At 74.9% G+C, this 46474-nt stretch carries 41 protein-coding genes and 1 pseudogene (1 of these 42 cut by a window edge); 31 read left to right on the top strand and 11 right to left on the bottom strand.

Going from position 1 to position 46474, the window contains the following annotated elements:
* Nucleotides 1-549 carry the start of an MDR family MFS transporter gene (locus ABT006_RS17745; protein ID WP_350707582.1) on the bottom strand. The gene continues 708 nt to the left of window position 1, outside the view, so the window shows 549 of its 1257 coding nt (coding positions 1-549); it begins with the start codon at nucleotides 547-549; its stop codon lies beyond the left edge, outside the window.
* 394 nt (nucleotides 550-943) lie between these two features.
* On the bottom strand, nucleotides 944-1291 hold the full coding sequence (locus tag ABT006_RS17750; RefSeq protein ID WP_350707584.1) for a histone-like nucleoid-structuring protein Lsr2: 348 nt from the start codon (nucleotides 1289-1291) through the stop codon (nucleotides 944-946).
* Between the two features lie 382 nt (nucleotides 1292-1673).
* On the opposite strand from ABT006_RS17750, the gene lon reads away from it, so the two are divergent.
* Nucleotides 1674-4010 (top strand): endopeptidase La, encoded by a 2337-nt coding sequence (gene lon / locus ABT006_RS17755; protein ID WP_350707586.1) that lies wholly within the window; start codon nucleotides 1674-1676, stop codon nucleotides 4008-4010.
* 71 nt (nucleotides 4011-4081) lie between these two features.
* On the opposite strand, the gene ABT006_RS17760 is transcribed toward lon, so the two are convergent.
* Nucleotides 4082-4564, bottom strand: coding sequence for an SgcJ/EcaC family oxidoreductase (locus tag ABT006_RS17760; protein WP_350707588.1), 483 nt, complete (start codon nucleotides 4562-4564; stop codon nucleotides 4082-4084).
* A 55-nt stretch (nucleotides 4565-4619) separates the two neighbouring features.
* On the opposite strand from ABT006_RS17760, the gene ABT006_RS17765 reads away from it, so the two are divergent.
* Entirely contained in the window at nucleotides 4620-5084 is a 465-nt protein-coding gene (locus ABT006_RS17765) for a MarR family winged helix-turn-helix transcriptional regulator (protein WP_350707590.1), read from the top strand.
* Between the two features lie 83 nt (nucleotides 5085-5167).
* Here ABT006_RS17765 and ABT006_RS17770 read toward each other — a convergent pair whose 3' ends face one another.
* Complete coding sequence (locus ABT006_RS17770; RefSeq protein ID WP_350707592.1) at nucleotides 5168-6964, bottom strand: DEAD/DEAH box helicase; 1797 nt, start codon at nucleotides 6962-6964, stop codon at nucleotides 5168-5170.
* Nucleotides 6965-7068: 104 nt separating this feature from the next.
* Nucleotides 7069-7935: a hypothetical protein gene (locus ABT006_RS17775; protein WP_350707594.1), complete on the bottom strand. Its 867-nt coding sequence runs from the start codon at nucleotides 7933-7935 to the stop codon at nucleotides 7069-7071.
* Between the two features lie 133 nt (nucleotides 7936-8068).
* Between ABT006_RS17775 and ABT006_RS17780 the strand changes: the two genes are divergently transcribed.
* From ABT006_RS17780 to ABT006_RS17790, 3 genes are all read left to right on the top strand, one after another.
* Complete coding sequence (locus tag ABT006_RS17780; protein WP_350707596.1) at nucleotides 8069-9226, top strand: sensor histidine kinase; 1158 nt, start codon at nucleotides 8069-8071, stop codon at nucleotides 9224-9226.
* Nucleotides 9223-9828: a response regulator transcription factor gene (locus ABT006_RS17785; protein ID WP_350681505.1), complete on the top strand. Its 606-nt coding sequence runs from the start codon at nucleotides 9223-9225 to the stop codon at nucleotides 9826-9828. Before ABT006_RS17780 ends, ABT006_RS17785 begins: the two co-directional genes overlap by 4 nt.
* Nucleotides 9829-9950: 122 nt before the next feature.
* On the top strand, nucleotides 9951-10472 hold the full coding sequence (locus ABT006_RS17790; RefSeq protein WP_350707597.1) for a 2'-5' RNA ligase family protein: 522 nt from the start codon (nucleotides 9951-9953) through the stop codon (nucleotides 10470-10472).
* Nucleotides 10473-10581: 109 nt separating this feature from the next.
* Here ABT006_RS17790 and ABT006_RS17795 read toward each other — a convergent pair whose 3' ends face one another.
* Nucleotides 10582-12801 carry a glycoside hydrolase family 43 protein gene (locus tag ABT006_RS17795; RefSeq protein ID WP_350707599.1) on the bottom strand — a complete coding sequence of 740 codons (2220 nt, stop codon included), beginning with the start codon at nucleotides 12799-12801 and terminating at the stop codon, nucleotides 10582-10584.
* Between the two features lie 131 nt (nucleotides 12802-12932).
* On the opposite strand from ABT006_RS17795, the gene ABT006_RS17800 reads away from it, so the two are divergent.
* From ABT006_RS17800 to ABT006_RS17830, 7 genes and pseudogenes are all read left to right on the top strand, one after another.
* Nucleotides 12933-13679, top strand: a complete 747-nt coding sequence (locus ABT006_RS17800; protein ID WP_350707601.1) for an ArsR/SmtB family transcription factor — start codon at nucleotides 12933-12935, stop codon at nucleotides 13677-13679.
* 169 nt (nucleotides 13680-13848) lie between these two features.
* A complete protein-coding gene (locus tag ABT006_RS17805) occupies nucleotides 13849-14643 on the top strand; it encodes an isocitrate lyase/PEP mutase family protein (RefSeq protein WP_350707603.1) in 795 nt (264 codons plus the stop codon).
* 140 nt (nucleotides 14644-14783) lie between these two features.
* Nucleotides 14784-15743: a DUF5715 family protein gene (locus ABT006_RS17810; RefSeq protein ID WP_350707605.1), complete on the top strand. Its 960-nt coding sequence runs from the start codon at nucleotides 14784-14786 to the stop codon at nucleotides 15741-15743.
* Between the two features lie 4 nt (nucleotides 15744-15747).
* A complete protein-coding gene (locus tag ABT006_RS17815; RefSeq protein ID WP_350707607.1) occupies nucleotides 15748-17358 on the top strand; it encodes an asparagine synthetase B family protein in 1611 nt (536 codons plus the stop codon).
* 53 nt (nucleotides 17359-17411) lie between these two features.
* Nucleotides 17412-17540 (top strand): annotated as a pseudogene (locus ABT006_RS17820) (MerR family DNA-binding transcriptional regulator); the annotation flags it as partial.
* A 123-nt stretch (nucleotides 17541-17663) separates the two neighbouring features.
* Nucleotides 17664-18596, top strand: a complete 933-nt coding sequence (locus tag ABT006_RS17825) for a PfkB family carbohydrate kinase (protein WP_350707674.1) — start codon at nucleotides 17664-17666, stop codon at nucleotides 18594-18596.
* Nucleotides 18597-18678: 82 nt separating this feature from the next.
* Nucleotides 18679-19686, top strand: coding sequence for a linear amide C-N hydrolase (locus tag ABT006_RS17830; RefSeq protein WP_350707609.1), 1008 nt, complete (start codon nucleotides 18679-18681; stop codon nucleotides 19684-19686).
* 97 nt (nucleotides 19687-19783) lie between these two features.
* Here the strand turns inward: ABT006_RS17830 and ABT006_RS17835 are convergent, their stop codons facing one another.
* Complete coding sequence (locus ABT006_RS17835; RefSeq protein WP_350707611.1) at nucleotides 19784-21235, bottom strand: LVIVD repeat-containing protein; 1452 nt, start codon at nucleotides 21233-21235, stop codon at nucleotides 19784-19786.
* Between the two features lie 137 nt (nucleotides 21236-21372).
* Between ABT006_RS17835 and ABT006_RS17840 the strand changes: the two genes are divergently transcribed.
* From ABT006_RS17840 to ABT006_RS17860, 5 genes are all read left to right on the top strand, one after another.
* Nucleotides 21373-22071 (top strand): DUF305 domain-containing protein, encoded by a 699-nt coding sequence (locus tag ABT006_RS17840; protein ID WP_350707613.1) that lies wholly within the window; start codon nucleotides 21373-21375, stop codon nucleotides 22069-22071.
* Nucleotides 22072-22137: 66 nt separating this feature from the next.
* Nucleotides 22138-23382 carry a sensor histidine kinase gene (locus ABT006_RS17845; RefSeq protein ID WP_350707615.1) on the top strand — a complete coding sequence of 415 codons (1245 nt, stop codon included), beginning with the start codon at nucleotides 22138-22140 and terminating at the stop codon, nucleotides 23380-23382.
* Complete coding sequence (locus ABT006_RS17850; protein WP_350707617.1) at nucleotides 23379-24044, top strand: response regulator; 666 nt, start codon at nucleotides 23379-23381, stop codon at nucleotides 24042-24044. The genes ABT006_RS17845 and ABT006_RS17850 overlap by 4 nt, the downstream gene beginning before the upstream one ends.
* Before the next feature lie 147 nt (nucleotides 24045-24191).
* Entirely contained in the window at nucleotides 24192-24986 is a 795-nt protein-coding gene (locus tag ABT006_RS17855; RefSeq protein ID WP_350707619.1) for an ABC transporter ATP-binding protein, read from the top strand.
* Complete coding sequence (locus ABT006_RS17860; RefSeq protein ID WP_350707621.1) at nucleotides 24983-27466, top strand: ABC transporter permease; 2484 nt, start codon at nucleotides 24983-24985, stop codon at nucleotides 27464-27466. The genes ABT006_RS17855 and ABT006_RS17860 overlap by 4 nt, the downstream gene beginning before the upstream one ends.
* A 59-nt stretch (nucleotides 27467-27525) precedes the next feature.
* Here the strand turns inward: ABT006_RS17860 and ABT006_RS17865 are convergent, their stop codons facing one another.
* Together ABT006_RS17865 and ABT006_RS17870 are read right to left on the bottom strand one after the other, a co-directional pair.
* Nucleotides 27526-28788: a nucleotide sugar dehydrogenase gene (locus ABT006_RS17865; RefSeq protein WP_350707623.1), complete on the bottom strand. Its 1263-nt coding sequence runs from the start codon at nucleotides 28786-28788 to the stop codon at nucleotides 27526-27528.
* Nucleotides 28789-28967: 179 nt separating this feature from the next.
* The gene (locus tag ABT006_RS17870) at nucleotides 28968-30359 is read right to left on the bottom strand and encodes a serine/threonine-protein kinase (protein ID WP_350707625.1); all 1392 of its coding nucleotides are present in this window, start codon (nucleotides 30357-30359) and stop codon (nucleotides 28968-28970) included.
* 533 nt (nucleotides 30360-30892) lie between these two features.
* Here ABT006_RS17870 and ABT006_RS17875 point away from each other — a divergent pair.
* The 10 genes from ABT006_RS17875 to ABT006_RS17920 all read left to right on the top strand — a co-directional run bounded on the left by ABT006_RS17875 (nucleotide 30893) and on the right by ABT006_RS17920 (nucleotide 38527).
* Nucleotides 30893-31522, top strand: a complete 630-nt coding sequence (locus tag ABT006_RS17875) for an RNA polymerase sigma factor (RefSeq protein ID WP_350707627.1) — start codon at nucleotides 30893-30895, stop codon at nucleotides 31520-31522.
* Nucleotides 31523-31537: 15 nt separating this feature from the next.
* Nucleotides 31538-32302 carry a hypothetical protein gene (locus tag ABT006_RS17880; protein WP_350707628.1) on the top strand — a complete coding sequence of 255 codons (765 nt, stop codon included), beginning with the start codon at nucleotides 31538-31540 and terminating at the stop codon, nucleotides 32300-32302.
* Nucleotides 32303-32442: 140 nt separating this feature from the next.
* On the top strand, nucleotides 32443-33678 hold the full coding sequence (egtA, locus tag ABT006_RS17885; protein WP_350707630.1) for an ergothioneine biosynthesis glutamate--cysteine ligase EgtA: 1236 nt from the start codon (nucleotides 32443-32445) through the stop codon (nucleotides 33676-33678).
* Nucleotides 33675-35012, top strand: coding sequence for an ergothioneine biosynthesis protein EgtB (gene egtB, locus ABT006_RS17890; RefSeq protein WP_502890993.1), 1338 nt, complete (start codon nucleotides 33675-33677; stop codon nucleotides 35010-35012). Before egtA ends, egtB begins: the two co-directional genes overlap by 4 nt.
* A gap of 13 nt (nucleotides 35013-35025) precedes the next feature.
* Nucleotides 35026-35772, top strand: a complete 747-nt coding sequence (egtC, locus tag ABT006_RS17895) for an ergothioneine biosynthesis protein EgtC (RefSeq protein WP_350707632.1) — start codon at nucleotides 35026-35028, stop codon at nucleotides 35770-35772.
* A gap of 41 nt (nucleotides 35773-35813) precedes the next feature.
* On the top strand, nucleotides 35814-36779 hold the full coding sequence (egtD, locus tag ABT006_RS17900) for an L-histidine N(alpha)-methyltransferase (protein WP_350707634.1): 966 nt from the start codon (nucleotides 35814-35816) through the stop codon (nucleotides 36777-36779).
* Between the two features lie 243 nt (nucleotides 36780-37022).
* On the top strand, nucleotides 37023-37610 hold the full coding sequence (locus ABT006_RS17905) for a TMEM165/GDT1 family protein (RefSeq protein WP_350707636.1): 588 nt from the start codon (nucleotides 37023-37025) through the stop codon (nucleotides 37608-37610).
* 38 nt (nucleotides 37611-37648) lie between these two features.
* Nucleotides 37649-38011 (top strand): DUF1622 domain-containing protein, encoded by a 363-nt coding sequence (locus ABT006_RS17910; RefSeq protein WP_350707637.1) that lies wholly within the window; start codon nucleotides 37649-37651, stop codon nucleotides 38009-38011.
* Nucleotides 38008-38295: a hypothetical protein gene (locus ABT006_RS17915; RefSeq protein WP_350707639.1), complete on the top strand. Its 288-nt coding sequence runs from the start codon at nucleotides 38008-38010 to the stop codon at nucleotides 38293-38295. Before ABT006_RS17910 ends, ABT006_RS17915 begins: the two co-directional genes overlap by 4 nt.
* A gap of 34 nt (nucleotides 38296-38329) precedes the next feature.
* On the top strand, nucleotides 38330-38527 hold the full coding sequence (locus ABT006_RS17920; protein WP_350707640.1) for a hypothetical protein: 198 nt from the start codon (nucleotides 38330-38332) through the stop codon (nucleotides 38525-38527).
* Nucleotides 38528-38641: 114 nt separating this feature from the next.
* Here ABT006_RS17920 and nhaA read toward each other — a convergent pair whose 3' ends face one another.
* Nucleotides 38642-39961 carry a Na+/H+ antiporter NhaA gene (gene nhaA / locus ABT006_RS17925; protein ID WP_350707642.1) on the bottom strand — a complete coding sequence of 440 codons (1320 nt, stop codon included), beginning with the start codon at nucleotides 39959-39961 and terminating at the stop codon, nucleotides 38642-38644.
* Between the two features lie 335 nt (nucleotides 39962-40296).
* Here nhaA and ABT006_RS17930 point away from each other — a divergent pair, with 335 nt between their 5' ends.
* Nucleotides 40297-41754 (top strand): tyrosine-protein kinase domain-containing protein, encoded by a 1458-nt coding sequence (locus ABT006_RS17930; RefSeq protein WP_350707643.1) that lies wholly within the window; start codon nucleotides 40297-40299, stop codon nucleotides 41752-41754.
* Here ABT006_RS17930 and ABT006_RS17935 read toward each other — a convergent pair.
* Nucleotides 41735-42301 carry an arsenate reductase/protein-tyrosine-phosphatase family protein gene (locus tag ABT006_RS17935; RefSeq protein ID WP_350707645.1) on the bottom strand — a complete coding sequence of 189 codons (567 nt, stop codon included), beginning with the start codon at nucleotides 42299-42301 and terminating at the stop codon, nucleotides 41735-41737. The two genes, ABT006_RS17930 and ABT006_RS17935, sit on opposite strands and share 20 nt — an antisense overlap.
* Before the next feature lie 159 nt (nucleotides 42302-42460).
* On the opposite strand from ABT006_RS17935, the gene ABT006_RS17940 reads away from it, so the two are divergent.
* The 3 genes from ABT006_RS17940 (at nucleotide 42461) to ABT006_RS17950 (ending at nucleotide 46231) form a co-directional block, all read left to right on the top strand.
* The gene (locus tag ABT006_RS17940) at nucleotides 42461-43684 is read left to right on the top strand and encodes a glycosyltransferase family 4 protein (protein ID WP_350707646.1); all 1224 of its coding nucleotides are present in this window, start codon (nucleotides 42461-42463) and stop codon (nucleotides 43682-43684) included.
* Between the two features lie 206 nt (nucleotides 43685-43890).
* Nucleotides 43891-45582, top strand: a complete 1692-nt coding sequence (locus tag ABT006_RS17945; RefSeq protein ID WP_350707648.1) for a DUF4012 domain-containing protein — start codon at nucleotides 43891-43893, stop codon at nucleotides 45580-45582.
* 13 nt (nucleotides 45583-45595) lie between these two features.
* On the top strand, nucleotides 45596-46231 hold the full coding sequence (locus ABT006_RS17950) for a hypothetical protein (RefSeq protein WP_350707650.1): 636 nt from the start codon (nucleotides 45596-45598) through the stop codon (nucleotides 46229-46231).
* Nucleotides 46232-46474: the final 243 nt, after the last annotated feature.

Consider the following 46474-nt stretch of genomic DNA (forward strand, 5'->3'; position numbering starts at 1 on the left):
CAGCGCGGCGGTGCCGAGCAGCACCGCCGCGTTGACCACGAACAGCAGCAGCGGATCGGCGCGGACCAGCAGGCCGGCGACGGTCGCGGCGACGGCGAACCCGATGTTGATCGCCCAGTAGTTGAGCGTCAGGGCGCGCAGCCGGTCCCGCTCGCCCACCACGTCGATGATGGTGGCGGTGAAGGCCGGCCGGGCGACGCCGAGGAAGAGCCCGAGCAGGAGGGTGAGCGCCGCGACCGCCGTGGGGTGGTCGCTCAGGCCCAGCGACACCGCCGCCACGGCGGCGGCCACGTTGCCGACCAGCATCGCCGGCCGCCGCCCCCACCGGTCCGCGACGACCCCGCCGAGCACGCTCCCCGCCGCGCTGCCGGCCCCGTGCAACCCGATCACCACTCCGGCGTACGCGGGGCTGAAGCCCCGCACCGAGACCAGGTAGACGCCGAGGTAGATGGCGACGAAGCTGCCCAGCCGGTTGATCAGCGTGGCCGTCCAGAGGTACCAGAACGTGCGGGGCAACCCGCCGGCCGTCTGGCTCCACCAGCGCGTCATCCGCCACCCCCGAGATGCGTTTGCGTAATGCCCGACAAAGCTGTCGCTCATTACACTCGGGGGGTGCGACGGTCTCGGGTCGCGCGGGCACGAATCGTGGTGATGATCACGTGCGGCCGGAGCCGCCCGGGTCACCACCTGCCCCTTCGTCGCCCGGTGGGTCGCCGGTCCTCGGCCGGATCAGGTTTTCGTGCGGTCGCGGGAATCCCCCGGCGCGGCCACTCGGGGGTCGCCCGGCGACCCGTCGGGGCGGCTCGGCGAATGCGCCGCCCGCGAATGCGTCCGCCGCCGGACGCGGGCCGTGCGAATGGACGGCCGTGGGAAAAGACCGGCGGGGCCCCGCTGATTCCGCAGCGTGACCCCGCGTGGACGCGAGCGTGAACCCGGCGCCAGGTCAGCGGTTCTTGTACGCCTCGGCGACCTCGACCGGGATGCGGCCGCGCTCGGAAATCTTGTAGCCGTTCTTGACGGCCCATTCCCGGATGGCCCGGTTCTGCTCCCGGTCCATTCCCGCGCCGCCCTGGGCGCCCGCCCGGCGGGGTGCCCGCCCGACGTCGACGGTGCCGCGCCCGATCCGCCGGCCAGCGCTGATGTACGGGTCGAGAGCTTTCCGCAGCACGCCCGCGTTCTCGTCGGAGACGTCGATGGTGTACGCCACGCCGTCCAGACTGAACTCGACGGTCCGGTCGGCCTTTCCGCCGTCGAGGTCGTCGGTCAGAACAGTGATTACTTTTCTCGCCATCGCCAATTACTCCCTGTGTGGGGCGGGGTGTGGTCAAAGTTTGACCTATCCCACGGCAATTGCGCAAGAATACGCGTCGTTTTTCATTTCGGCGGGTCGCGTTATCGCGGGAAATCGGCGCGGCCGGCGCAAAGGCGGGGAGTTCGGTCGCCCAGCGTGCCGGCGTGGCCGGCGGGCGCCGCGGCCTCGGCCCGGCTGGAGACCCGCACCCTGGTCCCCGTGTCCCGTGTCCGGAATCGGCTCGTCGACTTCGCCGCGTCGACCGGCCTGCTCCCGACGCGGCCGGCGGCGCGGGGAAGTGGTCTGGGTCACAGTGGGAACAAGGGGAACGCTTTGTTACTTGAGTTGGACACGCTCAACTCAACGCGATAGCAGGTGTTCGATGGCAACTCTTCCGGTACTGCCCCTGACCGACGCCGTGCTGCTGCCCGGCATGGTCATCCCGGTGACCCTCGACCCCACCACCCAGGCCGCTGTCGACGCGGCCCGCGCCACCGGCGAGGGCACCCTCCTCGCCGTGCCCCGCCTCGACGGCGAGTACGGCCCCGTCGGCGCGGTCGCCACCATCGAGAAGGTCGGCCGGCTGCCCAGCGGCGAACCGGCCGCCGTCGTCCGCGGCCTCTCCCGCGCCCGGATCGGCTCCGGCGTTCCTGGACCCGGCGCCGCCCTCTGGGTCGAGGCCACCGAACTCGACGAACCGGCCCCCGCCGGCCGCGCCCGCGAACTCGCCCGCGAGTACCGCGCCCTGATGACGTCCGTGCTCCAGCAGCGCGGCGCCTGGCAGGTCATCGACGCGATCGAGCGGATGACCGACCTCTCCGAGCTGGCCGACTCCGCCGGCTACGTCTCCTGGCTCAGCCTCGCCCAGAAGACCGAGCTGCTCGCCGCGCCGGACGTCACCGCCCGGCTGGAACTGCTCGTCGGTTGGGTGAAGGACCACCTGGCCGAGCAGGAGATCGCCGAGCAGATCAACACCGACGTCCGCGAGGGGCTGGAGAAGTCCCAGCGGGAGTTCCTGCTGCGCCAGCAGCTCGCCGCCATCCGCAAGGAGCTCGGCGAGGACGAACCGGACGGCTCCGCCGACTACCGGGCCCGCGTCGAGGTTGCCGACCTGCCCGAGAAGGTCCGCGAGGCGGCGCTGCGCGAGGTCGGCAAGCTGGAGCGGGCCAGCGACGCCTCCCCGGAGGCGGGCTGGATCCGCACCTGGCTCGACACGGTGCTGGAGATGCCGTGGGGCACCCGTACCGAGGACAACACCGACCTGGCCGCGGCCCGCGCGGTGCTCGACGCCGACCACGCCGGCCTGGCCGACGTGAAGGACCGCATCCTGGAGTACCTCGCGGTGCGCAACCGGCGCGCCGAGCGGAACCTCGGCGTCGTCGGTGGCCGCGGCTCCGGCGCGGTGCTCGCCCTCGCCGGCCCGCCCGGCGTCGGCAAGACCAGCCTCGGCGAGTCGGTCGCCCGCGCGCTCGGCCGCAACTTCGTCCGGGTCTCCCTCGGCGGCGTCCGCGACGAGGCCGAGATCCGGGGCCACCGCCGCACGTACGTCGGCGCGCTGCCCGGCCGGATCGTGCGGGCCCTGCGCGAGGCCGGCTCGATGAACCCGGTCGTGCTCCTCGACGAGGTCGACAAGCTGGCCGTCGGCTACTCCGGCGACCCGGCCGCCGCCCTGCTGGAGGTGCTCGACCCGGCGCAGAACCACACCTTCCGCGACCACTACCTGGAGGTCGACCTCGACCTCTCCGACGTGCTCTTCCTGGCCACCGCCAACGTGGTGGAGACCATCCCCGGCCCGCTGCTGGACCGGATGGAGCTGGTCACCCTGGACGGGTACACCGAGGAGGAGAAGGTCGCCATCGCCCGGGACCACCTGCTGCCCCGGCAGCGGGAGCGGGCCGGGTTGACCGTCGAGGAGGTCGGCGTCGGCGACGACGCCCTCGCCCGGATCGCCGGCGAGTACACCCGGGAGGCCGGCGTGCGCCAGCTCGAACGGTCGCTGGCGAAGATCCTCCGCAAGGTCGCGGTGGCCCTGGCCACCGACCCGGCGCCGGTCCGCGTCGACGCCGACAACCTCGCCACCTACCTCGGGCGGCCGAAGTTCACCCCGGAGTCGGCGGAGCGGACGGCGGTGCCCGGCGTGGCGACCGGCCTGGCCGTCACCGGCGCCGGCGGCGACGTGCTCTTCATCGAGGCCACCAGCATGGAGGGCGAGCCGGGGCTGACCCTGACCGGCCAGCTCGGCGACGTGATGAAGGAGTCCGCGCACATCGCGCTGTCGTACCTGCGCTCCAACGGGCGCCGGCTCGGGCTGGACCCGAACGCCCTCGCCGGGCGGCGGATCCACCTGCACGTGCCGGCGGGCGCGGTGCCCAAGGACGGCCCCAGCGCCGGCATCACCATGGCCACCGCCCTCGCCTCGCTGGCCGCCGGCCGGCCGGTGCGGCCCGAGTTCGGGATGACCGGCGAGGTGACCCTCTCCGGCCGGGTGCTGCCCATCGGCGGGGTGAAGCAGAAGCTGCTCGCCGCCCACCGGGCCGGCCTGACCGAGGTGATCATTCCGGCCCGCAACGAGCCGGACCTCGACGACCTGCCGGCCGAGGTCCGTGAGGCGCTGACGGTCCACACCCTCGCCGACGTCGCCGACGTGCTCGCCCTGGCGCTGCGCCCCGCCGACGTCGACGCGGACGCCCTGGGCGGCCAGGCGTTGACCGCGGCCTGACCGGCGCGTCACCCAGCGGCCCCCGACGCCCTGTGGGCGCCGGGGGCCGCCGCGTGTGCGGGTCCCGCCGGTCAGGCGCGTCCCAGCCCGAGCCGTCGGGCGTACCGCCCCATCGTGCGGGACAGCCGGGCCGGTGCGGAGTCGGGCGCGGGGATCCCGATCGGGCGGACCCGACCGTTGTGCAGCGCGGTGAACCGCCACCCGGCCGGCGTCCGCACGGCGACCAGGGTCTGGCGGGACAGCCGGCGCCGGGGCAGCCGGGTGCGCCAGGGCATCAGCACCGAGCCGGTGCCGTGCACGACGGCCACGTCGGCGGTCACCGCCCGGATCGACTCCACCTCGCCGACCAGCGCCGATCCGGCGAGTACGCCCCGGAAGAGCCGGTCGTGCGCGTCCTGCATCGGTGCCCGCCCGGCCGCCCGGGTGCCGTCGTACGACACGTAGTCGGAGTCCTCGGTGAAGCAGGCGCCGTACGCGACCGCGTCGTTGTCGGTCCACGCCTCTAGCAGCCGGTCGAACAGCTCGCGGATCTCCCTGCGGTCGTTCTCGGTCATGGTCGCTCCCTGCTAAAGTTCGACTGTCGAAATCTAAACTAGCAGAAAGATTCGAATGTCGAAAAGTGAGCTGGTGTACCACGTGGCCCGCGAGATCCGGCTGCTGCAGCAGAGCTTCGACGCCTTCGACGAGGCGGCGGCCGGCCGGCTGGGGATCAACCGGACGGATCTGCGGGCGCTGGACGTCGTCCTCGGCCGCGGGCCGGTGACGGCCGGCGAGTTGACGGCGGCGCTGCGGCTCAGCCCGGCGGCCACCACCACCGTCATCGACCGGCTGGAACGGGTCGGCCTGGTGGCGCGTACCCGGGACGCCGCCAACCGGCGTCGGGTGCTGGTCGAGGCGACCGAGGCGGCCCGGGCGGCCGAGCGGAGGATCTACCGGCCGGTCGGCGAGGCCGGCCTGCGGGCGCTGACGCGGTACGACCACGGACAGCTCGAGACGATCGTCGACTTCCTCACCACCGCTCGCGCCGTGCAGCAGGAGCACGCCGAACGGGTGGCCACGGAGCCGGCCGACTGACCGCTGCGCGGATGCGACGAGGCCCCCGCCAACAGCGGGGGCCTCGGTGCGTCAGTGCCGGTGGGGACGGTGGCTCGCCGTCGTCAGCGCCGGTCGCGCCGGTCGCCGAAGTCGCGGTCGCGGCGCTCGCGCCGATCGGCCCCGTCGAAGCGGCGCTCGCCGCCGCCGTCACCGTCACGATCCCGGCGTACGGTCGCCTTGCGGCCCTTGATCGTGCTGCCGCGCAGCCCCGCGATCACCTCGTCGGCCACGGCGTAGGGCACCTCCACCAGCGAGAACCGGTCGGCGATCTCGATCGAGCCGATGTCCCGGCCGCTGACCCTCGTCTCGCCGGTGATCGCGCCGACCAGGTCCTGCGGGCGGACCCCGGCACGCCGGCCGAGGCCGATGAAGACCTGCGTGGTGCCGCCGGTGCGGGGCCGGCCGCCGCCGCGCCGCTCGCCCCGGCCGCCGCCCTCCGGCCGCCCCTCGCGCGGGCCCCGGACCGGGACCTGCGGGATCTCCTCCTCGTCCTCGGCGCCCGGCGAGGTCGCCTCGTGCGCCAGCTTCACCGCCGCGAGCGCCACCTCCACCAGGTCGAACTCGTCGGTCAACGACTCCACGATCGCCCGGTACGGGTCGAGGTCGTCCTCCAGCAGGCTCTCCCGCAGCGCGCCCTGGGTCAGCTCCAGCCGCCGGGTGCGCATGTCCGCCACCGTCGGGATCTTGTCGATGGTGATCCGCTGGCCGGTGACCCGCTCGATGGTCTTGAGCATCCGGTGCTCGCGCGGCTCGGCGAGGGTGATCGCCACGCCCTCCCGCCCGGCGCGGCCCACCCGGCCGATCCGGTGCACGTACGACTCGGGGGCCGACGGCACGTCGTAGTTGACGACGTGGGTGAGCTGCTCGACGTCGAGGCCGCGGGCGGCCACGTCGGTGGCCACCAGCAGGTCCGCGGTGCCCGTGCGCAGCCGGCCCATCACCCGGTCGCGCTGCTCCTGGCTCATCCCGCCGTGCAGCGCCTCGGCCCGGTAGCCCCGGCCGTTCATGGTCTCGGTGAGCCGGTCGACCTCCTCCCGGCTGCGGCAGAAGACGATCGCCGCGGTGGGGGACTCGACGTCCAGCACCCGGCCCAGCGCCGCCGGCTTGTGCGCCCGGGCGACGATGTACGCGCTCTGCCGCACCCGGGGCGCCTCGCCGGCCACCGGCTGCTCCCGGGCGATGAGGATGCGCACCGGGTCGGTCAGGTGCTGGCGGGCCAGCCCGTCGATCCGCGCCGGCATCGTCGCCGAGAACAACACCGTCTGCCGCTGCGCGGGCGTGTGCTCCAGGATCGCCTCGATGTCCTCGGCGAAGCCCATGTCGAGCATCTCGTCGGCCTCGTCGAGCACGACCGTGGCCAGCGAGCCCAGGTTGAGCGTGCCCCGGGCGATGTGGTCCAGCGCCCGGCCCGGGGTCGCCACCACCACGTCCACGCCCATGTCCAGGGCGCGCAGCTGTCGGCCGATCGGCTGGCCGCCGTAGATGGGCAGCACCCGGGTGCCCAGGTCCTTGCCGTAGCGGTGGAACGCCTCCGACACCTGCACCGCCAGCTCCCGGGTCGGGACCAGCACCAGCGCCACCGGGTCGCCGGGCCGCTCGTCGGGCATCCGCTGCAGCAGCGGCAGGGCGAACGCGGCGGTCTTGCCCGTACCGGTGGCCGCCTGCCCGAGCAGGTCCCGACCGGCCAGCAGGGGAGGGATCGCCTCCCGCTGGATCGGCGTGGGCTCCTCGTAGCCGAGGGCGGACAACGCGCCCAGCAGTTCGGCGCGCAGTCCGAGATCCGCGAAGGCGGTCACCTCGTCGGAGGCGTCCCGGGAGGGGTCGGTCGGTGGGTCGTGCCGTACGGGTGCGGAACTCATGCGGCAAGCTTTTCATCATCACCGGCCGGCGGTTCCGGCGACCGGCACAACAGCCCGCCCGGGGTGGGTCGCCGCCCCGTGCCGGCGACCCACCCCGCCCCGGATCAGCGGGTCAGCAGGGCCAGCACGACGGCGAGCGCGACGACCGTGTCGATGACCGCGCACCACTCGGCGTAGCCGCGCGGGACGACCCGGTTCGCGCGGTGGTGCACCACGTCCCAGGCCGCGTGTCCGAGCCAGCCGGCGGCCACCAGCCAGCCCGCCAGCCGGCCGTCGACCACGGTGGCGACCAACGCCACCGCCGCCCAGCCGGCCAGCCCGGCCAACTGGAGGACGAGCATCCGGCGCTCGCCCAACTGCCGCCGTGCCGCGCCGATGAGCAGGTAGGCCGCCGGCAGCGCCAGCAGGAACGGCGCCGGGGGCACCCACGGGTCGAGGAGCATGTCCAGCGTCATCAGCAGCGCGAGCCCCGTCGGCCAGCGGCGCGCCAGCGCCGCGACCAGACGGTGCCGCGGGACCGGGCGGTCGGCGGCCGGGTGCCGGGCGTACTCGGCGCGTCGGCGCAGCACCGCGAGCGCCATCGCCGGGAGCATCAGCAGGTGGCTGCCGAGGAGCAGGGCGTCGGCGCCGACCAGCCCGGCCCGGAACGGTACGAACAGCACCAGGACCGGCAGGTACATCGCCGCGGTCATCTCCCCGACGGCAGCCCAGGAGTGCCTCCGGTACCGCATCCACACCGCCATGCCGACGCTCATGTCCGTCGCCATCAGCACGGCGCCGACGTCGGCCCGTCCGAGGTCGGGGGAGAAGCCGAGCGAGGTGCCCACGGCCGCGCGGAGCGGCCCGAGCAGCAGCATCCCGGCGATCATGGCCAGTGCCATCTCCAGCAGGTGCCGCAGCAGGGCGGCGCGCGGTCGCGCGTGACCGACGTGCGGTGCCGTCGGGTTGGCGTTCGTCGTCGTCTCCGTCATGCCATCGAGCCTGCGGGCGGGCGGGCGCGCCGGACACCCGCGCCGTGTCACCGGTCGACCGTGCGGAACGCACCGCCGATCCGTGCGTCCCGCGTACGGCGGTGGGCCGCCGCCGCGCCCTACCATTCGGACCGTGGCGTTCGACCCGACGGTGTCCGGACCGGACCGGCGTCTGCGCCGGGCCCGGGCCGGCGCGACGGCGTCCCTCGCCACCGGGGTGGCCTCCGGCCTGTTCCTGCCCGCGGTCGGGCTGACCCGGGAGCCGTCGGGCCTGCGGGTGGCGCTCGGTGCGGTCGGGCTCGCCGCGGTCGCCGTGGTGCTGGCCGTGGCCCTGTACGCGACCGTGACACCGGACGTGGCGGACCGGGTCCGCCGCCGGTGCCGCGTGGCGTTCGCCGGCGTGGCGGTGCTGAGCGTCCCGCTGGTGGCGCCGGTCGCCGCCGGGGCGTGGCCCACCTGGGCCTGGCTGGGCGCGGCGGTCGTCGGCGCGGTGCCACTGGTCGCCCGGTTGCGGATGGTGGTTCCCGTGGCGGCCGTCACCCTGCCGGTCGCCGCGGCGGTGGCGACGGCGACCGGGACGCCCATGGGTCGGTCCCTGGTGATCAGCGGCGGCGTCGGCCTCGGCATCGCCGCGGTGAACGGATTCCAGGTGTGGTTCTGGGAGCTGCTGGTGCAGGCCGGCCGAGGGCAGGTCGCCCAGGCGAGCCTCGCGGCCGCGCAGGAGCGGCTGCGCTTCGCCGGCGACGTGCACGACCTGCTCGGGCACCACCTCACCGTCATCGCGCTGAAGGCCGAACTCGCCGCCCGGCTCGCGGCGACCGACGCGGAGCGGGCCGGCCGGGAGGCGGCCGAGGCGCAGCGGCTGGCCGCCACCGCGCTGACCGAGCTGCGCCGCACGGTGCACGGCTACCGTCGCGTCGACCTCGCCGAGCAGGTCGCCGCGGTCGGGCAGGTGCTGCGCTCCTCCGGGGTGCGGTGCACCGTGGTGCCGCCCGCCGGCGAGCTGCCGGCGGAGGCGGCCGCCCAGCTCGCGGCGGTGCTGCGCGAGGCCGGCACCAACGTGCTGCGGCACAGCCGGGCCGGCTGGTGCCGGATCGAGATCGACCAGGAGGCGGACGTGGCGCGGATGACGGTGACCAACGACGGCGCGGGCGCGGCCGGCGCGCCCGACAGGCACAGCCACGGCCTGCGCGGGCTGGCCGAGCGGCTGGCCGCCGCCGGCGGGGAGCTGCGTACGCACCAGGAGGACGGCGTCTTCACCGTCGAGGCGACCGTCCCGACGGCGTCATGATCCGGGTCCTGCTCGCCGACGACGAGGAGCTGATCCGGGCCGCCCTCGCCGCCCTGCTCGACCTCGAGGAGGACCTGACGGTGGTGGCGCAGGCGGCCGACGGCGGGGCCGCCGTGACCGCCGCCCTGGCGCACCGCCCCGACGTGGCCGTCGTCGACCTGGCGATGCCCGGCCCCGACGGGTTCCAGGTCGCCGCCGAACTGGCCCGGGTGCTGCCGTCCTGCGCGGTGGTGATCCTCACCGGCCAGGGTCGGCCGGCACACCTGGCCCGCGCGCTCACCGCCGGGGCCCGCGGGTTCCTGCCCAAGGGCGCGCCCGGCGGGGCGCTCGCCGACGTGATCCGGCGGGTGCACGCCGGCGGCCGGTACGTCGACCCGGCGCTGGCCGCCGACGCGTTGACCATCCCGCCGTGCCCGCTGACCCCGCGCGAGCTGGACACGCTGCGGCTGGCCGAGGACGGCGCCCCGGTTGCGGTGGTCGCCCGCCGGGCCCACCTGTCCAGCGGCACGGTCCGCAACTACCTCGCCGCGGCGGTGCAGAAGCTCGGTGCGACGAGCCGTGCGGAGGCGGCGCGGACGGCCCGGGACAACGGTTGGCTCTGACCGGACCGCCCGCGACCGGTCGGGTCGACGGCTGGTTCTGGCCGGACCGCCCGCGACCGGTCGGGTCGAGGCGGCGCGCGGCGGCGGCTGGCACCGGCCGGGCCGGCGGATAGCCTGGCGGCGTGCGTACGGTCGAACTGGTCTGCTCGCCCGGCCTGGAGGCGGCAGTGCGTGGGGCGTGGCAGCGGCTGGCCGAGGCGGGGCTGCCCAGCCTGACCCGCAACCCCCACCCGACGAACCGGCCGCACCTGACCCTGGCCTCGGTGGACGAGTTCCCGCCCGGCGCGCGGGAGCGGCTGACCGCCCTGGTCGACGCGGCGGTGCCGCTGCCGGTACGGCTGGACCGGATCGCGGTCCTCGATGGCAGCGCCCCGCTGGTGTGGCTGGTCCGCCCGTCGCGGGAACTGGCCGCGCTGCACGCCGCGGTCTGGGACGTGCTCGCCGGGGCGACGGGACAGAACCCGTGGCACGCCCCCGGGCACTGGGTGCCGCACCTGAGCCTGGCGCTGCGCTTCCGCGACGCCGACCGGCGGCTCGCCCGGGCGGTGGCGGGCGTCGACCGCCCCACCGGCGCCTTCGTGGCCGGGCGCACCTACGACGGGGAGAGCAGGACCGTGAGCCGGCTCGGCGGCACCGAGCGCTGACCCGCGACATCCACCCACCGGCCCGACCGCACAGGCTGGACCGCCCCTGCCGCGAGAAGCTCCGGCCGGCGGGCCCCCGCCGCCCCTCGACGGCAGGGGCCCGACCCGTTCAGCGGTGGAGGCGCACGTAGTCGAACTGCGCGGTGAGCGCCGGCTCGGCGCCGCCGTGGGCGACCAGCCCGATCCGCGGGGTGGTGTCGGCCGGGAAGGTCCACACCCCGCCCCACGTCCAGTTCCGCCCGTCCCGGCTGGAGCCGGCCCGGAACTCGTGCTCGCCGGTGGCCGGGTCGACCCGGTGCGCCAGCCGCAGCCAGGTGGTGGTCGCCGGGGTGCCGACGATGTTGCCGCCGTACACCGGCCGGCCGGCGAAGGGCAGCTCGTAGCCGTACTCGACCTGGCGGGTGTTCCAGATGGCGACCTGCGCCAGCCGGGCGAAGCGGTCGTCGTCGACGTAGGCGACCAGGCCGGCCTGCTGGTAGTTGCGCACGGTCTCCTCGCCGAGGTCGAGCGTCACCTTCGTCTCCACGACGTAGTCGCCCGTCGGCGCGTCGCGCAGCAGCACGCCGGCGCTGTTGCCGGTGCCGGTCAGGTCGGCGCCCTGCACGGGCCAGCGCAGCGCCCCGCCGGACACGGTGGCCGCCGGGTCCGGCCGGACCCACCGCCACGCCGGGTCGAGTCCGTCGGTGAACTCGTCGGAGAACGCCGGCAGCAGGCCGCCGGCCCGGGGCTCGGGCGCGGCGTGCCGCACCGGCCGGTGCAGCCGGGCGACGCTGACGTTGTCGAACCCGGCGTTCCCGCCGGTGGCGGTCAGCGCGATCCGGCCGACGACCGGCCGGTCCAGCCGCAGCGACAGCCCCGCCACCTGGTCGCCGAGCCGGGCCGGGCTCAGCTCGGCCGTGAGCTGCCGGCCGCGTACCTCGACGGCGAGGTTGTGCCCGGCCGCCGCGTCGAAGCCGGCGGGCAGCGGCGCGCTCGCGGTGCGGGCGCCGTCCCGGGCGACCAGCCTGCCGGTGGCGGCGTCCACCCGCACCGCGACGCGGTCGCCGAGGGTGAGCCCGGCGGCCCCGGTGGCGGCGGGCCGCAGGTCGACCTCCGCGCGCACGTCCCCGCCGACGGTCGTACGGCCGGTCAGCGTGCCGCTGCCGGTGAGCCGGCCGTCGGCGACCCGCCAGTCCCCGGCGGTGGCCCGCCAGCCGGCGAGGCCGGCGTCGAAGCGTTCGTCCACCCGGCCCGTGGTGACCGGCGCGGGCCGCGCGCCCTCCGACGGGCCGGCGCCGGCGTTCACCGTCGGCCAGCCGTCGATCCAGTCGAGGCGGTCGAGCAGCATCGGCCGCTCGTTGATGCCGAACGGCTCGTCCAGGTACGGGTCGGCCCGGTCGATGGCGTGGTAGACGATCCAGTCCTGGCCGGACAGGTCGGTCAGGAAGCCGTTGTGGCCGGTGCCGATCCAGCGGTTGCCGTTCTGGGCGAGCACGGGGGTGCCGCCGGCCCGGGAGGCGGTCAGCGGGATGCCGTCGCGGTCCACGAACGGGCCGCGCGGGCTGCGCGACCGGCCGACGTGGACGGAGTAGCCGGTGGCCGGGCCGGCGCAGCAGTTGGCGGTGGAGGCGAACAGGTAGTACCAGCCGTCGCGGCGCAGCACGTGGCTGCCTTCGAACTTGTTGTCGATGGCGACCGGCGTCGGCGTGCCGACGGCGCGCAGCCCGTCGGGGGTGAGTTCGGTGACGGAGATGCCGCCGTAGTAGCTGCCGTAGTAGAGGTAGTGCCGGCCGTCGACGTCGGTGAACTGGCTCGGGTCGATGGTCCACAGCCAGCCGCCGCCACCGCCGGGGCGGGGCGCGACCACGGGCTCGTCGGCGAAGGTCCACGGGCCGGTCGGGGTGGGCGCGGTGGCCGCGCCGACGGCGAAGTCGCCGCCGTCGGGGGAGACGGTGGTGTCGGTGACGGTCACGTACATGACCCAGCGGTCGCCGACCCGGCGCACGTCGGGGGCCCAGAAGCCGGCGCCGGGCGCCGCGTACGCCGGGCGCTGGTCGGCGCCGAAGGCGTCCCCGACGTACGTCCAGTCGACCAGGTCGGCGGAGCGGGCGGTGGGCACCCGGTGGAAGGTCCCCTCGCCCTCGCGCAACGGGTCGGTGGTGCCGTACGCGTACCAGAAACCGTCCTCACCACGGACGACCACCGGGTCGGCGAAGGTGTCGGCGAACCCGGCCGAGACCGGGTTGCGGTAACGGGGGTCGGGCGCGGCGGCGGCCGGCGCGGACGCCGTCGCGGCCAGGGCCAGACCGATGGCGGCGGCGAGCGCGCCGGCGCGGCGGAGATGTCCCATCAGACCTGCCTCGGGTGGGGAGAAGTCGACCTGGATCACCGGGTCCGTTTCTACAACGTTGGATACAACGTTGTAAAGACGCGGGCGACGCTTCGGTGGGCACCGGAACGTGCCCGTGCCAGCATGGGTCCGTGACCACCACCGCCACGGACGGCCCGACCCTGGCCCGGCTCGCCGCCCTGCTCGCCGACGACACCCGCGCCCGCATCTGCCTGGCCCTGCTCGACGGCCGGGCGTGGGCGGCCGGCGAGTTGGCCCGGCTCGCCGGGGTGGCGCCCTCCACCGTCAGCGACCACCTCACCCGCCTGGTCCGGGGTGGTCTGCTGGTCGAGCAGCGGCAGGGGCGGCACCGCTACGTCCGGCTCGCCGGCCCCTCGGTGGCCCAGCTGATCGAGGACCTGGCCGGCCACGCGCCGGCGCGGCCCCGGCCCGTCCGCTCGCTGCGCGCCGCCCGTGCCGACGCCGCCCTGGCGTACGCCCGCACCTGCTACGACCACCTGGCCGGCCGCCTCGGCGTGTTGCTGCGGGACACGATGCTCGACCGCGGGCTGCTCGACGGCGCCGACGGCCTGGCGCTGACCCCGGCCGGGCTGGGGTGGCTGGACGGGCTCGGGGTGCCGGTCGCGCCGCTGCGGGCCGGCCGCCGCCCCCTGATGCGCGACTGCCTCGACTGGACCGAACGTCGCCCGCACCTGGCCGGGGCGCTGGGCGCGGCGCTGTGCGACCGCTTCTTCGAGGTGGGCTGGCTCACCCGGGGCGGTGGCCGCGCCGTCCGGCTGACCCCGGCCGGCGGTCCCGCGCTGGCCGCCGCGCTCGGCCTCGCCCCGGCCGACCTGGCGCCCGCCGCCGCACCGGAGACCGGCGGCGGCCGAGCCTGACCGGCTCGCGTCCGTCCGACCCGGGGTCCGTGCCGCACGGTGGGGCCGACGGTTCGGCGGAAACGAAGGAGTCCGGCTGCGGCGCCGGTGCCGGACGGCCGCCGCCCCGGTGACGTACCAACCGCACGCGCTGTCGCGCGTCCCGACGAGTGCCGAGGTGGAAACCCCGATGAACGAGCGCTGCGCCGCCTTCCACGCCCTGCACCACGCCGACCGGCCGCTGCTGCTGCCCAACGCCTGGGACCACGCCAGCGCCGCCGCGTTCGCCGCGCGCGGGTACCCGGCGGTCGGCACCACGAGCCTCGGGGTCGCCGCCGCCGCCGGACTGCCGGACGCGGCGGCGGCCACCCGGGCGGAGAACCTCCGGCTGGCCCGGGCGCTGCGCGGCCTCCCGGTGCTGCTGAGCGTCGACGTGGAGGCGGGCTGCGCCGACGACCCGGCGGCCGTGGCCGACCTGGCGGCCGAGCTGGCCGCCCTCGGGGTGGTCGGGATCAACATCGAGGACGGCCGGGCCGACGGCACCCTCGCCCCGCCGGCGCTGACCGCGGCCAAGGTGGCCGCCGTCAAGGCCGCGGCGCCGGCCCTGTTCGTCAACGCCCGCACCGACACGTGGTGGCTGGGGACGCCCGACCCGCTGGCGGCGACCCTGGCCCGGGCCAGGGCCTACGCGGATGCCGGCGCCGACGGGATCTTCGTGCCCGCGGCGCCGGACGCCGACACCGTCGGCGCCCTCGTCGCGGGGATCGACCTGCCGCTGAACGTGCTGTACCGCCCGGGCGGGCCCACCCTCGACGAGCTGCGGGCGCTCGGTGTGGCCCGGGTGAGCACGGGCTCGCTGCTGTTCCGGGCCGCGCTCGGTGCCGCCCTGGACGCCCTGGACGCCGTCCGGTCCGGCGCCGCGCCGCACCGGGAACCGCCCTCGTACGCCGAGGTACAGCGGTTGAGCGCCGCGTCCCGGCCCTAGGCGTTCGTGCCCGCCCACACCCCGGAACCGCCCCTTAGGAGGAGATAAGAGGATTGTTCGCACTTATCCCGTCGCGCCTGGTTACGTTGTGCGTAGGGCGATGCACACAGTGATGTCATGACGGGAGAGAGGACCCGACCATGCGAGTGCCCAGCCGAAGTCCGGGGCAGCAGCCCGGGCCCTCCGTCACACCCGCAGCCCGCGCCCGCCGGCGGGTTCCCGGCACGCCGCCCCGCCCCGCCCCGCCGGACCTCGACGCCTACCGGGCGGCCGTCGCCGACCTGGTGGTCGAGGTGGGCGCCCTGGCCGGGGCGTCCTGCACGGCGGCGCGGCAGGTGCTGATCGACGACCGGCTACGCGAGCCCGCGATCGCCGCGGTGCTCGACGCCACCCCCCAGGGGCTCGTCGGCGCCCGCGAGACACTGCTGCTGGAGATGGCCCGCTACCAGCCCAACCCGCGCAGCTCCGCCGCCGACCTCACCGCACTGGTCCGCATCTACCTGCTCTCCCGCGTCGACGTGATGTGGTGGCGGGACGCGCCGACCTTCCTCACCGACGCCCAGGTCGACGCCAGCCCCGACCTGGTCGACCTGGAGTGGCTGCGCCGCCGCGGCCTGCTCCGGTTCTGCTACACCGAGCAGCCGAAGACGCTGTTCGGACGCGGGCTGCGGGCGGCCCGCCGCCGACTGTGGCCCGACGCCACGCCGCGCACCGCCGGGCTGCGCTTCCGGCGGGCCCGCCGGGAGGTCGTGGCGCTGCTCAACGACATCGGCCGGGAGTTCGCCGCCAACACCCCGCCCGCCACCCCGCCGCTGTGGGTGACCAGCCTGGTCCGCAGCGCCGAGCACCAGCACCGGCTGCGCCGCCTCGGGTACGCCGCCATGGTCCCCAGCGGCCACTGCCTGGGCTGGGCGGTCGACGTCGAGCTGGCCTGGTTCGGCCGCTTCGGCGTCCGGGACACCCTCGCCGAGCTGCTGCTGGCCCGGCAGCGGGCCGGCGAGGTCAACGTGGTCGACGAGGGGCAGGCGTGGCACCTGTGTCTCGCGCCCGCCAGCGGCCGGCGGCTGCGCCGGGTGTACGAAGCCGAGATGGGGGTCTGAGCCGATGTGCGGCATCGCGTTGAGCCTCGGCCCCGAGGCCGATCCGGCGATCTTCCGGCGGATGCTCGCCACCCTGGCCCCCCGCGGCGAGGTCACCGAGGCCCGCTACGAGAACGGCCTGTTCGCCGGCACCCGACGGTTGAAGGTGGTGGACCGGGAGCGCGCCGTGCAGCCGTGGACCTCCGTCGACGAGCGGTGGCTGCTCTGCTACAACGGCGAGGTCTTCAACCACCACGAGCTGCGCGCGGAGCTGGTCCGGCTCGGGCACCGCTTCCGTAGCGCCAGCGACACGGAGGTCGTGCTCGCCGCGTTCCTGCAGTGGGGCGAGGGCATGGTCACCCGGCTGCGCGGCGAGTACGCCTTCGCCGTCGTGGAACGCGCCACGGGCCGCGCCTGGCTGGTCCGGGACCCGCTCGGCGTGAAGCCCCTGTACTGGGCCCGGACGCCCGGCTGCCTGCACGTCGCCAGCGAGGTGAAGGCGCTGGTCGGGCACGGCGTCCCGATCGGCGAGGTGCCGCCCGGCCACCACGGCTGGGCCGAGCCCGACGGGCAGGTCCGGCTGCGCGCGTACGTCGACCTGCTCGCCCTCGGTGACGGGCTGTCGGTGGTGGACGACCCGGACGAGGCCGCCCTGCTCGTCCGTGCCGCCCTCACCGACAGCATCCGGACACGGGTGGACACCGACCTCACCGTCGGGGTGGTGCTCTCCGGCGGGCTGGACAGCTCGCTGGCCCTGCTGCACGTACGCGAGATGCACCCCGACTGCGTCGCGGTCACCGTCGGGGTGCCGGACAGCCCCGACGTGGCGTACGCGCGGCGGTTGGCGCGGGACCTGGGGGTGCCGCACGAGGTGGTCGAGCTGCGCCCGCGCGACATCCGGCTCGCCGACATCCGGGAGGCCATCCGGATCTCCGAGCTGACCGAGTACGGCGACATCATCAACGCGGTGGTCTCCGTGCCGCTCTTCCGCCGACTGCGCGAGCTGGGCGTGAAGGTGGTGCTGACCGGGGACGGCTCGGACGAGCTGTTCGGCGGCTACCCGATGTACCACGAGGTCGGCCCCGAGGCGTCCCGCCGGCTCTTCCTGCACAAGATCCGCAACCTCTGCCGTACGGAGTTGCAGCGCGTCGACCGGGCCAGCATGGGGCACGGGGTGGAGGCCCGCGTGCCGTTCCTCGACCTGAGCGTGGTGGAGCTGGCGATGCGGCTGCCGATCGGGCTGAAGATGCGCGAGGGGCAGGAGAAGTGGATCGTCCGGCGGGCCTTCGCCGACCTGCTGCCCGAATACGTGCGGCGCCGGCCGAAGAACCCGATGTCGTACTCGTCCGGCCTGCACGAGCGGGCCCGGCTGTACAAGCCGCTCTTCGCCCGACTGCACCGGTCGTTCGGCTACCACCTGCTGGAACCGGTCCGCCGCGACTTCGACAGCGTGCTCACCCGCTGCGGCAACGACCTCGACCGGGCGCTCGCCGCCGGCCGGGCCCGGCCCGACTACACCATGCTGGAGCACGCCCGGGACCTGGTCGGCGCGGCGAAGTGGAACGCCGCGCCGATGGTGCGCCGGCTGGTCGGCCCGCGCCGTACCCGGGGCGACGAGGCCCCGCTGCCAGGGTGAGCTGACGCGCCCGGGTTGACTCTGACACCGTGTCAGCGTCGACCGTAGGGGCCATGTTCACCATCGGAGACTTCGCCCGACTGGGCCGGGTGTCGGTGCGGATGCTGCGCCACTACGACAGCATCGGTCTGCTCCGCCCGGCCTCGGTCGACCCGCACACTGGCTACCGCTACTACACGGCGTCACCGAGCTGCAACTGCCGGTCTGCCCGGCCTGAGCGTCCACCACGCCCGGGGCCGGGTCGGCGCCGGCCGGCGTGTCCCTGGGCGAGCGTGAGAGATCGGGCCGGGGGTAGTACCGGTGACATGACGCAACTGGACGTGGTGGTGGTCGGGCAGGTGGCGCGGGACCTCGTGCTGCTGGTCGACGAGGTGCCGGAGGCCGGCGGCAGCGCCCCCGTGCGGCGCCGCCACGAGCTGCTCGGCGGCAAGGGGGCCAACCACGCCGTCGGGCTCGCGCAGCTCGGCGCGTCGGTCGGGCTGCTCGCCGTGGTCGGCGACGACGAGGTGGGGGAGCGGCTGCTGGCGCAGGCGCGGGCCGACGGGATCGACGTCGCGCGGGTGCTGCGCCGGCCGGGCATCCCCACCGGGCTCATCGTCGACGTGGTCGACGCCGAGGCCCACTGGCGCTACCTGGAGGACCTGCCGAGGGCCACCCTGCTCACCCCCGGGGACGTGGCCGGGGCGGCCGACGCGCTGCGCGCCGCGCGGGCCGTCCTGGTGCAGCTGCAACAGCCGGCGCGGGCCGCCCTGGTCGCGGCCCGGACCGCCCGGGAGGCCGGCCGGCTGGTCGTGCTCGACGGCGCCCCGACCGACCCGGCCGACGCCGACGAGTTGCTCGCCCTCGCCGACGTGCTGCGGGCCGACGCGCAGGAGGTCGAGCTGATCACCGGCGACGCGCCGCGGGACGCCGAGGGCGGGCTCGCCGCCGGGCGCAGGCTGCTGCGGCGCGGCCCGTCCCTGCTGGCGATCGAGGTGGCCGGGGAGGGCAACGCGTTCGTCTGGCCGGACGGCGAGCTGTTCCTGCCGCTGAGCCGGACACCCACGGTGGACAGCACCGGCGCCGGGGACGCGTTCGTCGCCGCGCTGACCGTCGGCCTGCTGCGCGGCGAGCCCCGCGACCGGCTCGCCCGGTACGCCGTGGCGGCTGCCGGCGCCACCGTCGGCCACCCGGGCGGCCGGCCGGCGCTGACCGACGAGGCGATCCGGGAGCAGCTAGACCGGATCCCCGCCGGCTGACCGTCCGGCCCGCCGGTCCCGCGCCGGGGCGACCGATCGGCCGGTGGACAACCCTCGATTCCTGCCCTAGCGTCCAGAAGATATGCGGAGGACTCTCCTGGGCGCCGGTGTCGCCCTGCTGCTCGCCGTGACCGCCTGTTCCAGCGCGGAGCCCGATCCGCCGGCGCCGCCGGGAGCACCGACGCCCGCCGGCACGCCCAGCGCCTCCCGCCAGGAGCCGGGCGAGGTCGAGAGGACCCTGGCCAGCCTGCGCAAGGTCAACGACCTTCCGATGTACGAGATGACCTACGTCGGGGCGTACGACGCGACGGTCGGCACCGACGCGCGCCCGGCGAAGGCGTTCGGCTGCTCCCTCTTCGCCGCCACCGGCGACCCGGCGCGGCCGTTGTTCGCCCGCAACTTCGACTGGGACGCCAACCCGGCACTGGTGCTGCGCACCGATCCTCCCGACGGGTACGCCTCGATCTCCGTGGTGGACATGGCCTACCTCGGGGTGGGTCCCGACCCGACCGGCGACCGGCGGCTGCTCAACGCGCCGCTGCTGCCGTTCGACGGGATGAACGAGCGGGGGCTGGCAATCGGGCTGGCCGCCGACGACGGCGCGCGGGCCGTCGCCGACCCGGGCAAGGCCACCGTCGGGTCGGTTCGCATCCAGCGTCTGGTGCTCGACCAGGCGGCCACGGTGGACGAGGCGGTGGCCGTGTTCGGGCGGTACAACCTCGACTTCACCGACGGGCCGCCGCTGCACTACCTGCTCGCCGACGCGACCGGGGCGTCGGCCGTGGTCGAGTTCGTCGACGGGAAGATGTCGGTCGAGAAGGGGCGGGGCGACTGGCGGGCGCTGACCAACGTGCCGGTCGTCGGGGTGGACGAGCAGCGTCGCCGGGCCGACCACCGCTACGGCGTGATCGCCGCGGCCCTCGACCGGACGGGCGGCACGGCGGACGCCCCGGCGGCGTTCGAGATCCTCAACGACGTACGCCAGTCGCACACCCGCTGGTCGGTGACGTACGGCCTGCGCAGCGGCGAGGTCCGGCTGACCACCGCGACCGGCGGCGGCGAGCGGCGTTACCAGCTCCCGGTGAGCTGAGCTTCCGCACGTCCCCGACGAGGGAACCGGCTGCACCCGGAACGCGGGCGGGCCCGGCCCCCGAGGTGGGGGCCGGGCCCGTCGGCGCGTTGTGCGACTACCAGCCGAGGTAGCTGGGCTGGGTCTGCACGTTCAGCTCGCGGTACCGGACTAGGTTCGCCGTCCAGGTCCGCCAGTCGGTCAGCTTCAGGACGTCGAAGCCCTTCTGCATGTCGTTGGAGTAGATGTAGCCGTTGTAGTAGTACGCGGACCAGGAACCGCCGCCGGTCAGCCGCTCGGTCGACAGCGGGCCCCGCTCCCAGAACGCGATCTCCTGGGGGTTGGCCGAGTCGGTGAAGTCGAAGACCGAGATGCCGCCCTGGTACCACGCCTGGACCATGATGTCGCGCCCGAGTACCGGGATCAGCGAGCCGTTGTGCGCCACGCAGTTCTCGGTGTCGGCGTTGGGCCGGGGGATCTTGTAGTAGCTGCGGAAGACCATCGTCCGGGCGTCGCCGCTACCGGTGATGTCGTAGATGGCGTCGGCGCCCCGGTTGGGACCGATGGCCTCGTTGCAGGTGGCCGCGCCGCCGCCGCCCAGCTCGTCGGTGAAGATCACCTTGGTGCCGGAGTTGTTGAACGTGGCCGAGTGCCAGAACGCGAAGTTGACCGTGTCGCGGACCTGGTTGATGACCCGCGGGGCCTCCCGGTTCGAGATGTCCATCAGGATGCCGTCACCCATGCAGGCGCCGGCGGCCAGGTTCTTCTCCGGGTACGCGGTGATGTCGTGGCAGCCGGTGGTCGCCGACCCGCCCGGGCGGCCCTCGTAGCCGCCGTCCGGGAAGAGGTTCGGCGTGGCCACGACCGCCGCGTCGGTGGGCTTCTTCAGCGGCACCTTGACGATGGAGATGGAGTCGTGCGGCGGCTGGCAGTCCGGGAACTCCGCGCGCGGGCTGTACGACGAGACGTACAGGTAGACCGTCTTGCGGTCCGTGCCCGGCACGAGGGTGTGGGTGTGCGAGCCGCAGGCCGTCTCCACCGCCTTGATGTAGCGCGGGTTGGCCTTGTCGCTGATGTCGAAGACCTTGATGCCCTCCCAGGACTCCTTGACCGTCGCCGACGATCCGGTGCTGTTGCAGGAGTCGTCGCTGCGGGGCGCGTCGGTGGAGAGGAAGAGCAGGTCGCCGTGGACGGAGATGTCGTTCTGCGACCCGGGGCAGTAGACCTGCGACACGACCGTCGGCGCGGTCGGCCGGGAGACGTCGTAGACGACGAACCCGTTGTAGTTGCCGGCGAAGGCGTAGCGGCCCTGGAAGGCGAGGTCGCTGTTCGTGGCGTTCAGCGGGGCCTGCTTCGGCAGGTTGGCGACCTGCCGAAGGTTGGGGCTGCTGACGATCTCGTCGACGCCGGGGATGGTGTAGGTGGTGTCCACCGTGCCCGAGGGCGCCGAGGGTGCCGCGACCCCGGCATTTCCCGATGGGGCGGTGGCGACGCTGGCGAGGAGGAGGCCGGCCGCGGCCAGGCTTACCGTGGTGAGCCGCCGGGCCCGCGGCGTGCGAAGTGTGATCATCGGCGAGGCCCTTCGCAAGGGGTTGGCGATTGTCGACACCTTACCGTCCGATGAGATGCGTCGATGTGACCTGGGTCACATATTGGTGTCTCCGTCAATGGATACGATCGCCGTGACCTCTACCGGGGGAGTGGCCCATGATCAACCGACGCGCACGGATCCTGGCCGCCGTCACATCCGTGTTCGTGGTGTCGGTGGTGGCCGTCGTCCTGTCCCGGTCCGGCGACGACTCGACCGCGCCCCCCGCGCAGCCGGTTGCCGCCCCCGCGTCGGCGTCGGCGCCCGTCGATCCGGCCCGGCCCGCCGTGATCGTGCCGGGCCGACCGGGGGAGAGCGCCGCGGTCCGCCCCGCCGACGAACTGCGCGACGCCGCCCCCACGTCCCGGCACAACTCCATGGACGTCTGGTTCGTCCGGATGATGATCCCGCACCACGCCCAGGCCCTGGAGATGGCCGCGCTGGCCCCGGACCGCGTCGCCGACCCGGACCTGCGCGCCCTCGCCGAGCGGATCCGGGCCAGCCAGGGCCCGGAGATCGGCATGATGCGGGGCTGGCTGCAGACCCGTGGGCTCTCCCCGGACGTGCCGGGGCACGACCACGGGACCATGCGGGGCATGCAGTCGCCCGAGGCGATGCGCCAGCTCGCGGTCGCGCGGGGCGCCGAGTTCGACCGGCTCTTCGTCCGGATGATGACCGAGCACCACCAGGGCGCGGTCCAGATGGCCACCGACCTGCTCAAGGTCGGCGCCGACCTCACCCTGTCGGAGTTCGCCAACTCCGTCGCCACCGAGCAGGCCGTCGAGATCGACCGGATGCGCGACGTGCTGGCCCCCTGACCCGGCCCGGCGGGTGGTCCGGCCGGGCGCGCGGTGATCCGCGGGCGGCGTCGGCACGTACGCTGGGTGACCGTGAACCGCACGATCTTCGGCCGCCCGCTGCGCAGCGTCGCCTTCGACGTCTTCGTCGTCGGCCTGGTAGTGCTCTTCGGCCTCGCCGGCATGGTGAACCAGCCCGGCGGGTGGAAGGCCGCCCTCGTCGGCGCCGCGATGGCGGTGGCGCTGCTGTTCCGCCGGTCCCACCCGTCGGCGGTCGCCGCCGTCGTGGCGGTGCTCGCGCTGGTCCAGGTGTTCGCCGGCTGGGGCCCATTGGCCTTCGACATCGCGGTGCTGGTCGCCCTCTACAGCGTCGTGAAGTACGCCGACCGCCTCCGCGACGGCATCCTCGCCGGGATCACCGCCGCCGTCGGGGTGGTCCTCGCCGCCCTCCAGACCGAGAGCACCGTCGCCTGGTGGGCGACCGCGATCTATATCGGGCTGGTCACCGGGGCGGTCTGGCTGGTCGCGCTCAACGTGCGGACCCGCCGGCTCTACGTGCTCAGCCTCGAGGAGCGGGCCGCCACCCTGGAGCGGGAACGCGAGGCGGAGGCGCGTGCCGCCGTCGCCGGGGAGCGCACCCGCATCGCCCGCGAGCTGCACGACGTGGTGGCGCACAGCATGGCGGTCATGATCGTGCAGGCCGACGGGGCGCGGTTCATGCTCGACCGCGACCCGGAGACCGCCAGGAACGCGGTGAAGGTGGTCGCCGACACCGGCCGCCAGGCGCTGGAGGAGATGCGCCGGCTGGTCGGCGTACTGCGGGAGCCGAGCCCGCCCGACGCGGCGGCCGGCCCCGGCCCGACGGACGAGCCCGACGGCGCGGGGGTGGCCGCCGACCCGGAGCACCGCCGGCTGGCGCTGACCGAGCTGCCCGCTTTGCTCGACCGGTTCCGCGCCGCCGGCCTGCGGGTGCGCCACACGGTCACCGGGCAGCCCGTGCCGCTGCCGGCCGGCCTGGAGCTGACCCTCTACCGGGTCGTGCAGGAGGGGCTGACCAACGCGCTCAAGCACGCGGGGGTCGGCGCCGCCGTCGAGGTCACCCTCGACCATGCCCGCGACGCCGTGGTGGTCCGGGTGCTCGACGACGGGCGTGGCCGCCCGCCGGTCAGCCCGGCCCCGTCCGGCGGGCACGGCCTGGTCGGCATGCGCGAGCGGGTGAGCGTGTACGACGGCAGCCTCACCGCCGGCCCGCGACTGGCCGGGGGCTGGCAGGTCGAGGCGCGGCTGCCGCTACCGTCGACGCCCGGGACGACGGAGGTGATGGCGGCATGACGGTCCGCGTGGTGATCGTGGACGACCAGGCGCTGGTCCGCGCCGGCTTCCGGATGGTGCTGGACTCCCAGCCCGACCTGGAGGTCGTCGGCGAGGCGATCGACGGCGCCGACGCGCTGCGGGTGCTGGCCCGGGTCGAGGCCGACGTGGTGGTGATGGACGTCCGGATGCCGACCATGGACGGGGTGGAGGCGACGCGCCGGATCTGCGGGGACCGCCCCGCCGGGTCGCCCCGCGTGCTCGTGCTCACCACCTTCGACACCGAGGCGGACGCCTTCGCCGCGCTCCAGGCCGGCGCCAGCGGCTTCCTGCTCAAGAACGTCCCGCCGGAGGAGCTGCTCGCCGCCATCCGGGTGGTCGCCCAGGGCGACTCCGTGGTCGCCCCGTCCATCACCCGCCGGCTGCTCGACCGCTTCGCCGGCAGGCTCGGCCCGGGCCCCGCCGAGGACCCGCGCCTCGCCCAGCTCACCGAACGGGAACGGGAGATCCTCCTGCTGGTGGCGCAGGGGCTCTCCAACGCCGAGATCGCCGCCCGGGTGCACGTCGCCGAGGCGACCGTGAAGACGCACGTCGGGCGGATCCTGGCCAAGCTCCAGCTCCGCGACCGGGTGCAGGCGGTGGTGCTGGCGTACGAGAGCGGCCTGGTCACCCCGGGCGGCTGAGCCGGCGTACGACTCAGGTCGTACGGGTCCGCCCGGTCAGGGCCGCCTGCGGTCGCAGCGGGGTCGAGCGCCTGGGTGGACGCCCTCGGACCGCCGCGCCCATAGCGTCGGAGACGTCCCAGTCACGATCTCCACGGGGAGCTCTACGTGTCCGTCGCACCTCCCGCGCACGCCACCGCCGGCGTCGCGGTCTCCGCCCGCGGCCTGTCCAAGCGGTACGGCGCCGGCCAGGCCGCCGTCGTCGCCCTCGACGGCGTCGACGTCGACTTCGCCGCCGGTCGGTTCACCGCCATCATGGGCCCGTCCGGCTCCGGCAAGTCCACCCTGATGCACTGCCTCGCCGGCCTGGACCGTCCCACCGCGGGCAGCGTACGCATCGGCGACGCCGACCTCTCCCGGCTCGACGACAAGCGGCTCACCCTGCTGCGCCGCGACCGGGTCGGCTTCGTGTTCCAGAAGTTCAACCTGCTGCCGGCGCTGACCGCCGAGGAGAACATCGTGCTGCCGCTGGCGATCGCCGGCCGCCGGCCGGAGCGGGCCTGGCTGCGCCAGGTCGTCGCCGCGGTGGGGCTCGCCGACCGGCTCGGCCACCGGCCCGCCGAGCTCTCCGGCGGGCAGCAGCAGCGGGTGGCGGTCGCCCGCGCCCTGATCACCAAGCCGTGGGTGATCTTCGCCGACGAGCCGACCGGCAACCTGGACTCGCGCTCCGGCGCGGAGGTGCTGCGCCTGCTCCGCGAGGCCGTCGACACCCTCGGCCAGACCGTGATCATGGTCACCCACGACCCGACGGCCGCCGCGCACGCCGACCGGGTGCTCTTCCTGGCTGACGGCCGGCCGGTGCGGGACCTCACCGCGCCGACCGCCGAGCGGGTGCTCGACACCCTCGCCGGCCTCGACTCGGCGCGCGTGCCGGCCGCCGGCCGCGAGGCGGTGGCCCGGTGATCCGGCTGACCCTGCGCCAGCTCCGCGCCGAGGCGCTGCGCCTGCTGCTCTCCTCGCTGGCCATCGTGCTCGGCGTCGCCTTCATCGCCGGCACGCTGATCTTCGTCGACGGAATGCGCGCGGGAGCGTACGACCGGGCCGGGACGTTCGACCGGCACACCGACCTCGCCGTGTACTCCGCCACCAAGGACCCGCTGCCGACCGCGCTGGTCGACCGGGTGCGCGCGCTCGACGGGGTCGCCGCCGCCGAGGGGGAACTGCTCGGCTCCGGCGGGGTCGTCGGCGCCGACGACCGCCCCGTGCTCGGCTACGCCGTTCTCGCGGCGATCCCCGTCGACCCGGCGCTGCGCTCGTACGACGTGGTGGCCGGGCGGCTGCCCGACCGCCCCGGCGAGGTGGTGCTGGACGCGCCCACCGTGGCCGAGGAGGGCTTCACCCTCGGCGGGCCGGTACGCGTCGGCGGCAGCAAGGGAGCGGCCCGCCCGTACACCCTGGTCGGCACGGTCGACGTGGCCGGGACCCCCCGCGACGTCGGCGGCCCGTTCATCGGCCTGGTCGGCGCGGACGCCATGGCCGTGACCGGGCAGCGGGGCTACGACCGGATCATGGTGGCCGCCGACCCGGGCGTGACGGACGCGGCGCTGGCCGACCGGGCCGCCGAGGCGGCCGGAGCCGGCGCGACCGTCAAGACGCGCCAGCGGATCCTCGACGACGCGGTCGAGGACGCGGTCCGCGACCTGGAGCAGTTCAACATGGTGCTGCTGACCTTCGCCGGGGTCGCGGTGGTGGTCGCCGGGTTCGTCATCGCCAACACCTTCGCCATCGTGCTCGCCCAGCGGACCCGGCGCACGGCGCTGCTGCGGCTCGTCGGCGCGACCCGGGGGCAGCTGTTCCGGGCGGCGCTGCTCGAGTCCGCCGTGATCGGCGCCGCCGCCTCCGCGGTCGGCGTGCTGTTGGGCGTCGCCCTGGCCGGCGGCATGAACCAGCTCATGACGCGGCTGGACGTGCCGGTCTCCGGCGGGCTCACCCTCACCGCCCCGACCGTGCTGCTCAGCCTGCTGCTGGGCACCGCGATCACGGTCGGCGCCGCCCTGCTGCCCGCGTGGCGGGGCACCCGGGTGCCGCCGGTCGCCGCGCTCACCGACGCGGCGGTCCAGCCCGCCCGCGGCGCCGGCCGGCTCCGGCTCGCCAGCGGTGCGCTGGTCTTCGTCGCCGGTATCGCCGCGCTGGTGGTGGCCGCGTCCGCCGTCCAGGTGGTGCTGGTGGCGCTCGGCGGAGTGCTGACCTTCTTCGGCATCGTGCTGTTCGGGCCGGTGCTCGTCCCGGCGCTGGTGCGGGTGCTGGGCTGGCCCGCCCGGAAGCTGTTCGGCGCCACCGCCGGCCTGGCCGTGGCCAACGCGGTGCGCAACCCGCGCCGCATCGCGGCAACCGCGACCGCCCTGGTCATCGGCATCGGACTGGTGTCGGCCTTCGTGGTGGGCGCGCGCAGCACCAAGGACGGCATCGAGCGCAGCGTGGACGCCGAGATCGGGGTCGACTGGCTGGTCACCGGGATCGGCGGCGACCTGCCCGCGCCGCTCGTCGGCGAGCTGCGCGCCCGGCCCGAGCTGGCGGTGGTGCACGAGCAGCGCAGCGCCGTCACCGCCGACGTCGAGGTCCGGGCCGCCCACCCCGCCCTGGTCGGCCGGACGCTGACCGGCGTCGTGGCGGGCGACGTCGACCGGCTCGCGCCCGGGTCGGTGCTGGTGCACCGGGAGTTGGCGGAGGCGCGGGGCTGGACGACCGACTCCACCGTCACCGTGCGGGGCCGGTCGTTCCGGGTGGCCGCGGTCGTCACCGACGACGGGCCGGTCCTGGCCGGCAGCTCCGTCCCGGCCGGTCACGTGATCGACGTGGTGGACGCCGACTTCACCGCGCTCTTCCCCGCCGAGCGGGGTTACCTCGCCGAGATCGACCCCGCCGACGGCGTCAGCGCCGACCAGGCCCGGGCCGCCATCGAGGCGGTGGTCGCCCGCTACCCGACGGCCAACCTGATGGACCAGGGGGCGTACAAGAAGATGCTCACCAGCACAGTCGACATGCTGCTCGCGTTCGTCACCGCGCTGCTCGGCCTGGCGGTGGTGATCGCGCTGGTCGGGGTGGCGAACACGCTGAGCCTGTCGGTCGTGGAGCGGACCCGGGAGAACGCCGTGCTGCGGGCGGTGGGCCTGACCCGGGGTCGGATGCGGGCCGTGCTGGCCGTCGAGGCGGTGCTGATGGCGCTGGTCGGCGCGTTGCTCGGGGTCGGCCTCGGCACCGGCGTCAGCGCGGCCGCGATGGCCCTGCTGGCCCGGATCAGCGGGGACTTCGCCGTGGTGCTGCCGCTGGGGCAGCTCGGGCTGATCCTCGGGGTCGCCGTGGTGGCCGCCCTGGCGGCCTCGGTGCTGCCGGCCCGGCGGGCGCTGGCCCGGCCGGTGGTCGAGGCGCTCGGCGACCAGTGACATCCGCCGGCCGGTCCCGTCGCCCACTCCGGTGGCGGGACCGGCCAGCGGTGCCGGGTCTAGAGGTGCTCCACCACCGGCCCGGAGCACCGGTTGCGGGAGTCGAAGACGTACCGGGCGTGCCGGACGACCAGGTCGTAGTCGAACACGTCGTGGTCGGTGACCACCACCACCGCGTCCGCCGCCCGGATCTCCCGTTCGGTCAGCTCCACCACGAGGACCCCGCCGGGGATGTGGTGCGGCTCGGCGTACGGCTCCACCGCCCGCACGTCCGCGCCGAGCGCCTGCAGACGGCGGGCCACGTCGACCGCGGGGGAGTCGCGCATGTCGCCGGTGTTCTTCTTGTACGCCAGCCCGAGCAGCAGCAGCCGGGCCCCGCTGATCGTGCGGCCGGTACGGTTCAGCCCGCCCATGATCCGCTGCGCCACGTGCTCGGGCATCTCGTGGTTGACGTCGTTGGCCAGCTCGATGAACCGGAACTGCCGCCCGAGGCGCCGCTTGACCTGCCAGGACAGGTAACACGGGTCGATCGGCAGGCAGTGCCCGCCGACGCCGGGGCCGGGCCGGAACGGCATGAACCCGAACGGCTTCGTCTCGGCCGCCTCGATCGCCTGCCAGACATCGATGTCCAGGTGGTGGGAGAGCATGGTCAGCTCGTTGATCAGGGCGATGTTGACCTGACGGAAGGTGTTCTCGATCAGCTTGGTCAGCTCGGCCACCTGGGTGGAGCCCACCGGCACGGTCCGCTCCACGATCCGCCGGTAGAACCCGTCCACCCGGGCGAGGGAGTCCGCGTCCACCCCGGAGACGACCTTCGGGGTGTTCTCCAGCCGCCACGTCTGGTTGCCCGGGTCGATCCGCTCGGGGCTGTAGCCGAGGTGGAAGTCGCCCGGGCTGCGCAGCCCGCTGGCCGACTCCAGCAGCGGGCGCAGCAGTTCCTCCGTGGTGCCGGGGTAGGTGGTCGACTCGAGCACCACCGCGCAGCCCGGCCGGACGTACGGGCCGATGCCGATGCCGGCCTGCTCGACGAAGCTGAGGTCGGGCGTGCCGTCGCGCAGCGGCGTGGGCACCGTGATCACGCAGATGTCGAAGCCCTCGGCGTCGGCGTACTCGGTGCTCGGGTGGTACCGGCCGCTGGCCAGCGCCCGGCCCAGCCGGTCGGCGGGGATGTCCTCGACGAACGACTCGCCCGACGCGAGCCGCTTGACCCGGTCGGAGTCGACGTCCAGGCCGATCACGTCCAGGCCCGCCTCGACGGCCCGCATGGCCAGTGGCAGGCCGACGTACCCCTGGCCGATGACGACCAACTTCTCAACGCTCACCCGGACTCCCGAGGCAGACGGAAACAACCTGCTTGGGAGCCTAGAGCGACCTCTGTGCCCGTAAGTCCGTTTTGGGATTACCGGTGCCGCCGGGACCCGCGGAGTGTCGGCAGTGCGTCACCGTGAGCGCCCGAGCGGCGGGATCGCCCACCGGGGGTGCGGCGGCACGGGTGCCGAGATCAGGCCGAACGGTCCGTCGCCGCGCCGCCGCCCCCGCCGCCCGGCGGGTTGTTCGTGTCGCCCGCCGGCGTGCTCGGCCCGCCGCTCGCCGGGGGCGTGGGCCCCGTCGGCGCGCCCGGCGAAGAGCCATCGCTGGGCGTCGGATCCGTGCTGCCCGTCGGCTCCGGGGACTCCGGGCCGGCCGTCTGGCTCGGCTGGGGCGACTCCGGCGGCACGGTGGCCGACGGCGACGGGCTGGAGGTGGACCCGGCAGGACGGAACGGCCGACCCCGGTCCGGGTTCTGCTCCTGCTCGGTCGGCGCCTCCGCGCTCGGCACGGCGGCCGGCGCCGTCGTCTTCGGCACGTTCACCGCGGGCGCGTCGGCGTCGTTCGTCGCGCCGAGCGCCGCGCCGAGGCCCGCCAACGCCACCAGCACCGCCGCGGCCGCGCCCACCAGGGGGCCGCGGCGCTTCTTCCGCCCGGCCGCGGCCGGCACGACCGGGACGTCGGTGCGGGTGCCCGGGTCGGCGCCGCGCAGCGCGGCGACGCCGGGGGCGGGCACCATGGCGGTCGCCGCCGACGGGTCGGAGACCGCGGCGCGGGCGGCCTGGGCCATCGCGGCCCCGCTGCTGAACCGGTCGGCCGGATCCTTCGCCAGGGCGCGGGAGACCAGCGCGCGAACGGCCTCCGGAATGTCGTGCGGCAACTCCGGCGGCTCGTCGTCGAGGTGCCGGACGGCGACCTGGAGCGGGTTGTCGCCGGTGAACGGCGGGCTGCCGCTCAGGCAGCAGTAGGCGACGGCGCCGAGGGCGTAGATGTCGGTGGCCCCCGAGACCGGCCGGCCGGCGGCCTGCTCGGGCGCCATGTAGAGCGCGGTGCCGGGCACCGCGTTGGTGCTGGTGATGCTCGTGACGTTCGTCGACCGGGCCACGCCGAAGTCGACCAGCACCACGCTGCCGTTCTCCTGCACCAGCAGGTTGCTCGGCTTGACGTCGCGGTGCACGATCCCGCCGAGGTGCGCGGCGTGCAGCGCCTGCGCGACCTGGGCCACGATCGCCATCGTCTCGCCGACGTCGAGCCGACCGGCGGCCTCGATCCGCTTGGACAGCGGCTGGCCGGTCACGAACTCCATGACCAGGTAGTCGGCCCGGCCGCCGTCGGGCAGGTCGTCCTCGCCGCAGTCGAAGACCTGGACGATGCCGGGGTGCCGCAGAGCGGCCATGATCCGCGCCTCGGCGCGGAAGCGGGCGATGAAGTCGGGGTCGGAGACCAGGGCGGGCAGCAGGACCTTGACCGCGACCTGACGGCCGAGGACGAGGTCCTTGGCCCGCCAGACGTCGCCCATGCCGCCCGTGGCGACACGCTCGTCCAGGCGGTACCGACCGCTGAGTACGACCTCCGATGACAACACAGCACCACCGTACCCAGAGCGGCGGAGAACGGCGCGCGGTGAGTGGGCCGGCCGGCCGGCGCGACCCGCCCCACGGAGGTCTGTGCGCCGACGGCCGCCTCCGATATGGTGTGACCGCCCGGGGACGCCCCGTGACGAGATCCGCCCGCCGCCACCGTACGCTGGACGAACGCCCCTTGGCGCGGGCGGAGCGTCCCGGGCGCGCGCCGCGTTACGGCGACCCGCCACCCGATCAGGTAGATAATTCTCACTCTTTTGCCGACCGGGGCCGACTTGTCCGATCGGCCCGGTGCTCCTACCGTTAGCCCGACTCGGGCCCGCCCCACGGCGTCGCCGGCGCCGCGCCGCCGGCCGTGCCGCCGTGGCGAGAGTCCAGAACTACCGTCCGGGCCGCCGCGGTCCCGGGCGTGACCAGGTCAGCGGGGGGCTGAGGGTGCGGGAACAGGTCCGGGTGCCGGACCGTGCTGGCGTCGCGCACGCCCGGGTAGGCGTGCGCCACCCCGGCATGTCCGGGAAGCGGAGGCGGCGGTCCCGTGTCCGCTGAGCTGAACGACGCGGTCGCGGCGGCGCAGGCCGGCGACGAGGACGGCTTCCGCTTCCTCTACCGCAGCCTCCAGCCTGGTCTGCTGCGGTACCTGACCGCCCTGGTCGGCGCCGACGCCGAGGATGTCGCCTCGGAGACGTGGCTGCAGATCTCCCGCGACCTGCCCAGCTTCACCGGCGGCGAGTTCCGGGCGTGGACGGTGACCATCGCCCGCAACCGGGCCATGGACCACCTGCGGCGGCAACGCCGCCGTCCGTCGCTGCCGGTGCCGGTGCAGGCGCTCAGCGAACTGGCCGGCGACGCCGACACCGCCGAACGGGCCGGCGAGACCATCGGCACCGAGGCGGCGCTGGCGTTGATCGCCACCCTGCCGCCCCGCGAGGCCGAGGCGGTCCTGCTCCGCGCCGTCATCGGGCTGGACGCCGAGACCGCCGGACGGGTGCTCGGCCGCCGGCCCGGTGCCGTGCGCACCGCCGCCCACCGGGGTCTGCGCCGCCTCGCCGCCCTGATGGCACGCTACGACCTGTCCCAGCCGCCGGCCGACCCCGAGGGAGCCACCCCGCCGCGTCCGCGCGCCGGTCGGCGGCAGGCGCCGCACGCCGAGCCAGCGGACGGTTGACGTGAGGGGAATCAGATGACCTTCCGCCGGAGCGAGCGGCCCGCCGACCGGGCCGAGTCCGACCGGCTGCTCGACGCGGCCCGCGCCGGCTCGCCCGACGCCGCCGACCCGGAGTCGCTCGCCCGGCTGCTCTCGGTCGCGGCGGCCCCCGCCCGCCCCGGCGAACTGGCCGGCGAGGAGGGCGCGCTGGCGGCCTTCCGGGCCGCCCGCGCCGCCGCGCCCGCCACCACCGCCGCGACGCGGCCACCGCGCGGACGCCGGTTCACCGCCGGCGCCGTGGCCTGGGCCGCCGGAATCGCGGTCGCCGCGACGGCGGGCGCCGCCTTCGCGGCCGTCACCCTGGACGGCCCCGACGACCCGGCCCCGCCGCCGCGCCCGCCCACGCCGGCACCGGCCACCACGGGTACGGAGCAGGGTGGGTCGACCGGCGCCACCGGCAGTGGCGGCACCCCCTCCGACGCGCCCACCGGCGGCTCGCGCGGCCCGTCCGCCGCCCCCACGTCCGGTGCGGCCACCCCCGGCGCCCCGGGCGGTGGCGGGCCACGACCGCCGGAGCAGCGCACCGAGCAGATGCGGGGGCTCTGCCAGGCGTACCTGGCCAGGCCGCCGGCCCAGCGGGAGAACACGCTGGACAGCCCCACGTACGCCGGCGTGGTGACCGCGGCGGGCGGCCGGGAGAACGTCGACGCCTTCTGCCGGGAGCTGGCGCCCGAGGCGGGGCCGAGGAACTCGAGGAGGGCCGAGCTCACGACGGCGCCGTCCCCGGAGGCGACCGGCTGATCGCCCTGCTCGTTCCGGCCGGCCACACGAAATCCGTCTGTTAGAACAGAAGTGGTGGGCCGCCGACGCCCTGCCGATGACGGTGGGTGGCGCTACGGTGGCACGGTCCGGAAGTCGGCGCGGGGAAGGGAGCCCGTCCTGTGGTGACGTCGCCGGAACTCGACCGGAGCATCGTCCTGCGGGAGCGCGCCGCAGCCGCGGGTCACCTCGCCCGGATCTGCTTCAAGACCGGCCCGCCGACCCACACCGGCGTCGAACTCGAATGGACCGTGCACGACGCCGCCGACCCCGCCCGCCCCGTCGACGGCGAGCGGCTCCGGGCGGCGCTGGGGCGGCACAGCCCCCCGACCCTCGACCGCGCGAGCCCCGCCGCACCGCTTCGTCACGGTGGCACCGTGACCGTCGAGCCCGGCGGGCAGCTGGAGATCTCCACCGCGCCCCGCACCTCGCTCGCCACCCTCGTCCAGGCCACCGACGGCGACATCGCCCAGCTGAGCGGCCTGCTCGCCGCCGCCGGGCTGGTCCTCGGGCAGAGCGGCATCGACCCCCACCGGCCACCCCGGGCGGTGGTCGAGACCCCCCGTTACCGCGCCATGCGGCACGTCTTCGACCGGCGTGGCGCCGCCGGCCGGACGATGATGTACAGCACGGCCGGCCTGCAGGTCTGCCTGGACGCCGGAGAGCCGGAGCACCTGCCGGCCCGCTGGGCGACGGTGCACGCGCTCGGGCCACCCCTGCTGGCCGCCTTCGCCACGGCCACCCGGCACGCCGGCCGGGCCACCGGCTGGGCGTCCGCGCGCATGGCGGCCTGGTTCGCCATCGACCCGGCCCGCACCCGGCCCGTGTGGACGCCGGAGCGGGCCGACGTCGACCCGGTCGCCGCCTGGACCGACTACGTCCTCGCCGCGCCGCTGCTCTGCCTACGCGGCGGCGGTCCCGACTGGACGCCGCCGCCGGCCGTCAGCTTCGCCGACTGGGTCGACGGGGCGCTGCCCCGACCGCCGACCACCGACGACCTCGACTACCACGTGAGCACGCTGTTCCCGCCGGTGCGCCCCCGCGGCTACCTGGAGCTGCGCTACCTCGACGCACAGCCCGGCCGGGGCTGGGCGGTCGCGCTCGCGGTGGTGGCCGCCCTGCTCGCCGAGCCCGGCACCGTGCACGCGGCCCGCGCCGTCGCCGGCCCGGTGGCGCACCGCTGGCGTGCCGCCGCCCGGCACGGCCTGCGCGACCCGGCGCTGGCCGCCGCCGCCGTGGAGCTGTTCGACCTGGCCCTGACCGCCCTGCCCCGGCTCGGCCTGCCGGCGGCCCTGCACGACGACATCGACCGAGGCGTACGGCGGCGACGGGCCGCCGCGGGGAGGAGGCACGCGTGACCGGAGCGACCACGCAGCGGCCGGGCGCGGAGCAGTTGCGCAGCCGGATCGCGGCGGAGCTGGAACGCACCCGCGCCCGCACGGCGCTGCTGACCGAGGCGGTCGACGAGGCCGACCTGGTGCGGCAGCACTCGCCGCTGATGTCCCCGCTGGTGTGGGACCTCGCGCACGTCGGCAACCAGGAGGAACTCTGGCTGGTCCGGGACGTGGGTGGCCGCGAGCCGGTCCGGCGGGACATCGACGACCTGTACGACGCGTTCAAGCAGCCCCGCCGGGACCGCCCGTCGCTGCCCCTGCTGCCGCCGGAGGAGGCCCGCGCCTACCTGCTCACCGTCCGGGACAAGGTGCTCGACCTGCTGGACAGGGTCGCGTTCACCGACCGTCCGTTGGTCGCCGACGGCTTCGCCTTCGGCATGATCGTGCAGCACGAGCAGCAGCACGACGAGACGATGCTCGCCACCCACCAGCTCCGCACCGGCCCTGCGGTGCTGCACGCCCCGCCGCCGCCGCAGCCGCGCACCCGGGTCGGCGGCGAGGTGCTGGTGCCGGCCGGTGAGTTCACCATGGGCACCGACACCGACCCGTGGGCGCTGGACAACGAGCGCCCAGCCCACCGGGTCCACCTGCCGGCGTACGTCATCGACGCCACGCCGGTGACCAACGGCCGCTACCGCGAGTTCATCGCCGACGGCGGCTACGACGACCCGCGCTGGTGGAGCCCGGCCGGTTGGCGGCACCGCCGGGAGGCGGGGCTCTCCGCGCCGATGCACTGGCGGCGCGACGGCGACGGCTGGGCCTACCGGCGCTTCGGGCGGTGGGCCCCGGTCCGCGACGACGAGCCGGTGGTGCACGTCTGCTACCACGAGGCGCAGGCGTACGCGGCCTGGGCCGGCAAGCGGTTGCCGACCGAGGCGGAGTGGGAGAAGGCGGCCCGCTGGGATCCGGCCACCGGCCGTTCCCGCCGCTACCCGTGGGGCGACGACGACCCCACCGCCGCGCACGCCAACCTGGGGCAGCGGCACCTGTGGCCGGCCCCGGTGGGCGCCTACCCGGCGGGCGCCTCGCCGCTGGGCGTGCACCAGCTCGTCGGCGACGTGTGGGAGTGGACCTCCACCACCTTCCGGGGGCATCCGGGCTTCACCGCGTTCCCCTATCGCGAATACTCGGAGGTCTTCTTCGGCGACGACTACCAGGTGCTGCGGGGCGGCTCGTTCGGTACCGACCGGGCCGCCTGCCGGGGCACCTTCCGCAACTGGGACTACCCGATCCGGCGGCAGATCTTCAGCGGCTTCCGCTGCGCCCGCGACGCCCGGCCCGAGGAATCGCAGCCGTGAGGACGGCCGCCTGATGTGCCGCCACCTGGCCTACCTGGGGCCGCCGGTCACCCTGCGGGAGCTGCTGTTCGACCCGCCGTACGCCCTGGTGCGGCAGTCCTGGGCGCCGCGCGACATGCGCGGCGGCGGGACGATCAACGCCGACGGCTTCGGCGTCGGCTGGTATCCGGGCTCCGGCGAGCCGGTGCGCTACCGGCGGGCCCAGCCGATCTGGAGCGACCCCACGATCGCGCAGCTCGCGGCGGTCACCTCCGCCGGCGCCGTGCTGGCCGCCGTCCGCTCCGCCACGGTCGGCATGGCGGTGCTCGACGGGGCCGCCGCCCCGTTCGCCGAGGGGCCCTGGCTGTTCAGCCACAACGGCGTGGTGCGGGGCTGGCCCGACACGATGGTCCCGCTCGCCGGCACCCTGCCCGTACGCGACCTGCTCACCCTGGACGCGGCCACCGACTCGGCGCTGCTCTGGGCGCTGGTCCGGCACCGGCTGCGGGCCGGGGTGAAGCCCGCCCGCGCGATCGCCGAGACCGTGACGGCGGTGGCCGCGGCGGCCCCCGGGTCCCGGCTCAACCTGCTGCTCACCGACGGCCACACCGTGGTGGCCAGCGTGGCCGGGCACGCGCTGTCGATCCGCGCGACCCCGGCCTCGGTGCTGCTGGCGTCCGAACCGCACGACGACGACCCCGGCTGGCAGGCGGTGCCGGACGGGCAACTGGTGGAGGCGACCGCGACGGGGGTGCGTCTGCGCGCCCTCGCCGAGGTCTGACCGCCGGCCGACAGGGACGTTCCGACGACGAAGGGGAAGACATGGGCGCCGAGCCGCTGGAGATCCACCTCGAGGAGCAGGACCTCGGCCGCAGCCTGCGGGAGGACGTCCGCGCCGGCCTGACGGCCGAGCCCAAGTGGCTGCCGCCCAAGTGGTTCTACGACGCCCGTGGCAGCGAGCTGTTCGAGGAGATCACGCGGCTGCCGGAGTACTACCCGACCCGGGCCGAACGCGCCGTGCTGGCCGACCGGGCGGGCGCGATCGCCGAACTGACCGGCGCGAAGACGCTGATCGAGCTCGGTTCGGGCTCGTCGGAGAAGACCCGGCTGCTGCTGGACGCGTTCACCCGGCGGGGCGGCCTCGGCACGTTCGTGCCGCTGGACGTGTCGGTCAGCGCCCTGCGCCAGTCCACCGTCGAGATCGCGGCCGACTACCCGGGGCTGCGGGTGCGCGGCATCGTGGGGGACTTCACCCGTCACCTGGACCGGCTGCCGACCGGCGGGCGGCGGCTGGTGCTCTTCCTCGGCGGCACCATCGGCAACCTCCTGCCGGCCGAGCGGGCGCGGTTCCTGGGCGCGATGCGGGGCGCCCTGGAGGCGGGGGACTGGCTGCTGATCGGCACCGATCTGGTCAAGGACCCGGCGGTCGTCGTGCCGGCGTACGACGACGCGGCCGGGGTCACCGCCGAGTTCAACCGCAACGTGCTGCGGGTGGTCAACCGGGAGTTGGGCGCCGACTTCGACCCGGAGGCGTTCGCCCACGTGGCGCTCTGGGACCCGGCGCGGGAGTGGATCGAGATGCGGCTGCGGGCGCTCCGGCCGATGCGGGTCCGGGTGCTCGACCTGGCGGTCACCTTCGCCGAGGGCGAGGAGTTGCGCACGGAGGTGTCCGCGAAGTTCCGGCCCGAGGGCATCGCCGCGGAGCTGGAGGCGGCCCGCTTCGCCGTCCACGACTTCTGGACCGACCCGGACGGCCTGTTCGGCGTCACCCTGGCCCGCGCGGAGTGACCGGGACCGGCCGGCCGGCGGCGCGTGACGATCTTCACCCGTGGTGCCCGGCCCGGCCGATGGTCGGCTAGGCTGGGCGGCGCGAAGGGGAGTAGCCCCCAATGTCGTGGTCGACACACTGGTGCGTTCCGCATCCGGCCACGCGGCCTCGTCATCCGAGGCGGGCGAGACCTTCGACTCAGGCTGTCGCAGCCGGGTCGAGGGCGCCCCGTACCTCCTCCCGGCGTGATCCGGAAGGATGTCATGGAAGGTTTCCTCGTCGCGCTGGCGGTCAGCTTCGGCGTCATCTTCGTCGCCGAGCTGGGCGACAAGTCCCAGCTGATGGCCCTGACCTTCGCCACCCGCTTCAAAACCGTGCCGGTCCTGATCGGCATCACCGTCGCCACGGCCGTCGTGCACCTGGCCTCGGTGGCGATCGGCTACGGCCTCGGCGCCGCGCTCCCGACGGAGTGGATCTCGCTGGTGGCGGGCCTGGCGTTCCTCGGTTTCGGCGCGTGGACCCTGCGCGGGGACACGCTCACCGAGGAGGAGAAGCGCAAGGCCGAGAAGTCCAGCAAGTCCGCCATCGTGGCGGTGTCGGTCGCATTCTTCCTGGCGGAGCTGGGCGACAAGACCATGCTCGCCACCATCACCCTCGCCACCCAGTACGGCTGGTTCGGCACCTGGCTCGGCTCGACGGTCGGCATGGTGGCGGCGGACGCGCTGGCCATCCTGGTCGGGCGGATGCTCGGCAAGCGGCTGCCGGAGAAGACCATCAAGTACGGCGCCGCCGCGCTCTTCGCCATCTGCGGCCTCTGGCTGATCCTGGAGGCGGTCGCGCAGCTCACCTGACGCCGACTACCGCCCGGCGGGCCGGGTATGGCCAGCGGGTGGGCGTCGAGGAGGTGCTGCGCCACGGCTACGAGTCGCTGGTCACCGCGGTGGAGGTCGCCGGCGCGGTGGTCATCTTCGTCGGCGCAGCCTGGGCGGCGCTGCGGTTCGTGGTCGAAGGGCTGCGGCACCGCAGCGCCGCCGTGTTCACCCCGATCCGGCTCTCCCTGGGGCGGTTCCTCACCCTCGGCATCGAGTTCCAGCTCGCGGCGGACATCCTGCGTACGGCGGTCTCGCCGACCTTCACCCAGATCGGGCAGCTGGCGGCCATCGCCACCATCCGGACCGCGCTGAACTACTTCCTCGGACGGGAGATCCGCCAGGAGCAGCGGCAGGTGGGGGAGACGGAGCACGGCAGGTGACCCCTGTCCTGGCCACCGCCACCACCGCGCTGGCCACGCTCGCCGGCCTGGCGGTGCTGGTCGGCACGCGTTCCTGGCGTTGCGCGCTGCGGGCGTTGCTGGATCTGCTCACGGCCGCCGGCCTGCTGCGGCTGGCCGTCGACCAGGGCTGGGCGGAGCTGGCGGCCGCGGCGGCGATCGTCCTGCTGCGCCGGCTGCTGTGGGCCGCGCTCACCGGCGCGGCGTCGCCACGACTATCGGCGGCCTCCAGCGGGCAAGAGGATCACCACCTACCGTTGCGGTAGGAGGCGAAACCGGAGAAAGCGGGAGGACTGCCACATGGGTAAGCATGACGAGCCGAACGAGTACGGCTTCGCCGGAGACGCCACCGCCCCGCAGCCGCCGGCCGGCGGGCGGGCCGACGAGCAGGACCGGGCGGAGGAGGTGGCGGTGCCGGCCGACGACCTGATGGAGCCGGTCAGCGACGCCCTCGCCGACGAGCAGGAGGAGCGCCGGGCGGCCGAGCGGCGCCGCTGACCCGCCCGGGCTCCGGCGGGCCGGTCGCCGTCCCGCCGGAGTTCCGCTCGGCTTCCGGCCGCGGCTGTCCCGGTCAGCCCTCGGCCGTTTCGGACCAGCCGTCGGCCGTCCGGGTCAGCCGTCTCCGCGCTGGTAGACGTCCGGCACGCCGTCGTGGTCGGCGTCCACGCGTTCCGCCTCGGCGATCCGCCGGTAGGCGGCGTTGCGCCGGACCAACACGACCGCGGCGAGCAGCGCCGCGATCACCGAGCCGGTGAGCACAGCCGCCTTGGCGTTGTCGTCGGCCGCGCTGCCGGCGCCGAACGCGAGTTCGCCGATCAGCAGGGAGACGGTGAACCCGACCCCGGCGAGCAGCGCCACCCCGAGCAGGTCGGTCCAGGTGATGTCCTCGTCGAGCTGGGCGCGGGTGAAGCGGGCGAGCAGGAACGTCGAGCCGAAGATCCCGACGGCCTTGCCGACCACCAGGCCGGCGACGACGCCGATCACGATCGGGTCCGTGACGATCGCGCCCAGGTCGGCCCCGCGCAGCGACACCCCGGCCGCGAAGAACGCGAAGACCGGTACGGCGAAGCCGGCGGAGACCGGGCGCCAGCGGTGCTCCAGGTGCTCGGCGAGCCCGTGCGTGCCGCCGTCCCTGCCCAGGACCGGCACCGTGAAGCCCAGCAGGACGCCCGCCACGGTGGCGTGCACCCCGGAGGCGTGCACGAGCGTCCACGCGGCCACCGCGAGCGGGATCAGGGCCCACCACCAGGTCCTGCGGCGCTGCACGAGCAGGCCGAAGACCGCGATCGGGGCGAGCGCGGCGAGCAGCGGCAGCGGGCTGAAGTCGTCGGTGTAGAAGATCGCGATGACGGTGATCGCGAGCAGGTCGTCGACGACCGCGAGGGTGAGCAGGAAGGCCCGCAGGCCCTGCGGCAGGTGGGAGCCGATGACGGCCAGCACGGCCAGGGCGAAGGCGATGTCCGTCGCGGTGGGAATGGCCCAGCCCCGCAGGCCGTCGCCGCCGGCGGCCAGGTTGACCGCGACGTAGATCAGCGCCGGTAGCGCCATTCCGCCGACCGCCGCGACCACCGGCAGGGCCGCCCGCCGCGGGTCCCGCAACTCGCCGACGACGAATTCCCGCTTCAGTTCCAGCCCGACCACGAAGAAGAAGACCGCGAGCAGGCCGTCGGCCGCCCAGGCGGAGAGGCTCAGGTCGAGGTGCAGGCCCGCCCCGCCGGCCCACGGCACCCAGCCGCCGAGGGCCTGGTAGGCGGACTCCCAGGGCGAGTTCGCCCAGACCAGCGCGATCACCGCGCCGAGCAGGAGGAGACCGCCGCCGACCGTCTCGGTCCGCAGCACGTCGGCCAGGAAGCGGGCCTCCGGCCAGGACGTACGCGAGAAGAGCCGGCGGGTCGGGCGGGAGGGGCCGGTGTGCGGGGCGCGGTCGCTCATGCGCGATGTCCACCTTGGTGTCGGGGCAGCAGGGGGCAACTGCCGACCAGGCTTCCCGGCACACCGTCACCGACCCTATCCATCGCCGCCGCCACCGGCGAGTCGGGACAGTTCATGGTCGGAAACGTCACGCCCGTTCGTTTCTCCCCGCGTCCCGGGACGCCGCAAGCCCGTTTGTCCGTTGGTGGGCCAGGCGCAGATGTCAAGGGGTGAAAATACATAACTCAGGACATAGGTCGTATGAGTCGCTTTAATGGTTTCACGAGATGTAAGTCGACCTTGGGGGTTTTCGTGAAGTTCTTTGGCGTTACCGGCCTGGTACGGAGGCGCGCCTGATGGACCTGTACCGCCAACTCCGCCTCGTGCGTCGGCACTGGTGGATCGTGCTCCTCACCGTCATGGTCGCGCTCGGCGTCACCGCTCTCGTCACCGTCCGGGCCCAGCCCCGGTACGTCGCCTCGGTGACCTTCTTCGTCACCACGCCGAGCCAGGGCGTCACGGACGCCTACCAGGGCGGCCTCTTCCTCCAGCAGCGCGTCAAGTCGTACGCGGAGCTGCTGACCAGCGACCGGCTGGCGCAGAGCGTGGTGGCCGAGAACGCGATCGGGCTCACCGCCGAGGAGGTTCAGCGTCGGGTCAGCACGTCCACTGAGACGGGCACCGTCCTGCTGCGCGCGTCGGTGACCGACACGGACCAGAACCGGGCGCTGAGGGTCACTGAAGCGCTCTCCGCGCAGTTCGTGGGGCTGGTGCAGAAGGTGGAGACGACCCAGGACGGCAAGGCCGGCCCCATCAAGATCGAGGTGGTCAGCGGGCCGCGGGTCAGTTCGAGCCCCGTCTCGCCGCAGCCGGTGCGCAACGTCGTCATCGGGACGCTGCTGGGCCTGCTCGCCGGCGTGGGCCTGGCGATCCTGCGCGGGGTGGCCGACGTCCGGCTGCGCGACGCCGCCGCCCTGCAGCGCACCACCGGCAGCCCGCTGCTCGGTGAGATCCCGTTCGAGAGCACGGCGAAGTCGGAGCCGTTGATCGTCGGCGACGCGGCGAACTCCGCCCGCGCCGAGGCGGTCCGCAAGCTGCGCACCAACCTGCGCTTCGTCGACGTGCACGAGCCCGCCCGGGTCATCGCGGTCACCAGCGCCCTGCAGGGCGAGGGCAAGACCACGCTCTCCTGCAACCTCGCGATCGCCCTGGCCGAGGCCGGCTGGCGGGTGCTGCTGGTCGACGCCGACCTGCGCCGGCCGAAGGTCGCCGACTACCTGGGGCTCGACGCCGGCATCGGGCTCACCGACGTGCTCGTCGGCGACGTCCAGGTCGGCGACGTGGTGCAGCGTTGGGGCGACAAGTCCCTGCTGGTGCTGCCGAGCGGCTCGGCGCCGCCCAACCCCAGCGAGCTGCTCGGCTCGAAGGCGATGGCGGACCTGTTGCTCGCCCTGCGGGAGTCGGCCGACATCGTCATCATCGACACCGCCCCGCTGCTGGCGGTCACCGACGGCGTGGTGGTGGCCGTGCAGGCCGACGGCGCGCTCCTGGTCTCCCAGCAGGGACGCACCTCGCGGACGCAGGTGGCCGCCGCCGCGCGTTCCCTGCACTCGGTCTCCGTCCGGCTGCTCGGCTGCGTGCTGAACATGGCCAAGGTGGCCAAGGCCGAGGCCTACCAGTACGAGGCCTACCGGGTGGTGGCGGCCGGCGGGCCCGCGGACGTGCCGGCCGACCGGGCCAAGACCGCCCGGCACGCGGAGCGGGTCGACGGCCGCAGCGACCGCACGCAGGAACTCACCCGGCTGTCCCGATGAGCGCCGCGAGGGGTCGCAGGGACCGTTCGATCTCCTCGGCGCAGCGTCGGAAGTCGGCGGCGGTCCCGCCGATCGGGTCCACCAGGTCGTCCGCGTCGGGAGTGGCGGGTTGCAGCCGTCCCCGGGCGCGGGCGGCCGCCCGGACCGCGGCCCGCACGGGTCCGTCGGCCGGGTCCGCGATCGCGTCGTCCGCCGGATCCGCGGCCTCGGCCAGCCGGGCGAACTGGCGCAGGGTGAACGTCCGGTGCAGCGCCGCCGGCGCGAGCGCGGTGCAGACCGAGCGCTGGCGTCGGGTGGCCGCCAGGACCAGCGTCGCCCCGACCAGGTGCTCCCCGCGCAACCGCCGGGTGCGGAAGCCGGTGGGGTCGCCGCCGGCCCACGTCGCCACCTCCGCCGCGTACGGGTGTATCGGCAGGCCGTCGACGGCGTCGGTGCCCGCGCTGGAGACCACGACCGGCTGCCCGGCCAGCAGGCGGCGGGCGAGGTACTCGGCCATCGGGGACCGGCACAGGTTGGCGTGGCAGACGAACAGCACGCGGTCGACCATCTGGACCCCTCTCGTCGGTGCTCGCGCGGGCAGCGCCGCATCGGCCGCCGGCCGTCTATGCCGGCCGGACGCGGAGGGGATGCGGGCATCGTACGCGGGCCGGCCGCGTCCACCACGCCGTGCCGCGCCGAACCGCCTGACCCGGACGGAGGCACGCCGATGAGGATCGGGATCCTGTCCTACCACTTCCCGCCCGAGCCGGCGTTCATCCCGGGCAGCCTCGCCGAGGAACTCGCGGTGCGGGGACACGAGGTGAAGGTGCTGACCGGCTTCCCCGACTATCCCGGCGGGCACGTCTACCCGGGGTGGCGACAGCGCTGGCGTCACGAGACCCGCAGCGAGCGGCTGACCGTCCGCCGGGTCCCGCGCTACAGCGCCGGCGACGGGTCGCTGCGCACGCGGATGGCCGGCTACCTCTCCTTCGCCGGCAGCGCCACACTGACCGGGCGGCCGTTCCTCGCCGACGTCGACGCGCTCTACGTCCACCTGCCGCCGGCGACCGCCTTCGCCGCCGCGGGCCTGCTGCGGCTGCTGGGCCGGGTGCCGACCGTCGTCCACGTGCAGGACGTCTGGGCGACGGACGAGTCGACCGGCGCCGGGAACGGGCGGTGGGCCGCGCGGATCGGCGCGGCGATGACCCGGGCCTACCGCGCCGCCGACCGGATCGCGGTCTCCGCGCCGTCGCTGCGGGACAGGGTCGTGGCCGCCGGCGCCGACCCGGCCCGGGTGCAGGTGGTGCTCAACTGGACCGACGAGCGGATCTTCCAGCCCGCGCGGCCCAGCGGCGCGGCGCGCCGGCTGGTGCGCCGCGACGACCGCTGCGTGGTGATGCACGCCGGGACCATCGGTGCCCGGCAGGGCCTGGAGACGGCGGTACGGGCGGCGGCGGCGCTGGACCGCACCATGGACCTCGTCCTGGTGGGCTCGGGCGCGGACGAGCGGCGGGTGCGGGGGCTCGCCGCCGAACTGCGCGCCGAGAACGTGCGCTTCGTCGAACGCCGGTCTCCGCTGGACATGCCGGAGCTGTACGCCGCCGCCGACTACCAGCTCGTCATGCTGCGCGACCTCCCGGAGCTGCGCAGCGCCCTGCCGGCGAAGCTCCAGGCGGCGTTCTCCTGCGCCGCGCCCGTGGTGGCCTCGGCCGGCGGCGACACCGCCGAGCTGGTGGAGCGGGCCCGGGCCGGGCTGTCCTGCCCACCGGAGGACTGGGCGAGCCTGGCCGACCGGTTCTGGCTGGCCGCCACCATCCCGCCGCCCGCCCGCGTGGACATGGGCCGGCGCGGCCGGGAGGCGTACCTGCGGGAGATGTCCATGCCGGCGGGCGTGGACCGGATCGAACGCCTGCTGTACGACGCGGCTGCCGGCCGCGCCACCGGCCGCTGAGCCGCGAGCGACACTCGCGTACCGGTCAATACCGTCATCTACCGGCGAAAACGCTCGTTACCTGTTAGGAACAGGCGGAGGAATGGGGTCTTCTGTCCGTTTCCGAAGGGACGTGTGGTGTGACGGAGAGCCAGAGAACGCGCCGACGGCGGGGCCGGCCCCGGCGGCGTCGGCAGCTTCGCCGGGCACTTCTCGCCTGCCTCGTGGTGGGTTCGCTGCTTCTGCTGACGGGCGGCTGGGTGGGCTTCCGGGGCTGGCAGGCCCGCGCCCACCTGCTCAACGCCGCCGGGCTGGCCCGGGAGCTCAGCGCCCAGGTGGTCGGCGGCGACACGGCCCGCGCGCAGCGCACCCTGGCCGCGCTCCAGGAGCAGGCGGGCAAGGCCAGGTCGGCGACCGGCGACCCCGGCTGGTGGCTCGGCCGGCACACCCCGTACGCCGGGGACAACCTGGGCGCCGTGCGGCAGATCTCGGTCGCCGTCGACGACCTGGCCCGGCAGGCGTTCCCGCTGCTGCTCCGCACCGACCTGGCCAGCCTGGTGCCGGCGGGTGGGCGGCTCGACGTGGCCCGGCTGCGGACGGTCTCGGCGGAACTGACGACCGTCAACGCGGCCGTGCAGGGCACCCGGAGCAGCCTGGCCACGGTGCCGACCGACGGCCTGGTGAGTCAGGTCCGGCAGGCGCTCGTCGACCTGCGCGGGGAGATCGACCGCCTGGCGGGCCTCACCGCCGCGGCGGACCAGGCCACCAGGCTGCTCCCGCCCCTGCTGGGCGCCGCCGGCCCCCGCACCTATCTCGTGGTGTCCCAGAACCCGGCCGAGCTGCGCGCCACCGGCGGCATGATCGGCGCGTACGCCGTGATCCACGCCGACGACGGCCGGGTCCGGATGGGGCGGCAGGGCACCAGCAGCGCGCTGGGCCGGTTCCAGCCGCCGTTGAAGGTGCCCACGGAGGTGCGTCACCTCTGGGCCGACCTGCCGGGCATCTATCCGGCGGACGTCAACCTCACCCCGCACTTCCCGACCGCTGCCGCGCTCTACCGGGAGATGTTCCGCCGGCGTACGGGGACCACGGTGGACGGCGTGCTCGCCGTCGACCCGGTGGTGCTGTCGTACCTGCTGAAGGCCACCGGCCCGGTGATGGTGCCCGGCGGCGTCCCGCTGGCCGCCGAGAAGGTCGTCCAGGCGGTGCTCGGCGACAGCTACCAGCGGATGGACAACGAAGAGCAGGACGCCTTCTTCGCGGCCTCCGCCGCGGCCGTGTTCGACGCGTTGGTCACGAAGAAATACGACCCGAAGGGGTTATTGTCCGCTTTTGACCGTGCTGTCACCGAACGCCGGATATTGTTCTGGAGTGCCCGACCCGAAGAGCAGCGGACGATCGGCGACAGCCGAATGGCCGGGGTGCTTCCGGAGAAGGACACCGTGCCGACGGTCGGCGTGTTCCTCAACGACGGCAGCGGCGCGAAGCTCGGCTACTACCTCCGGCAGACGGCGACCCTCACCGTCGGCGACTGCCGGACCGACGGCCGCCGGGAACTCCGGCTCCGGATCACCCTGCGCTCGTCGGCGCCCAAGTCGGGTCTCAGCAAGTCGGTCCTCGGCCTCGGCCTGGCCGGCGACCCGTACACCGCCCGCACGTTGGTGTCGGTGTACAGCCCCGCCGGCGGGACCGTGCTCACCACCCACCTCGACGGCGTCGAGACGGCGGTGGGCAGCGGCACCGAACGGCGCCGCCAGGTGACCACGGCGAACGTCGAGGTCGGCCCGGGAGGCTCCCGCACCTTGGCGGTCACCGTGCTCACCGCGAAGACCGGCGTCGGTACGGCCGAGCTGTGGCTGACCCCCACCGCCACCCCATGGACCACCCAAGTTGTTTCCGCACCAAGCTGTGACCAGTAGGAGGGAACCAATCATGCGGCTATCCCGCATCATCATGGCGCTCGCGGTCGGTCTGGCCGTGGTGGCCGCGCCGTCCGCCGCGGGGGCGGCGCAGCCGCAGCCGGCGCCGAGCGAGACCCAACCACCGCCCTACGCGCCCGGCCCCGCGACCCTCGCGGTAAGCCCGACGACCGTCGTGGTCGGTCAGACCGCCACGCTGATCGGCACCGGCTGGACGCCGGGCGAGACGGTCGTGATCACCGCCGGCCACGCGCCGCTCGCCGCCGCGGTACCCGGGGCCGAGCAGGCGCGGCGCAGCAACGGCGAGGTGGTCGCGATGGCGCCCGTCTCGTTCCAGCAGGCCCCGCAGCCGAACCCGAGGCGCTGGGAGGTCACGGCCGACGACGACGGCGAGTTCCGCACGACCCACACGCCGCGCCCCCACGGCACCCACACCTTCCGTGCCGTCGGTGAGTCGTCGGAGAAGGTGGCGACCGCGACGCTCACCGTGCTGAAGAAGCACGACCCGGCGCCGCTGCCCGTCACGGGTGACAGCCTGAGCACCCCGATGAAGTTCGGCGGCGGCCTCGTCGGCACCGGCGCGGTGCTCCTGCTGCTGTCGCTGGTCTGGCGCAAGCGCCACCGTTTCGGCATGGGGGCCGCGCGCTGACGGTGAGCACCTTCCGGGCAGTGCCCGGGCACCGCGAAACGGCTGACGCCCGTCGGGAGGTTTCCCGGCGGGCGTCGGCTTGTTCTCTGGTCTTTGCGCGCTGGGAGTCGTGGTGGGGTGTTGTCTTGCGGTGCGCCCTGGTGGGGGTGTGGGGGTGTGGCCCGCCGTGCCCGGCTCCGGGCGGTCAGGCTTGATCCCTGCGCCGCCCCTCCGGATCCAGTTTAATGGCGCAATGTTGATACG

The organism is Micromonospora sp. NPDC002717, assembly GCF_040295705.1.
GTDB lineage: Bacteria > Actinomycetota > Actinomycetes > Mycobacteriales > Micromonosporaceae > Micromonospora.

Excerpts from the sequence above, each read along its gene's own strand:
- ABT006_RS17750 (WP_350707584.1), bottom strand. The coding sequence starts at position 1,291 with ATGGCGAGAAAAGTAATCACTGTTCTGACCGACGACCTCGACGGCGGA.
- lon (WP_350707586.1), top strand. The coding sequence starts at position 1,674 with ATGGCAACTCTTCCGGTACTGCCCCTGACCGACGCCGTGCTGCTGCCC.
- ABT006_RS17760 (WP_350707588.1), bottom strand. The coding sequence starts at position 4,564 with ATGACCGAGAACGACCGCAGGGAGATCCGCGAGCTGTTCGACCGGCTG.
- ABT006_RS17765 (WP_350707590.1), top strand. The coding sequence starts at position 4,620 with ATGTCGAAAAGTGAGCTGGTGTACCACGTGGCCCGCGAGATCCGGCTG.
- ABT006_RS17770 (WP_350707592.1), bottom strand. The coding sequence starts at position 6,964 with ATGAGTTCCGCACCCGTACGGCACGACCCACCGACCGACCCCTCCCGG.
- ABT006_RS17775 (WP_350707594.1), bottom strand. The coding sequence starts at position 7,935 with ATGACGGAGACGACGACGAACGCCAACCCGACGGCACCGCACGTCGGT.
- ABT006_RS17785 (WP_350681505.1), top strand. The coding sequence starts at position 9,223 with ATGATCCGGGTCCTGCTCGCCGACGACGAGGAGCTGATCCGGGCCGCC.
- ABT006_RS17795 (WP_350707599.1), bottom strand. The coding sequence starts at position 12,801 with ATGGGACATCTCCGCCGCGCCGGCGCGCTCGCCGCCGCCATCGGTCTG.
- ABT006_RS17805 (WP_350707603.1), top strand. The coding sequence starts at position 13,849 with ATGAACGAGCGCTGCGCCGCCTTCCACGCCCTGCACCACGCCGACCGG.
- ABT006_RS17810 (WP_350707605.1), top strand. The coding sequence starts at position 14,784 with ATGCGAGTGCCCAGCCGAAGTCCGGGGCAGCAGCCCGGGCCCTCCGTC.
- ABT006_RS17815 (WP_350707607.1), top strand. The coding sequence starts at position 15,748 with ATGTGCGGCATCGCGTTGAGCCTCGGCCCCGAGGCCGATCCGGCGATC.
- ABT006_RS17825 (WP_350707674.1), top strand. The coding sequence starts at position 17,664 with ATGACGCAACTGGACGTGGTGGTGGTCGGGCAGGTGGCGCGGGACCTC.
- ABT006_RS17830 (WP_350707609.1), top strand. The coding sequence starts at position 18,679 with ATGCGGAGGACTCTCCTGGGCGCCGGTGTCGCCCTGCTGCTCGCCGTG.
- ABT006_RS17835 (WP_350707611.1), bottom strand. The coding sequence starts at position 21,235 with ATGATCACACTTCGCACGCCGCGGGCCCGGCGGCTCACCACGGTAAGC.
- ABT006_RS17840 (WP_350707613.1), top strand. The coding sequence starts at position 21,373 with ATGATCAACCGACGCGCACGGATCCTGGCCGCCGTCACATCCGTGTTC.
- ABT006_RS17850 (WP_350707617.1), top strand. The coding sequence starts at position 23,379 with ATGACGGTCCGCGTGGTGATCGTGGACGACCAGGCGCTGGTCCGCGCC.
- ABT006_RS17880 (WP_350707628.1), top strand. The coding sequence starts at position 31,538 with ATGACCTTCCGCCGGAGCGAGCGGCCCGCCGACCGGGCCGAGTCCGAC.
- egtC (WP_350707632.1), top strand. The coding sequence starts at position 35,026 with ATGTGCCGCCACCTGGCCTACCTGGGGCCGCCGGTCACCCTGCGGGAG.
- egtD (WP_350707634.1), top strand. The coding sequence starts at position 35,814 with ATGGGCGCCGAGCCGCTGGAGATCCACCTCGAGGAGCAGGACCTCGGC.
- ABT006_RS17905 (WP_350707636.1), top strand. The coding sequence starts at position 37,023 with ATGGAAGGTTTCCTCGTCGCGCTGGCGGTCAGCTTCGGCGTCATCTTC.
- ABT006_RS17920 (WP_350707640.1), top strand. The coding sequence starts at position 38,330 with ATGGGTAAGCATGACGAGCCGAACGAGTACGGCTTCGCCGGAGACGCC.
- nhaA (WP_350707642.1), bottom strand. The coding sequence starts at position 39,961 with ATGAGCGACCGCGCCCCGCACACCGGCCCCTCCCGCCCGACCCGCCGG.
- ABT006_RS17930 (WP_350707643.1), top strand. The coding sequence starts at position 40,297 with ATGGACCTGTACCGCCAACTCCGCCTCGTGCGTCGGCACTGGTGGATC.
- ABT006_RS17935 (WP_350707645.1), bottom strand. The coding sequence starts at position 42,301 with ATGGTCGACCGCGTGCTGTTCGTCTGCCACGCCAACCTGTGCCGGTCC.
- ABT006_RS17940 (WP_350707646.1), top strand. The coding sequence starts at position 42,461 with ATGAGGATCGGGATCCTGTCCTACCACTTCCCGCCCGAGCCGGCGTTC.
- ABT006_RS17950 (WP_350707650.1), top strand. The coding sequence starts at position 45,596 with ATGCGGCTATCCCGCATCATCATGGCGCTCGCGGTCGGTCTGGCCGTG.